Below are 40,860 nucleotides of genomic sequence, written 5' to 3' on the forward strand. Positions count from 1 at the left end.
TTTTCGCTGGCACCCGGCTTTTCAAAACTTTTGTTTATTGGGTTACTACGAGTAGCTTCTTGTTTTTTGTTTTTATCCGCCATAAAATTCTCACCACCATTCAACGTCTACACTTGTAGGCGTTTTTGAATTTTTTTTAATCCTTTTTCTCGTTACGCTATATAGGTACTTTTAATCGTAATTAAAGCCAAGTTTATTTAAAATCTCTAAATAATCTGACGACTTTGCCCGTAATGTTTACGTCATTTATTTTTGACATTGGGTAGCTTCTATCTTTAATGGTAACGTAATTAGATAATCGCTTTAGGGTAAATGTGTCATCTGAGTTAAATATAATTTCACAAAAATATTCATCAGTCGCAGTTCCGTTTTCAGGACAGTAAACAGTAATTATATCTCTGTCAAAGATAAAGTCCATTACATCATCATCCTGATCTAAAATGTAGCAAACAGTCATATCTTCATTTTCAACTCTTCTTGCGCTATTTATAGTAGTTATTGGTTGTGCAACTAATTTGCCTTTTGCCTCTGTGTATCTTTTTGGAAATTCCACATAATTCATTAAATCGATTGTTTTATTTGTTTCCATATTAGCTCTTCTTTCTTATATTGTTTTATTAGTTAATATTGGCTCCTGGTACTGCGCTAGCACCAGCTCTTGCTTCGTCTTCTTTTCCTTTTTTGTACTCTTCAAAAGCTTTAGCCTGTTCATCTTTAGTCCAGCCAGGCGAAACGACATACTCATCATTTAAATTAGTATTTTGTGAATCGTTTTTATTTATATTTGCAGGAGTATTATTAGATGGATCTGAATTATTATTAAGTTGATTGTTTTGTGATTGGTTTTGATTGTTTGAATTATTTTGTATGCTATTATTAGGTGGATTTTTATCTTCAACTTTTTTCATTTTTTCTTGTTGCTTTTTTGGTTCGCTATCTTTATGTTTTTGTGTATGAGACTTTTTATTTTCTTCTTTTTTTGGTTTTTCTTTTTCACCACAAGCTGTTAAAGCTAAAGTACTTACTAGTAATAATCCAATTATTTTCCTCATATACATTTCTCCTTTTTTATATCTCTTTGTATCGATAAACTCTCAATGGCTCAAATGTAATTGAGTATTCGCCGTAGTGAGTCCCAATACCATATATCTTTTTATATTGTTCTATTGCTTCTAATATGTATTCTTCACTCAATTGCAGATACTCAGACAACTCATACAAGTTACGTACACCATAATTGTAAGCTTCCACAATTTCGCGTAACGGGACTGCTGAGATAAAGCCGTGTCGCCTTGCGTAATTTTCGAACTTGCGATTGTTGAATTTCGAGTAATCGGCTATATCACCGTATGTAAGTTTATTATGTGCTAATTCTTCAAAGAGAATTCCTGCCTTTTCTCTATCTGATAAGCCACGCTTTATTAAAATTAAATCTCCTAACCATACCCCATCCAAATTATCTGGAAGCACATCAGCCTCTCTTATTTCAATATAATCATGTTGTATTAAAGTTTCTTCATATAATCCCATCTGATACATCCTTTACTTACGTTTACTTCTTATATAATCTGCATAATCTAAAACTCTTTGCCATTCATCATCTGTCAATTCTCCTTCAAGGTGAGCTGCACGATGTTGTACTTCGTTTTCTGGTTGTCTATTTTTTAATAGTAAATATTCTGGGGTAACTTTCAATGCATTGGCAATTTCAGCTATATCCTCCATAGGTATTTTTCTGCTACCGTTTTCGTATCGGGATAAGGTAGATTTATTGACACCTATCTTAGTTGCAAAATCAGTTAAATTCACATTATTTTCTTTTCGTAGTTGTTTGATTAATTTACCTATTTCCGCTGAAGTTCTCATTTCAAATTTACCTCCGTTTTATTTATAACAGTATAATAACACTTTTCCATATAGGAAACAACTAGCATTTTAAAAGAATAAAAAATATTTTTCGAGATTTTTGTTGACAATTAGGAAACTTAAGTTTAATATTGAGTTAACTTCAAAAAACGGAGGTGAGCAAATGTATGAGTTCAATGTCAAAAGAATGAAAGCTGAGCGCATTGCTAAAGGCATTTCGATTTCTGATATGGCAAAAAAATTAGGAATGACACCAGGAACTTATTCAAAAAAAGAAAACGGACATATTAGAATTAATGTTGACGATTTAGCAAAAGTAATTGAAGTGTTAGAATTACCACAAGATAAGTGCGGTATTTTTTTTACTTACAGAGTTTCCAAAATGTCAACAAAACAAAAACAAACATCTTAAAAGGAGGAATAACAAATGAACATTCAAGAAGCAACTAAGATAGCTACAAAAAATCTTGTCTCTATGACACGGAAAGATTGGAAAGAAAGTCATCGAACTAAGATATTACCAACAAATGATAGTTTTTTACAATGCATCATTTCAAATAGCGATGGGACAAACCTTATCAGATATTGGCAACCTTCAGCCGATGACCTCATGGCAAATGATTGGGAAGTTATAAACCCAACTAGAGACCAGGAATTATTGAAGCAATTTTAGAAATGCTATCAATGATACTTTTTAAATTGTTTTTAAACTCATTTTCAAAGTAAACAACAGTCTTGTCTGAAATTGTTACATGATAAATAGTGTTACTAGCATACACGCCGTTTAGGAACCCAGAGTTTTTAAGTTTATTTAAATCGTATTTTACATCTTCGAAATGTAGTTTTTGAAAATACTTTGTATGTATATCTTTAGCACTTCCAAAATTATTGCAGGTTAATTTAACCGAACCTAACTTTACACATTCTAAATAATCTTTGTAGAGTACGGACAAGATATATTGTTGGTCTTTAGTAAGTGTATCAAATTCATCAGATATCAAGGGCATGTTATCACCTCCTTAGGTTGATAACAACATTATACACGAAAGGTGGAACAACAAATGAACAAAAAATCAGAAGGGTTAGACATCAGAATACCAAGGGTTTTCAGAAGAGATCACGCGCCAGTAGAATCTTTAACAGAAAATGAACGTCGACTAAGAAAGGAAATATTAGAAAGTATTAAAAAAGGTTATTACAGCTACTTAGAAATAAACAAAGTCTTCTATGCATTAGATAGAGAACTTCAATACAGAGCGAATAATAACAAACTTTAACATTTATCTAAAGGAGTGATAGAGATGCCAAAAATCATAATACCACCAACACCAGAAAACACATATCGAGGCGAAGAAAAATTTGTGAAAAAGTTATACGCAACACCTACACAAATCCATCAATTGTTTGGAGTATGTAGAAGTACAGTATACAACTGGTTGAAATATTACCGTGAAGATAATTTAGGTGTAGAAAATTTATACATTGATTATTCAGCAACGGGAACATTGATTAATATTTCTAAATTAGAAGAGTATTTGATCAGAAAGCATAAAAAATGGTATTAGGAGGATTATCAAATGAGCGACACATATAAAAGCTACCTATTAGCAGTGTTGTGCTTCACGGTCTTAGCGATTGTACTCATGCCGTTTCTATACTTCACTACAGCATGGTCAATTGCGGGATTCGCAAGTATCGCAACATTCATATTTTATAAGGAATACTTTTATGGAGAATAAAAAAAACTGCTACTTGTTGGAGCAAGTAACAGTGCAAGATGAGCAATTGTCTTAAATAATTATATAAGGAGTTATTAATATGACCTTACAACAAAAAATACTATCACATTTTGCAACATATGACAATTTCAATTCTGATGATGTTGTTGAAGTTTTTGGGATATCTAAAACACATGCAAAATCCACACTTTCAAGACTTAAGAAAAAAGGAAAGATTGAATTGGAAAGTTGGGGTATCTGGCGTGTTGTTGAACCGCAGTTACATTTAACTGTTGTAGAACGTAAGAAAGAGATATTAGAAGAACAATTCGAGTTATTGGCAAGATTAAACGAACAAAGTGATGACCCTAGAGAAATAGAAGAACGTATCAAGTTAATGATTCGTCTAGCTAACCAATTTTAAGGAGGAGTTAATCAATGGCAGTATTAGAAGATATTTTTGAAGAATTAAAACTATTAAATAAGAATTTACGTGTGTTAAATACTGAACTATCAACTGTAGATTCATCAATCGTACAAGAGAAAGTTAAAGAAGCACCAATGCCAAAAGAAGAAACAGCTCAACTGGAAACAATTGAAGAAGTTAAGGAAACGTCTACTGATTTAACTAAAGATTATATTTTATCAGTAGGAAAAGAGTTCCTTAAAAAAGCAGATACTTCTGATAAGAAAGAATTTAGAAATAAACTTAACGAACTTGGTGCGGATAAGCTATCTACTATCAAAGAAGAACATTATGAAAAAATTGTTGATTTCATGGAAGCGAGAATTAATGCATGAAGCTAGATCACTCAAATAGAGCTCATGCAAAGCTTAGTGCAAGTGGAGCAAAACAATGGCTAAACTGTCCACCGAGTATTAAGGCAAGTGAAGGTATTGCAGATAAAAGTTCAGTTTTTGCTGAAAAAGGTACATTCGCTCATGAGTTAAGTGAGTTATATTTCAGTCTTAAATATGAAGGCCTAACACAGTTTGAGTTTAATAAAGCTTTTCAAAATTATAAGCGAAATCAATATTACAGTGAAGAGTTGCGCGAATATGTTGAAGAGTACGTAGCTAATGTAGAAGAAAAGTATAACGAGGCTTTGAGTAGAGATGACGATGTAATAGCTTTATTTGAAACAAAATTGGATTTAGGTAAATACGTCCCTGAATCTTTTGGTACTGGTGATGTCATTATATTTTCAGGTGGTGTACTTGAAATTATTGACCTTAAATACGGTAAAGGCATTGAAGTTTCAGCTATAGATAATCCTCAACTTAGATTATATGGCTTGGGCGCATATGAACTGCTTAGTTTAATGTATGACATTCATACAGTTCGCATGACTATCATACAACCACGAATAGATAACTTTTCTACTGAAGAGTTACCAATATCAAGATTACTTCAATGGGGAACCGATTTTGTTAAACCATTAGCCAGACTTGCTTATAACGGTGAAGGTGAGTTTAAAGCAGGTAGTCATTGTAGATTCTGTAAGATAAAGCATTCATGTAGAACACGTGCAGAATACATGCAAAATGTGCCTCAAAAGCCACCACATTTGTTGAGTGATGAAGAGATTGCAGAACTTTTATATAAACTGCCTGACATCAAAAAATGGGCTGATGAAGTAGAAAAATATGCACTAGATCAAGCGAAAGAAAATGATAAAAACTATCCTGGTTGGAAGCTTGTAGAAGGTCGCTCGCGAAGAATGATAACTGATACAAATGCAACGCTTGAAAAGTTAGTTGAAGCGGGTTATAAACCTGAAGATATTACAGAAACCAAGTTACTTAGCATTACGAATTTAGAAAAATTAATCGGCAAAAAAGCATTTTCTAAAATTGCAGAAGGCTTTATAGAAAAGCCACAAGGTAAATTAACACTTGCTACCGAGTCTGATAAACGACCAGCTATAAAGCAATCTGCTGAAGATGATTTTGACAAACTATAAAAATTAAAAAGGACGGTATATAAACATGAAAGCAAAAGTATTAAATAAAACTAAAGTGATTACAGGAAAAGTAAGAGCATCATATGCACATATTTTTGAACCTCACAGTATGCAAGAAGGGCAAGAAGCAAAGTATTCAATCAGTTTAATCATTCCTAAATCAGATACAAGTACGATAAAAGCCATTGAACAAGCTATAGAAGCTGCTAAAGAAGAAGGAAAAGTTAGTAAGTTTGGAGGCAAAGTTCCTGCAAATCTGAAACTTCCATTACGTGATGGAGATACTGAAAGAGAAGATGATGTGAATTATCAAGACGCTTATTTTATTAACGCATCAAGCAAACAAGCACCTGGTATTATTGACCAAAACAAAATTAGATTAACGGATTCTGGAACTATTGTAAGTGGTGACTATATTAGAGCTTCAATCAATTTATTTCCATTCAACACAAATGGTAATAAGGGTATCGCAGTTGGATTGAACAACATTCAACTTGTAGAAAAAGGCGAACCTCTTGGCGGTGCAAGTGCAGCAGAAGATGATTTTGATGAATTAGACACTGATGATGAGGATTTCTTATAAGTCAATAGGTGGGGTTTTTAGCCCCACTTTAATTTTAAAGAAATTGAGGTGTCAAGAATTTGAAATTTATGAATATAGATATTGAAACATACAGCAGTAACGATATTTCGAAATGTGGTGCCTATAAATACACAGAAGCTGAAGATTTCGAAATTTTAATTATAGCTTATTCGATAGATGGTGGAGCGATTAGTGCGATTGACATGACTAAAGTAGATAATGAGCCTTTCCACGCTGATTATGAGACGTTTAAAATTGCTCTATTTGACCCTGCTGTAAAAAAGTATGCATTCAATGCTAATTTCGAAAGAACTTGTCTTGCTAAACATTTTAATAAACAGATGCCACCTGAAGAATGGATTTGCACAATGGTTAATTCAATGCGTATTGGCTTACCTGCTTCGCTTGATAAAGTTGGAGAAGTTTTAAGACTACAAAGCCAAAAAGATAAAGCAGGTAAAAATTTAATTCGTTATTTCTCTATACCTTGTAAACCAACAAAAGTTAATGGAGGAAGAACAAGAAACCTACCTGAACATGATCTTGAAAAATGGCAACAATTTATAGATTACTGTATTCGAGATGTAGAAGTAGAAATGGCGATTGCTAATAAAATTAAAGACTTTCCAGTAACTGCAATTGAACAAACATATTGGGTTTTTGACCAACATATAAACGACAGAGGTATTAAGCTTTCTAAATCATTGATGTTAGGAGCTAATGTGCTCGATAAGCAGAGTAAAGAAGAATTGCTTAAACAAGCTAAACATATAACAGGTTTAGAAAATCCTAATAGTCCTACACAGTTATTGGCTTGGTTAAAAGATGAACAAGGATTAGATATACCTAATTTACAAAAGAAAACGGTTCAGGAGTACTTAAAAGAAGCAACAGGAAAAGCTAAAAAAATGCTAGAAATTAGATTGCAAATGTCTAAAACCAGTGTGAAAAAATACAACAAAATGCATGACATGATGTGCAGTGATGAACGGGTAAGAGGTCTGTTTCAATTTTACGGTGCCGGTACTGGAAGATGGGCAGGTAGAGGTGTACAACTTCAGAATTTAACAAAGCATTATATTTCAGATACTGAATTAGAAATAGCAAGAGATCTTATTAAAGAACAACGTTTTGATGATTTAGATTTATTACTCAATGTTCATCCTCAAGACTTATTAAGTCAATTAGTTAGGACGACATTTACTGCTGAAGAAGGTAATGAACTAGCAGTAAGTGATTTTTCTGCAATAGAGGCAAGAGTCATAGCATGGTATGCAAAAGAACAATGGCGTTTAGATGTATTCAACACACACGGAAAGATATATGAAGCATCGGCTTCTCAAATGTTTAATGTACCGGTAGAAAGCATAACTAAAGGCGACCCTCTCAGACAAAAAGGAAAAGTGTCCGAATTAGCTTTAGGCTATCAAGGTGGCGCTGGAGCTTTAAAAGCAATGGGTGCATTGGAAATGGGCATTGAAGAAAACGAGTTACAAGGTTTAGTTGATAGTTGGCGTAACGCAAATCCTAACATAGTTAATTTTTGGAAGGCTTGCCAAGAGGCTGCAATTAATACTGTAAAATCCCGAAAGACGCATCATACACATGGACTTAGATTTTATATGAAAAAAGGTTTTCTAATGATTGAACTGCCTAGTGGAAGAGCTTTAGCTTATCCAAAAGCTTTAGTTGGTGAAAATAGTTGGGGTAGTCAAGTTGTTGAATTTATGGGGTTAGATCTTAACCGTAAATGGTCAAAGTTAAAAACGTATGGTGGGAAGTTAGTCGAGAATATTGTTCAAGCAACTGCAAGGGATTTACTTGCGATTTCTATAGCAAGGCTTGAAGCATTAGGTTTTAAAATAGTTGGCCATGTCCATGATGAAGTAATTGTAGAAATACCTAGAGGTTCAAATGGACTTAAGGAAATCGAAACTATCATGAATAAGCCTGTTGATTGGGCAAAAGGATTGAATTTGAATAGTGACGGGTTTACTTCTCCGTTTTATATGAAGGATTAGGAGTGTGATTGCATGCAACATCAAGCTTATATCAATGCTTCTGTTGACATTAGAATTCCTACAGAAGTCGAAAGTGTTAATTACAATCAGATTGATAAAGAAAAAGAAAATTTGGCGGACTATTTATTTAATAATCCAGGTGAACTATTAAAATATAACGTTATAAATATCAAGGTTTTAGATTTAGAGGTGGAATGATGGCTAGAAGAAAAGTTATAAGAGTGCGTATCAAAGGAAAACTAATGACATTGAGAGAAGTTTCAGAAAAATATCACATATCTCCAGAACTTCTTAGATATAGATACAAACATAAAATGCGCGGCGATGAATTATTGTGTGGAAGAAAAGACTCAAAATCTAAAGATGAAGTTGAATATATGCAGAGTCAAATAAAAGATGAAGAAAAAGGGAGAGAAAAAATCAGAAAAAAAGCGATTTTGAACCGATACCAACGAAATGTGAGAGCGGAATATGAACAGGAAAGAAAGAGAAGATTAAGACCATGGCTTTATGATGGAACGCCACAAAAACATTCACGTGATCCGTACTGGTTCGATGTCACTTATAACCAAATGTTCAAGAAATGGAGTGAAGCATAATGAGCGTAATCAGTAACAGAAAAGTAGATATGAACGAAGCGCAAGACAATGTTAAGCAACCAGCGCACTACACATACGGCGACATTGAAATTATAGATTTTATCGAACAGGTTACGGCACAGTATCCACCTCAACTAGCATTCGCAATAGGTAATGCAATCAAATACTTGTCTAGAGCACCGTTAAAGAATGGTCATGAGGATTTAGCAAAGGCGAAGTTTTACGTCCAAAGAGCTTTTGACTTGTGGGAGGGTTAACGATGGCAACCCAAAGACAAGTTGAATATGTGATGTCATTACAGGAGCAACTGGAATTAGAAGACTGCGAAAAATATACAGACGAACAAGTTAAAGCAATGAGTCATAAAGAAGTTAGCAATGTGATTGAAAACTATAAGGCAAGCATAAGTAATGAAGAGCTATACGACGAATGCATGTCGTTTGGTCTGCCTAATTGTTAAAAGGAGTGATGACCATGACAGATAGCGCGCGTAAAGAATACCTAAATCAATTCTTTGGATCTAAGAGATATCTGTATCAGGATAACGAACGAGTGGCACATATCCATGTAGTAAACGGCACTTATTACTTTCACGGACATATCGTACCAGGTTGGCAAGGTGTGAAAAAGACATTTGATACAGCGGAAGAGCTTGAAACATATATAAAGCAACATGGTTTGGAATACGAGGAGCAGAAGCAACTAACTTTATTTTAGAGGAGATGGAAATGATGAATGCTGAAAAGCATATGCAAATGATGCAAATGTTACAAAATTGTGTGATTGATAAGTATGTATCACACGACGAATACGAAGAGTTAATTGCCATAGATAAGCATGGTAATAAAATGTTTATTAAATTTTATCCGAATACGGAGGATGACACAAATGGATAACCGTGAACAAATAGAACAATCCGTTATAAGTGCTAGTGCGTATAACGGCAATGACACAGAGGGATTGCTAAAAGAGATTGAAGACGTGTATAAGAAAGCGCAAGCGTTTGATGAAATTCGCGAAGCTATTAATGCGCAATGGGTTGAGTATCCAGAAGACTGGGCGTCAGAGGTTTTGAGAGAAGTAAGAGAGCTTGAATATGAGGAGGAACAGGAAAATGAAAATTAATGAATCTTTGAAGAAATTAAAAGAAAAAGGATACAAAGAAAATGAAGATAAAGCTATTTTTAATTTAGCTGATGGTACGCTAGAAATTTACATCGACCATGACGAAAAAACAATAATTACAGAATTCCATGATTTAAAGGTATTCGTGTCAGAAGATTTAAAAGATAAAAGTATGGAGAGCGTTATGTATGAATTGGCTGGAATTGATGAGGAGGACAAGGAAAATGACTAACATCCTACAAGTAAAGCTATTATCAGAAAACGCTAGAATGCCAGAACGAAATCATAAGACGGATGCAGGTTATGACATATTCTCAGCTGAAACTGTCGTACTCGAGCCACAAGAAAAGGCAGTGATTAAAACAGATGTAGCTGTGAGCATACCAGAGGGCTATGTCGGACTATTAACTAGCCGTAGTGGTGTAAGTAGTAAAACGCATTTAGTGATTGAAACAGGCAAGATAGACGCGGGATATCATGGCAATTTAGGGATTAATATCAAGAATGATGCACAAGTATATTTAACAACTAACGAACAGTGTTTTGATATACAAGGAGAAATGGAAAATTCTTTTGTAAATAATGCTAAGAAAAAACCTTTTACTATAAATGATTATTACGAAATATATAAAGGCGACAAACTAGCTCAATTGGTTATCGTGCCTATATGGACACCTGAACTAAAGCAAGTGGAGGAATTTGAGAGTGTTTCAGAACGTGGAGCAAAAGGCTTCGGAAGTAGCGGAGTGTAAAGACATATTAGATCGAGTCAAGGAGGTTTTGGGGAAGTGAGAGAACGCACTAAAGTTATATATCGTGGTTGGAATAAGGAGATATTTATTTTACAGAGTAAAAATATGAATGTTATTGGTTTGCGCCAAATATTTGATGAACTCAAAAGATTGTACGAAGGTTATAAAATCGTTGTTATTCCAATAGAAGTTGATTTTGAAATCAAATAAATAGGAGTGATGAGAAGTGACACAATACTTAGTCACAACATTCAAAGATTCAACAGGACGCAAGCATACGCACATAACTCGAGCTAAGAGCAATCAAAAGTTTACAGTTGTTGAGGCAGAGAGTAAAGAAGAAGCAAAAGAGAAGTACGAGGCACAAGTTAAGATAAGGAGAGATGGAGATGCCAAAGAAAACGGTAACTCAGACATTAGATGAAAACTTATTAGTAGTAGCTAGTAATGAAATATCAGAACTATTATATGAATATGACAGTGAGTTAATGTCAGCTGATGAAGATGGCGATAATAGAGATATCGAAGAAAAAAGAGACGCATTAAAACAAGCTATACAAATTATCGATAAATTAACATGGGGTGTTTAGTGGTGGTTAAAGAAATTTTGAGATTATTATTCCTACTAGCGATGTATGAGCTAGGTAAGTATGTAACTGAGCAAGTATATATTATGATGACGGCTAATGATGATGTAGAGGCGCCAAGTGACTTTGAAAAAATCAGAGCTGAAGTTTCATGGTAATAGCTATTATCATTTTTGAATTAATTATATTAATGTGTTTAGCAATAGCACTGGAGGTGTTGTAAATATGTGGATTGTCATTTCAATTGTTTTATCTATATTTTTATTGATCTTGTTAAGTAGCATTTCTCATAAGATGAAAACCATAGAAGCATTGGAGTATATGAATGCTTATCTTTTCAAGCAGTTAGTAAAAAATAATGGTGTTGAAGGTATAGAAGATTATGAAAATGAAGTTGAACGAATTAGAAAAAGATTCAAAAGCTAAAGAGAGGCGTTGGCTTCTCTGCTCTATCTAAAATAATGAAAGGAGCCGAACATGTTAGACAAAGTCACTCAAATAGAAACAATTAAATATGATCGTGATGTCTCATATTCTTATGCTGCTAGTCGTTTATCTACACATTGGACTAATCACAATATGGCTTGGTCTGACTTTATGCAGAAGCTAGCACAAACAGTTAGAACTAAAGAAGATTTAACTGAGTACAATAAAATGTCTAAGTCTGAACAAGCCGATATAAAAGATGTTGGCGGATTTGTCGGTGGATATTTAAAAGAAGGCAAACGGCGTGCTGGTCAAGTCATGAATCGTTCAATGCTAACACTTGATATCGATTATGCTGCTCAAGATATGACCGACATATTATCTATGTTTTATGATTTTGCATATTGTTTGTATTCAACACATAAGCATAGAGAGATAAGTCCAAGATTACGTTTAGTGATTCCTTTAAAACGGAATGTAAATGCGGATGAGTATGAGGCTATTGGACGTAAAGTGGCAGATATCGTTGGCATGGATTACTTCGATGATACAACTTATCAACCACATAGGTTAATGTATTGGCCTTCAACTAGCAATGATGCAGAATTTTTCTTTACCTATGAAGATTTACCTTTGTTAGATCCAGATAAAATATTAAATGAATATGTTGATTGGACTGACACATTAGAATGGCCAACGTCTTCAAAGGAAGAGAGTAAGACTAAAAGATTAGCAGATAAGCAAGGTGACCCAGAAGAAAAACCGGGAATTGTTGGCGCATTTTGTAGAGCCTATACGATAGAAGAAGCTATATCAACTTTTATTCCTGACTTATACGAAAAACATTCTACTAACCGTTATACCTATCATGAAGGTTCAACTGCAGGTGGATTGGTGTTATACGAAAATAACAAGTTTGCCTATTCTCATCATAATACGGATCCCGTAAGCGGTATGCTTGTGAACAGTTTTGATTTAGTACGCATACACTTATATGGTGCTCAAGATGAAGACGCTAAAACAGATACTCCGGTTAATCGACTACCTAGTTATAAAGCAATGCAGCAAAGAGCGCAAAATGATGAAGTTGTTAAAAAGCAATTAATTAACGACAAAATGTCTGATGCAATGCAGGATTTCGATGAAATAGTAAATAGCGATGATGCATGGTCTGAGACGTTAGAAATTACTTCGAAAGGTACTTTCAAAGCTAGTATCCCAAATATAGAAATTATATTGCGTAATGATCCAAATTTAAAAGGAAAAATAGCATTTAATGAATTTACAAAACAAATTGAATGCTTAGGGAAAGTGCCATGGAATACTAATTTTAAGACACGTCAATGGCAAGACGGTGATGATAGCAGTTTAAGAAGTTATATCGAAAAGATTTATGACATACACCATTCAGGTAAAACAAAAGATGCCATTATAAGCGTAGCAATGCAAAATGCTTATCATCCAGTAAGGGATTATCTAAATAAAATATCGTGGGATGGACATAAACGTCTTGAAAAGTTATTTATCAAATACTTAGGTGTTGAAGATACTGAAGTGAATAGAACAACTACCAAAAAAGCATTGACTGCTGGAATTGCTCGAGTAATGGAGCCTGGATGTAAATTTGACTATATGCTTACACTTTATGGTCCTCAAGGTGTAGGTAAATCTGCTTTGCTAAAAAAATTAGGTGGTGCATGGTTTTCTGACAGTTTAGTTTCTGTTACAGGTAAAGAAGCCTATGAGGCCTTACAAGGCGTTTGGCTAATGGAAATGGCAGAACTTGCAGCTACAAGAAAAGCTGAAGTTGAAGCTATTAAGCATTTCATATCTAAACAAGTTGACCGGTTTCGTGTTGCTTATGGACATTATATTGAAGATTTTCCAAGGCAATGTATTTTCATTGGTACAACTAATAAAGTTGATTTCTTAAGAGATGAAACTGGTGGAAGACGTTTTTGGCCAATGACTGTAAATCCAGAGAGAGTTGAAGTGAACTGGTCTAAACTAACCAAAGAAGAGATCGACCAAATTTGGGCAGAAGCTAAATATTATTATGAACAAGGAGAAGAGTTATTCCTCAACCCTGAACTAGAAGAAGAAATGCGTTCAATACAAAGCAAACATACTGAGGAATCTCCATATACAGGCATTATTGATGAATATCTTAACACACCAATTCCTAGCAATTGGGATGACTTAACTATCTTTGAACGAAGACGATTTTATCAAGGTGATGTTGATATGTTACCAACAGGAAATGTAGATTACGTTGAAAGAAATAAGGTCTGTGCGCTTGAAGTGTTTGTTGAATGTTTTGGTAAAGATAAGGGAGATAGTAGAGGATCTATGGAAATTAGAAAGATTTCAAACATCTTAAGACAATTAGACAATTGGTCTGTATATGATGGTAATAAAAGTGGGAAAATTCGATTTGGAAAAGATTATGGTGTACAGATAGCTTATGTAAGAGATGAAAGTTTAGAAGATTTAATATAATAAATATTGAATAAATATACATTTTAGAGTGTTGTATCAGATGTTGCATCATTTTTTGAGTGATGCAACATGTGAGTGTAAAAAGTAATCGTAGGTGTTGCATCATTTTTAGTGATGCAACATTGATGCAACAAATGATACAACACCTCTTTCCCTTCTCGCTGTAAGGTTCAACCCTGTTTGTTTCCAATGTTGCATCAAATTCACTATAAAGTTTAAAAAGTAGTGTTAGGGAGTAAAGAGGTATAGGGGTAACCCTCTAACAGCTATTTTTAAAAGTTTGGCAAGAATTGATGCAACATCGGAACACAAATATAAATTTTGTATACAAGGTGAATATATGAAAGAATCGACATTAGAAAAATATTTAGTGAAAGAGATAACAAAGCTAAACGGTTTATGTTTAAAATGGGTTGCACCTGGAACAAGAGGTGTGCCAGATAGAATTATTATTATGCCAGAAGGAAAAACATATTTTGTAGAAATGAAGCAAGAAAAAGGAAAGTTGCATCCTTTACAAAAATATGTGCATAGACAATTTGAAAATAGAGATCATAAAGTATATGTGTTATGGAATAAAGAACAAGTAAATACTTTTATCAGAATGGTAGGTGGAACATTTGGCGATTGACTTCAAACCACATAGCTATCAAAAGTATGCAATAGATAATGAGAAATACGGTCTGTTTTTAGATATGGGTCTAGGGAAAACAGTATCAACACTTACAGCATTTAGTGAATTGCAGTTGTTAGACACTAAAAAAATGTTAGTTATAGCACCTAAACAAGTTGCTAAAGATACATGGGTTGATGAAGTTGATAAGTGGAACCATTTAAATCATCTGAAAGTGTCTTTAGTTTTAGGAACACCTAAAGAAAGAAATGATGCATTAAACACAGAGGCTGATATCTATGTAACCAATAAAGAAAATACTAAATGGTTATGTGATCAATATAAAAAAGAATGGCCATTTGACATGGTTGTGATTGATGAACTGTCTACATTTAAAAGTCCTAAGAGTCAAAGGTTTAAATCTATTAAAAAGAAATTACCACTCATTAATAGATTTATAGGATTAACAGGAACACCTAGTCCAAATAGTTTACAGGATTTATGGGCTCAAGTTTATTTGATAGACAGAGGTGAAAGACTTGAGTCTTCATTCAGTCGTTATCGAGAAAGGTACTTTAAACCAACTCATCAAGTTAGCGAACATATTTTTAAGTGGGAGCTAAGAGACGGATCTGAAGAAAAGATATATAAACAAATAGAAGATATATGTTTAAGCATGAAAGCGAAAGATTATCTGGATATGCCTGACAGAGTTGATACTAAACAAACAGTAGTCTTATCAGAAAAAGAAAGAAAAGTATATGAAGAATTAGAAAAAAACTATATTTTAGAATCGGAAGAAGAAGGAACAGTTGTAGCTCAAAATGGGGCATCATTAAGTCAGAAACTACTTCAACTATCTAACGGCGCAGTTTATACAGATGAGGAAGATGTAAGACTTATACATGATAAGAAGTTAGATAAGTTAGAGGAAATTATAGAGGAGTCTCAAGGCCAACCAATACTATTGTTTTATAACTTCAAACACGATAAAGAAAGAATACTTCAAAGGTTTAAGGAAGCAACCACATTAGAGGATTCAAACTATAAAGAACGTTGGAACAGTGGAGACATTAAGTTGCTTATAGCACATCCAGCAAGTGCAGGACATGGATTAAACTTACAACAAGGTGGGCACATTATTGTTTGGTTTGGACTTACATGGTCCTTGGAATTATACCAACAAGCAAATGCTAGATTATACAGACAAGGACAAAATCATACGACTATTATTCATCATATCATGACCGATAACACAATAGATCAAAGAGTATATAAAGCTTTACAAAATAAAGAACTAACGCAAGAAGAATTAATGAAAGCTATTAAAGCAAGAATAGCTAAGCATAAGTAATGGAGGTCTAACATGGGGAACACAATAAATGATATCAAGCCAGGAACATTTAAATATATTGAATCAGAAATATATAATTTAAATGAGAACAAGAAAGAAATAAAAAGATTGAGGTTGGAAATACTTAATCCAACGAAGGAACAAGATTCCAATATTGTATATGGACCATTACAAAAAGGCGAACCAGTTAGAACAACTGAACTAATGGCAACTAGATTATTAACTAATAAGATGTTACGAAACCTTGAAGAAATGGTCGAAGCAGTTGAGAGTGAATACTTAAAGTTGCCTGAAGATCATAAGAAAGTAATAAGGCTCAAGTATTGGAATAAAGAAAAGAAGTTAAAGATGGAACAGATAGGACATGAATGCCATATGCATCGTAATACTGTTACTACTATACGAAAGAACTTTGTTAAAGCGGTAGCGTATCATGCAGGTATCAAATAACATTGTGCAAAGATTGTGCAAAAGGCCTACAAATCTGTAGTAATATGATAGTATCGGAAAGATGTATAAAGTTATCTAAAAGTTATACGACACAAGTACACGAGGCACATCGCTATGCGGTGTGTCTTTTGTTATGCAATCAAAGAGGTGTAAGAGATGACCAAGCACAATAACATTTATAAGCATGGTCGTAAGTCATATCAATACGATTGGTTCTATCATTCAAAAGCATGGAAGAAGTTAAGGGAGATAGCATTAGATAGAGATAATCATCTTTGTCAAATGTGTTTACGCGAAGATATTGTAACAGATGCAAACATAGTGCATCACATTATTTATGTTGATGAAGATTTTAACAAAGCTTTAGAATTAGATAATCTAATGTCAGTTTGTTATGGCTGTCATAACAAAATTCATGCAAATGATAATGACAAAAGTAATCTTAAGAAAATTAGAGTTCTAAAAATTTAAATAAAAAAACATTTAAATAAAATTTTATAGCCCCCTGCCCATTGGCTTAAAATGTTTTTTCGCCGGGTACCGGCGGGGGCCCTTCGCTTGCAACGCGGATAAACTTTTATGAAAGGGGGTCTTTATATGAAATTAACAAAAAAACAGCTAAAAGAATATATAGAGGATTACAAAAAATCTGATGACATATTAATTAACTTGTATATAGAAACATATGAATTTTATTGTCGGTTAAGAGATGAACTTAAAAATAGTGATTTGATGATAGAGCATACAAACAAGGCTGGTGCGAGCAATATTGTTAAGAATCCATTAAGCATAGAACTGACAAAAACAGTTCAAACACTAAATAACTTACTCAAGTCTATGGGTTTAACAGCAGCACAAAGAAAAAAGATAGTTCAAGAAGAAGGTGGATTTGGTGACTATTAAAGTTTTAAATGAACCTTCACCAAAACTATTAACAACATGGTATGCAGAGCAAGTCACTCAAGGGAAAATAAAAACAAGCAAATATGTTAGAAAAGAATGTGATAGGCATCTTAGATATTTAGAAAATGGAGGTAAATGGGTATTTGATGAAGAATTAGCGCATCGTCCTATTCGATTTATAGAAAAGTTTTGTAAACCTTCCAAAGGATCTAAACGTCAACTTGTATTACAGCCATGGCAACATTTTATTATCGGCAGTTTGTTTGGTTGGGTTCATAAAGAAACAAAACTGCGCAGGTTTAAAGAAGCTTTGATATTTATGGGGCGAAAAAATGGTAAAACAACTACTATATCTGGTGTTGCTAACTATGCTGTTTCTCAAGATGGAGAAAACGGCGCTGAAATCCATCTTTTAGCAAACGTAATGAAACAAGCTAGAATATTATTCGATGAATCTAAGGCGATGATAAAAGCTAGCCCAAAGCTTGATAAAAATTTCAGAACATTAAGAGATGAAATCCATTATGACGCAACGATATCAAAAATTATGCCCCAAGCATCAGATAGCGATAAGTTAGATGGATTGAATACACACATGGGGATTTTTGATGAAATTCATGAATTTAAAGACTATAAATTGATTTCAGTTATAAAAAACTCAAGAGCTGCAAGGTTACAACCTCTTCTCATCTACATTACGACAGCAGGGTATCAATTAGATGGTCCACTTGTTGATATGGTAGAAGCGGGAAGAGACACCTTAGATCAAATCATAGAAGACGAAAGAACTTTTTATTATTTAGCATCTTTGGATGATGACGATGATATTAATGATTCGTCGAACTGGATAAAAGCAAATCCAAACTTAGGTGTCTCTATAAATTTAGATGAGATGAAAGAAGAGTGGGAAAAAGCTAAGAGAACACCAGCTGAACGTGGAGATTTTATAACCAAAAGGTTTAATATCTTTGCTAATAATGACGAGATGAGTTTTATTGATTACCCAACACTCCAAAAAAATAATGAAATTGTTTCTTTAGAAGAGCTGGAAGGCAGACCGTGCACGATTGGTTATGATTTATCAGAAACAGAGGACTTTACAGCCGCGTGTGCTACTTTTGCGTTAGATAATGGTAAAGTTGCAGTTTTATCGCATTCATGGATTCCTAAGCACAAAGTTGAATATTCTAACGAAAAAATACCCTATAGAGAATGGGAAGAAGATGGCTTATTAACAGTGCAAGATAAGCCTTATATTGACTACCAAGATGTTTTAAATTGGATAATTAAGATGAATGAGCATTATGTAGTAGAAAAAATTACTTATGATAGAGCGAACGCATTCAAACTAAATCAAGAGTTAAAAAATTACGGGTTTGAAACGGAAGAAACAAGACAAGGAGCTTTGACCTTGAGCCCTGCATTGAAGGATTTAAAAGAAATGTTTTTAGATGGGAAAATAATATTTAATAATAATCCTTTAATGAAATGGTATATCAATAATGTTCAGTTGAAACTAGACAGAAACGGAAACTGGTTGCCGTCTAAGCAAAGCAGATATCGTAAAATAGATGGCTTTGCAGCATTTTTAAACACATATACAGATATTATGAATAAAGTTGTTTCTGATAGTGGTGAAGGAAACATAGAGTTTATTAGTATTAAAGACATAATGCGTTAAGGAGGTGAATGTTATCGCAAAAGAGAATATTGTCACACGCATAAAGAAAAAATTGATAGACAATTGGATTGATCAGTCAACTTCTAAGCTTTATGACTTTAGCCCATGGAAAAATAGATCTTTTTGGGGTGTAATTAATAATACGCTTGAAACTAATGAAACGATATTTTCAGCTATTACAAAGTTATCTAATTCGATGGCTAGTTTGCCCTTGAAAATGTATGAAGATTATAAAGTAGTTAATACAGAAGTATCTGATTTACTTACAGTGTCACCGAATAATTCTCTGAGCAGTTTTGATTTTATTAATCAAATTGAAACAATCAGAAATGAAAAAGGTAATGCATATGTGCTAATTGAACGAGACATCTATCATCAACCATCAAAGCTTTTCTTATTAAATCCAGATGTTGTTGAAATGTTAATTGAAAACCAATCACGTGAACTTTATTATTCCATTCATGCTGCAACTGGAAATAAATTGATTGTTCATAATATGGACATGTTGCATTTTAAACACATCGTGGCATCTAATATGGTGCAAGGCATTAGTCCGATTGATGTGTTGAAGAATACAACTGATTTTGATAATGCAGTAAGAACCTTTAATCTTACAGAAATGCAAAAACCTGATTCTTTCATGCTTAAATATGGTTCCAATGTAGGTAAAGAAAAAAGGCAGCAAGTGTTAGAAGATTTCAAACAGTACTATGAAGAAAACGGTGGAATATTATTCCAAGAGCCTGGTGTTGAAATCGAACCGTTACCTAAAAAATATGTCTCTGAAGATATAGTGGCAAGCGAGAATTTAACAAGAGAAAGAGTAGCTAACGTTTTTCAATTGCCCTCAGTATTCTTAAATGCAAGATCAAATACAAATTTCGCGAAAAATGAAGAGTTAAACAGATTTTACTTGCAGCATACCTTATTGCCAATCGTCAAACAGTATGAAGAAGAATTTAATCGGAAACTACTTACTAAAACAGACAGAGAAAAAAATAGGTATTTTAAATTTAACGTTAAATCTTATTTAAGGGCTGATAGTGCAACACAAGCAGAAGTGTACTTTAAAGCAGTTCGTAGTGGTTACTACACTATAAATGACATTAGAGAGTGGGAAGATTTACCACCAGTTGAAGGTGGAGATAAGCCGCTAATAAGCGGTGATTTATACCCAATTGACACGCCACTTGAATTAAGAAAATCTTTGAAAGGTGGTGATAAAAATGTCAATGAAAGCTAAGTATTTTCAAATGAAAAGAAAATCAAAAAGTAAAGGTGAAATATTTATTTATGGTGATATTGTAAGTGATAAATGGTTTGAAAGTGATGTAACTGCTACAGATTTCAAAAATAAACTAGATGAACTAGGAGACATCAGTGAAATAGATGTTCATATAAATTCATCTGGAGGCAGTGTATTTGAAGGGCATGCAATATACAATATGCTAAAAATGCATCCTGCAAAAATTAATATCTATGTCGATGCCTTAGCGGCATCAATTGCTAGTGTTATCGCTATGAGTGGTGACACTATTTTTATGCACAAAAATAGTTTTTTAATGATTCATAATTCATGGGTTATGACTGTAGGTAATGCAGAAGAATTAAGAAAGACAGCGGATTTACTTGAAAAAACAGATGCTGTTAGTAATTCAGCTTATTTAGATAAAGCAAAAGATTTAGGTCAAGAACACTTAAAACAGATGTTAGATGCAGAAACTTGGCTTACTGCAGAAGAAGCCTTGTCTTTCGGCTTGATAGATGAAATTTTAGGAGCTAATGAAATAGCTGCTAGTATCTCTAAAGAGCAATATAAGCGTTTCGAGAACGTCCCAGAAGATTTAAAGAAAGATGTAGACAAAATCACTAAAATTGATGATGTAGATACATCTGAATTGGTTGAAACACCTAAAGAAAGTATGTCACTAGAAGAAAAAGAAAAAAGAGAAAAAATTAAACGCGAATGCGAAATTTTAAAAATGACAATGAATTATTAGGAGGAAATGAAATGCCGACATTATATGAATTAAAACAATCCTTAGGTATGATTGGACAACAATTAAAAAATAAAAATGATGAATTGAGTCAGAAAGCAACAGATCCAAATATTGATATGGAAGACATCAAACAACTAGAAACAGAAAAAGCAGGTTTACAACAAAGATTTAACATTGTTGAAAGACAAGTGCAAGACATTGAAGAGAAAGAAAAAGCGAAAGTTAAAGATAAAGGAGAAGCTTATCAATCTTTAAGTGATAATGAGAAGATGGTTAAAGCTAAGGCAGAGTTTTATCGTCACGCGATTTTACCAAATGAATTTGAAAAACCTTCAATGGAGGCACAACGTTTATTACACGCTTTACCAACAGGAAATGATTCAGGTGGAGATAAGCTCTTACCAAAAACACTTTCTAAAGAAATTGTTTCAGAACCATTTGCTAAAAACCAATTACGTGAAAAAGCTCGTCTAACTAACATTAAAGGTTTAGAGATTCCAAGAGTTTCATACACTTTAGACGATGATGATTTCATTACAGACGTAGAAACAGCAAAAGAATTAAAAGCAAAAGGTGATACAGTCAAGTTCACTACTAATAAATTCAAAGTATTTGCTGCAATTTCAGATACTGTAATTCATGGATCAGATGTAGATTTAGTAAACTGGGTTGAAAACGCACTACAATCAGGATTAGCAGCTAAAGAGCGTAAAGATGCCTTAGCAGTAAGTCCTAAATCTGGATTAGAACACATGTCATTTTATAATGGATCTGTTAAAGAAGTTGAGGGAGCAGACATGTATGATGCTATTATTAACGCTTTAGCAGATTTACATGAAGATTATCGTGATAACGCAACAATTTATATGCGATATGCAGATTATGTCAAAATTATTAGTGTTCTTTCAAATGGAACAACAAATTTCTTTGACACACCAGCAGAAAAAGTATTTGGCAAACCAGTAGTATTTACAGATGCAGCAGTTAAACCTATTGTGGGAGATTTCAATTATTTTGGAATTAACTATGATGGAACAACTTATGACACTGATAAAGATGTTAAAAAAGGCGAATATTTGTTTGTATTAACAGCATGGTATGATCAGCAACGTACATTAGACAGTGCATTCAGAATTGCAAAAGCAAAAGAAAATACAGGTCCATTACCCAGCTAAGCCCCAAAAGGTTAATGTAACAGCTAAGGCTAAATCAGCTGTAATATCAGCCGAATAGGGGTGATGAAATGAGTTTAGAAGAAATTAAATTGTGGTTGAGAATTGACTATAGTTTCGAAGATGATTTAATTGAGGGTCTCATTCAATCGGCTAAGTCTGAGTTACTATTAAGTGGGGTTCCAGATTATGACAAAGATGACTTGGAATACCCGCTTTTTTGTACAGCGATTAAATATATCATTGCAAGAGATTATGAAAGTCGTGGGTACTCAAATGACCAATCTAGAAGCAAGGTGTTTAATGAAAAAGGATTGCAAAAAATGATTTTGAAATTAAAAAAGTGGTAGGTGATTTTTAAATGGAATTTAATGAATTTAAAGATCGCGCGTATTTTTTTCAATATATAAACAAAGGACCATATCCAGATGAAGAGGAAAAAATGAAATTGTATAGTTGCTTTTGTAAAATATATAATCCTTCTATGAAAGATAGAGAAATTTTAAAAACGACTGAATCAAAATCAGGATTAACCATAATTGTTAGGTCTTCTAAAATTGAATATCTACCACAAACAAATCACTTAGTTAAAATTGACAGTGCATTATATTCCGATAAATTATTCAACATTGTAGAAATAAGAATTGATACACCAGATATTGGCTATAATACAGTGGTTTTATCAGAAAAATGAGTGTAGAAATTAAAGGGATACCTGAAGTGTTGAAGAAATTAGAATCGGTATACGGTAAACAAGCAATGCAAGCTAAGAGTGATAGAGCTTTAAATAAAGCATCTGAATTTTTTATAAAGACTTTAAAGAAAGAATTCGAGAGTTTTAAAGATACGGGTGCTAGTATAGAAGAAATGACTAAATCTAAACCTTATACAAAAGTTGGCAGTCAAGAAAGAGCTGTTTTAATTGAATGGGTAGGTCCTATGAATCGCAAAAACATTATTCACTTGAATGAACATGGTTATACAAGAGATGGTAAAAAATATACACCAAGAGGTTTTGGAGTTATTGCAAAAACATTAGCTGCTAGTGAAAGGAAGTATAGAGAAATTATAAAAAAGGAGTTGGCCAGATAAATGAATATATTAAACACTGTAAAAGGAATTTTATTATCTGATGCAGAGCTCCAAACATATATAAATTCTAGAATATACTATTATAAAGTCACTGAAAATGCTGAAAATTCCAAACCTTTTGTTGTTATTACACCTATTTATGATTTACCTTCAGACTTTATGTCTGATAAATATCTTAGTGAAGAATACTTAATTCAAATAGATGTAGAATCTTCAAATAATCAGAAAACAATTGATATAACAAAACGAATAAGATACCTGTTATATCAACAAAATTTAATTCAAGCATCTAGTCAGTTAGATGCTTATTTTGAAGAAACTAAACGTTATGTGATGTCGAGACGATATCAAGGCATACCCAAAAATATATATTATAAAAATCAGCGCATCGAATAGGTGTGCTTTTTAATTTTTAAGGAGGAAATAAGCAATGGCAGAAGGACAAGGTTCTTATAAAGTAGGTTTTAAAAGATTATACGTTGGAGTTTTTAACCCAGAAGCAACAAAAGTAGTTAAACGCATGACATGGGAAGATGAAAAAGGTGGTACAGTTGACCTAAATATCACAGGTTTAGCACCAGATTTAGTAGATATGTTTGCATCTAACAAACGTGTATGGATGAAAAAACAAGGTACTAATGAAGTTAAGTCTGACATGAGTATTTTCAATATTCCAAGTGATGATTTAAACACAGTTATTGGACGTACTAAAGATAAAAATGGTACATCTTGGGTAGGAGAGAATACAAGAGCACCGTATGTAACAGTAATTGGCGAATCGGAAGATGGTTTAACAGGTCAGCCGGTATATGTAGCCTTACTTAAAGGTACTTTTAGTTTAGATTCAATTGAATTTAAAACACGAGGTGAAAAAGCAGAAGCCCCAGAACCTACAAAATTAACAGGTGACTGGATGAATAGAAAAGTTGATGTTGATGGAACGTCACAAGGTATTGTATACGGTTATCATGAAGGTAAAGAAGGAGAAGCAGAATTCTTCAAAAAAGTATTCGTTGGATACACGGACAGTGAAGATCATTCAGAGGATTCTGCAGGTTCGTTACCCAGCTAATCCCCAAAATGTTGAAGTAGCAGTTAATTCAAAATCTGCAACAGTTTCAGCAGAATAGGGGCTTTCAAAATAAATCAAAGGAGAATAATTTATGACTAAAACTTTAAAGGTTTATAAAGGAGACGACGTCGTAGCTTCTGAACAAGGTGAAGGCAAAGTGTCAGTAACTTTATCTAATTTAGAAGCGGATACAACTTATCCAAAAGGTACTTACCAAGTGGCATGGGAAGAAAATGGTAAAGAATCTAGTAAAGTTGATGTACCTCAATTCAAAACCAATCCAATTCTAGTCTCAGGCGTATCATTTACACCAGAAACTAAATCAATTATGGTAAATACCGATGACAATGTTGAGCCAAACATTGCACCAAGCACAGCAACGAATAAAATATTGAAATATACAAGTGAACATCCAGAATTTGTTACTGTAGATGAAAATACAGGAGCAATTCACGGTGTAGCTGAAGGTACTTCAGTAATCACTGCTACGTCTACTGATGGAAGCGATAAGTCAGGACAAATTTCAGTGACAGTAACAAACGGATAGGGATTTAAGGCGCAGTATATCTGCGTCTTTTTTATTTGAATAAAAGGAGCTAATACAATGATTAAATTTGAAATTAAAGATCGTAAAACAGGAAAAACAGAGAGCTATACAAAAGAAGATGTAACAATGGGCGAAGCAGAAAAATGCTATGAGTATTTAGAATTAGTAAATCAAGAGAATAAAAAAGAAGCACCTAACGCAACAAAAATGAGACAAAAAGAGCGACAGTTATTAGTAGATTTATTTAAAGATGAAGGATTGACTGAAGAAGATGTTCTGAACAAGATGAGTACTAAAACTTATACAAAAGCCTTACAAGATATATTTCGAGAAATCAATGGTGAAGATGAAGAAGATTCAGAAACTGAACCAGAAGAGATGGGAAAGACAGAAGAATAATCTCAATAAAAGACATTTTATCGAACATTAAGAAAATACAACGTTTCTGTATGGAGCAGTATGGGTGGACATTAACTGAAGTCAGAAAACAGCCGTATGTAAAACTTTTAGAAATACTTAATGAAGAGAATAAAGAAGAGACTGAAGAAAAACAAAGTGAACAAAAAGTCATTACAGGTACGGATTTAAGAAAACTTTTTGGAAGCTAGAAAGGAGGTTAATATGAATGAAAAAGTAGAAGGCATGACCTTGGAGCTGAAATTAGACCATTTAGGTGTCCAAGAAGGCATGAAAGGTTTAAAGCGACAATTAGGTGTTGTTAATAGTGAAATGAAAGCTAATCTGTCAGCATTTGATAAGTCTGAAAAATCAATGGAAAAATATCAGGCGAGAATTAAGGGGTTAAATGATAGGCTTAAAGTTCAAAAAAAGATGTATTCTCAAGTAGAAGATGAGCTTAAACAAGTTAACGCTAATTACCAAAAAGCTAAATCCAGTGTAAAAGATGTTGAGAAAGCATATTTAAAGTTAGTAGAAGCCAATAAAAAAGAAAAATTAGCTCTTGATAAATCTAAAGAAGCCTTAAAATCATCGAATACAGAACTTAAAAAAGCTGAAAATCAATATAAACGTACAAATCAACGTAAACAAGATGCGTATCAAAAACTTAAACAGTTGAGAGATGCAGAACAAAAGCTTAAGAATAGTAACCAAGCTACTACTGCACAACTAAAAAGAGCAAGTGACGCAGTACAGAAGCAGTCCGCTAAGCATAAAGCACTTGTTGAACAATATAAACAAGAAGGCAATCAAGTTCAAAAACTAAAAGTGCAAAATGACAATCTTTCAAAATCAAATGATAAAATTGAAAGTTCTTACGCTAAAACTAATACTAAATTAAAGCAAACAGAAAAAGAATTTAATGATTTAAACAATACTATTAAGAATCATAGCGCTAATGTCGCAAAAGTTGAAACAGCTGTTAATAAAGAAAAAGCTGCTTTAAATAATTTGGAGCGTTCAATAGATAAAGCTTCATCCGAAATGAAGACTTTTAACAAAGAACAAATGATAGCTCAAAGTCATTTCGGTAAACTTGCAAGTCAAGCGGATGTCATGTCAAAGAAATTTAGTTCTATTGGAAACAAAATGACTTCCCTGGGACGTACAATGACGATGGGCGTATCTACACCGATTACTTTAGGTTTAGGTGCAGCATTAAAAACGAGTGCAGACTTTGAAGGGCAAATGTCTCGAGTTGGAGCGATTGCACAAGCAAGCAGTAAAGACTTAAAAAGCATGTCTAATCAAGCGGTTGACTTAGGAGCTAAAACAAGTAAAAGTGCTAACGAAGTTGCTAAAGGTATGGAAGAATTGGCAGCTTTAGGCTTTAATGCCAAACAAACAATGGAGGCTATGCCAGGTGTTATCAGCGCAGCAGAAGCAAGTGGTGCAGAAATGGCTACAACTGCAACTGTAATGGCTTCAGCGATTAACTCTTTCGGTTTAAAAGCATCTGATGCAAATCATGTTGCTGATTTACTTGCGAGATCAGCAAATGATAGTGCTGCAGATATTCAATATATGGGAGATGCATTAAAATATGCAGGTACTCCAGCAAAAGCATTAGGAGTTTCAATAGAGGACACTTCTGCAGCAATTGAAGTTTTATCTAACTCAGGTTTAGAGGGGTCTCAAGCAGGTACTGCATTAAGAGCTTCGTTTATTAGGCTAGCTAATCCAAGTAAAAGTACAGCTAAGGAAATGAAAAAATTAGGTATTCATTTGTCTGATGCTAAAGGTGAGTTTGTTGGAATGGGCGAATTGATTAGACAGTTCCAAGACAACATGAAAGGCATGACACGAGAACAAAAACTAGCTACAGTGGCTACAATAGTTGGTACTGAAGCAGCAAGTGGATTTTTAGCCTTGATTGAAGCGGGGCCAGATAAAATTAATAACTATAGTAAATCCTTAAAGAATTCCAATGGCGAAAGTAAAAAAGCAGCAGATTTGATGAAAGATAATCTCAAAGGCGCTCTGGAACAATTAGGTGGCGCTTTTGAATCGTTAGCAATTGAAGTTGGTAAAGATTTAACGCCTATGATTAGAGCAGGTGCGGAAGGATTAACAAAATTAGTTGATGGATTTACACATCTTCCTGGTTGGGTTAGAAAGGCTTCGGTAGGCTTAGCAATTTTTGGTGCATCTATTGGTCCTGCTGTTCTTGCTGGAGGCTTATTAATACGTGCAGTTGGAAGCGCGGCCAAAGGATATGCATCATTAAATAGACGCATTGCTGAAAATACAATACTTTCTAATACCAATTCAAAAGCAATGAAATCTTTAGGTCTTCAAACCTTATTTCTTGGTTCTACAACAGGAAAAACGTCAAAAGGCTTTAAAGGATTAGCCGGAGCTATGTTGTTTAATTTAAAACCTATAAATGTTTTGAAAAATACTGCAAATCTAGCAATCTTGCCTTTTAAACTTTTAGGTAAAGGAATAGGATTAGCTTCTAAAAGTGTTTTTGCCTTTAGTGGTGGAGCTAGAGGTTTAGGAATAGCTTTACGTTTTATAACAGGTCCTATTGGTGCAACAATAACTGCTATTACAATTGCTTATAAAGTTTTTAAGACCACATATGATCATGTGGAATGGTTCAGAAAAGGTATTAACGGTTTAGGAGAAACTATAAAGTTTTTTGGTGGCAAAATCATCGGCGGTGCTGTTAGAAAGCTCGGAGAGTTTAAAAATTATCTTGGAAGTATAGGGAGAAGTTTCAAAGAAAAATTTTCAAAAGATATGAAAGATGGCTATAAATCATTAAGTGATGATGACCTTCTGAAAGTAGGAGTCAACAAGTTTAAAGGGTTTATGCAAACCATGGGCACAGCTTCTAAAAAAGCATCTGATACTGTAAAAGTGTTAGGGAAAGGTGTTTCAAAAGAAACAGAAAAAGCTTTAGAAAAGTACGTACACTATTCTGAAGAGAACAACAGAATCATGGAAAAAGTACGTTTAAACTCGGGTCAAATAACAGAAGACAAAGCAAAAAAACTTTTGAAAATTGAAACGGATTTATCTAATAACCTTATAGCTGAAATAGAAAAAAGAAATAAAAAGGAACTCGAAAAAACTCAAGAACTTATTGATAAGTATAGTGCATTCGATGAACAAGAAAAGCAAAACATTTTAACTCGAACTAAAGAAAAAAATGATTTGCGAATTAAAAAAGAGCAAGAACTCAATCAGAAAATCAAAGAATTGAAAGAAAAAGCTTTGAGTGATGGTCAGATTTCAGAAAATGAAAGAAAAGAAATTGAAAAGCTTGAAAATCAAAGACGTGACATCACTGTTAAAGAATTGAGTAAGACTGAAAAAGAGCAAGAGCGTATTTTAGTAAGAATGCAAAGAAACAGAAATGCTTATTCAATAGACGAAGCGAGCAAAGCAATTAAAGAAGCAGAAAAAGCAAGAAAGGCAAGAAAAAAAGAAGTAGACAAGCAGTATGAAGATGATGTCATTGCTATAAAAAATAACGTCAACCTTTCTAAGTCTGAAAAAGATAAATTGTTAGCTATTGCTGATCAAAGACATAAGGATGAAGTAAGAAAGGCAAAATCTAAAAAAGATGCTGTAGTAGACGTTGTTAAAAAGCAAAATAAAGATATTGATAAAGAGATGGATTTATCCAGTGGTCGTGTATATAAAAATACTGAAAAGTGGTGGAATGGTCTTAAAAGTTGGTGGTCTAACTTCAGAGAAGACCAAAAGAAGAAAAGTGATAAATACGCTAAAGAACAAGAAGAAACAGCTCATAGAAACAGAGAAAATATAAAGAAATGGTTTGGAAATGCTTGGGACGGCGTAAAAACTAAAACTGGCGAAGCCTTTAGTAAAATGGGAAGAAATGCTAATCATTTTGGCGGCGAAATGAAAAAAATGTGGAGTGGAATCAAAGGGATTCCAAACAAATTAAGTTCAAGTTGGAGCTCAGCCAAAAGTTCTGTAGGATATCACACTAAGGCTATAGCTAATAGTACTGGTAAATGGTTTGGAAAAGCTTGGCAATCTGTTAAATCGACTACAGGAAGTATTTACAATCAAACTAAGCAAAAGTATTCAGATGCCTCAGATAAAGCTTGGGCGCATTCAAAATCTATTTGGAGAGGCACATCAAAATGGTTTAGCAATGCATATAAAAGTGCAAAGGGCTGGCTAACGGATATGGCTAATAAATCGCGCTCGAAATGGGATAATATTTCTAGTACAGCATGGTCGAATGCAAAATCCGTTTGGAAAGGAACATCGAAATGGTTTAGTAACTCATACAAATCTTTAAAAGGTTGGACTGGGGATATGTATTCAAGAGCCCACGATCGTTTTGATGCAATTTCAAGTTCGGCATGGTCTAACGCTAAATCAGTATTTAATGGTTTTAGAAAATGGCTATCAAGAACATATGATTGGATTAGAGATATTGGTAAAGACATGGGCAGAGCTGCGGCTGATTTAGGTAAAAATGTTGCTAATAAAGCTATTGGCGGTTTGAATAGCATGATTGGCGGTATTAATAAAATATCTAAAGCCATTACTGATAAAAATCTCATCAAGCCAATACCTACATTGTCTACTGGTACTTTAGCAGGAAAAGGTGTAGCTACCGATAATTCGGGAGCATTAACGCAACCGACATTTGCTGTATTAAATGATAGAGGTTCTGGAAATGCCCCAGGTGGTGGAGTTCAAGAAGTAATTCACAGAGCTGACGGAACATTCCATGCACCCCAAGGACGAGATGTGGTTGTTCCACTAGGAGTTGGAGATAGTGTAATAAATGCCAATGACACTCTGAAGTTACAGCGGATGGGTGTTTTGCCAAAATTCCATGGTGGTACGAAAAAGAAAAAATGGATGGAACAAGTTACTGAAAATCTTGGTAAAAAAGCAGGGGACTTCGGTTCTAAAGCTAAAAACACAGCTCATAATATCAAAAAAGGTGCAGAAGAAATGGTTGAAGCGGCAGGCGATAAAATCAAAGATGGTGCATCTTGGTTAGGCGATAAAATTGGCGATGTGTGGGATTATGTACAACATCCAGGGAAACTAGTAAATAAAGTAATGTCAGGTTTAAATATTAATTTTGGAGGCGGAGCTAACGCTACAGTAAAAATTGCTAAAGGCGCGTACTCATTGCTCAAAAAGAAATTAGTAGACAAAGTAAAATCGTGGTTTGAAGATTTTGGTGGCGGAGGCGATGGAAGCTATCTATTTGACCATCCAATTTGGCAAAGGTTTGGGAGTTACACAGGTGGACTTAACTTTAATGGCGGTCGTCACTATGGTATCGACTTTGGTATGCCTACAGGAACGAACATTTATGCTGTTAAAGGCGGTATAGCTGATAAAGTATGGACTGATTACGGTGGCGGTAATTCTATACAAATTAAGACCGGTGCTAACGAATGGAATTGGTATATGCATTTATCTAAGCAATTAGCAAGACAAGGCCAACGTATTAAAGCTGGTCAACTGATAGGGAAATCCGGTGCTACAGGTAATTTCGTTAGAGGAGCACACTTACATTTCCAATTGATGAGAGGTTCACATCCAGGTAATGATACAGCAGTAGATCCTATGAAATGGTTGAAGTCACTTAAAGGTGGCGGTGGCAAGGTCGGCGGAAGCGGATACGAGAATGCAAAAAGAGCTATTCTAAGAGCACAATCAATTTTAGGTGGACGATATAGATCTGACTATATCACTACTCAGATGTTAAGAGTAGCCAAGCGTGAAAGTAACTATCAGGCAGATGCTATTAACAACTGGGATTCCAACGCAAGAGCAGGTACACCGTCTAAAGGTATGTTCCAAATGATTGAACCTTCATTTAGAGCTTTTGCTAAGCCAGGACATGGAAATATTTATAATCCTACTGATGAGGCGATTTCAGCAATGAAATACATTGTTGCTAAGTACGGTTGGGGAGGCTTTAAACGCGCAGGAGATTATGCCTATGCGAATGGAGGTCTTATAACTAAACATCAAATCGCTGAAGTGGGGGAAGGAGATAAACCAGAAATGGTTATTCCGTTGACACGACGCAAAAGAGCAATGCAATTAACTGAACAGGTTATGCGCATCATCGGTATGGATGGCAAGCAAAATAACATCACTGTAAATAATGATACTTCTACGGTTGAAAAATTATTGAAACAAATTGTTATGCTAACGGATAAAGGAAATAAATTAACAGATGCATTGATTCAAACTGTTTCTTCTCAGGATAATAACTTAAGCTCTAGTGATGCAATTAGAGATTTAGAAAAGGTATTGTCAAAACAAAGTGGACATAGAGCAAATGCAAATAATTATATGGGAGGTTTGACTAATTAATGCAATCTTTTGTAAAAATCATAGATGGTTACAAGGAAGAAGTAATAACAGATTTTAATCAACTTATATTTTTAGATGCAAGGGCTGAAAGTCCTAACACTAATGATAATAGTGTAACTATTAACGGAGTAGATGGTATTTTACCGGGCGCAATTAGTTTTGCGCCTTTTTCATTAGTATTAAGGTTTGGCTATGATGGTATAGATGTTATAGATTTAAATTTATTTGAGCATTGGTTTAGATCTGTATTTAATCGTAGACATCCTTATTATGTTATTACTTCTCAAATGCCTGGCGTTAAATACGCAGTGAATACAGCTAATGTTACATCTAATTTAAAAGATGGTTCTTCAACTGAAATTGAAGTAAGTTTAAATGTTTATAAAGGATATTCTGAATCAGTTAATTGGACTGATAGCGAGTTCTTATTCGACTCTAATTGGATGTTTGAAAATGGAATTCCTATTGATTTCACACCTAAATATACTCATACATCAAATCAATTCACTATTTGGAACGGTTCTACTGATACGATAAATCCACGATTCAAGCACGATTTAAAAATATTAATTAATTTAAATGCGAGTGGAGGATTTGAACTGGTTAACTATACAACAGGTGATATTTTTAAATACAAGAAAAGCATAGATAAAAACACTGATTTTGTTTTAGATGGTGTGTATGCATATCGAGATATAAATAGAGTCGGAATTGATACAAATAGGGGCATTATAACATTAGCGCCAGGTAAAAATGAATTTAAGATTAAAGGAGACGTCAGTGATATTAAAACAACATTTAAGTTTCCTTTTATTTATAGGTAGGTGATTTAATGGATTATCATGATCATTTATCAGTAATGGATTTTAATGAATTGATTTGTGAAAATTTACTAGACGTAGATTACGGTTCTTTTAAAGAATATTATGAACTGAATGAAGCTAGGTATATCACCTTTACAGTGTATAGAACTACTCATAATAGTTTTGTTTTTGATTTATTGATTTGTGAAAACTTCATAATTTATCATGGTGAAAAATACACAATTAAGCAGACAGCGCCAAAGGTTGAAGGTGATAAAGTTTTTATTGAAGTTACGGCATATCACATAATGTATGAATTTCAAAATCACTCAGTGGAATCAAATAAGCTTGATGACGACACTAGCGAAACTGGTAAAATACCAGAATATTCTTTAGATGAGTACTTAAGATATGGATTTGCAAATCAAAAAACGTCAGTCAAGATGACCTATAAAATAATTGGAGATTTTAAAAGAAAAATACCAATTGATGAATTAGGTAACAAAAATGGCTTAGAATATTGTAAAGAAGCAGTAGATTTGTTTGGTTGTATTATTTATCCAAATGATACGGAGATATGTTTTTATTCTCCTGAAACATTCTATCAAAGAAGTGAAAAAGTAATAAGGTATCAATATAATACTGATACTGTGTCTGCTACTGTCAGTACGTTGGAATTAAGAACAGCTATAAAAGTTTTTGGGAAAAAGTACACAGCCGAGGAAAAGAAAAATTATAATCCTATTAAAACAACTGACATTAATTACTCAAATGATTTCATAAAAGAAGGCACTTATCGCACAGAAACAATTGGTTCTAAAGCAACTATTAACTTTGATTGCAAGTATGGTAATGAAACAGTTAGATTTACAATCAAAAAAGGTTCCCAAGGTGGAATATATAAGTTGATTTTAGACGGCAAGCAAATTAAGCAAATTTCTTGTTTTGCTAAGTCGGTTCAGTCTGAAACAATAGATTTAATAAAAAATATTGATAAAGGCAAGCACGTTTTAGAAATGATATTTTTAGGAGAAGACCCCAAAAATAGAATTGATATCTCTTCAAATAAAAAAGCTAAGCCTTGTATGTACGTTGGAACTAAAAAATCAACAGTCTTAAATTTAATTGCTGACAATTCAGGTCGCAATCAATACAAAGCAATTGTTGACTACGTCGCAGATAGTGCAAAGCAGTTTGGGATTCGATATGCTAATACGCAAACAAATGAAGATATCGAAACACAGGATAAGTTGCTAGAATTTGCAAAAAAGCAAATAAATGATACTCCTAAGACTGAATTAGATGTTAATTATATGGGTTATGAAAAAATAGAGCCAAGAGATAGCGTATTCTTTGTTCATGAATTAATGGGATATAACACTGAATTAAAGGTTGTTAAACTTGATAGGTCACACCCATTTGTAAACGCAATAGATGAAGTGTCTTTCAGCAATGAAATAAAAGATATGGTACAAATTCAACAAGCGCTTAACAGACGAGTTATTGCACAAGATAATAGATATAACTATCAAGCAAATCGTATAAATCATTTATACACTAGTACTTTGAATTCTCCTTTCGAGACAATGGATATAGGGAGTGTATTAATATAATGGCAACAGAAGAAGTTAAAATCAAAGCGCTACTTGAAAACGATAAACAGTACTTTCCAGCTACACATTGGAAAGCTATAAACGGGGTACCTTATGCAGGGAGTAGTGATATTGATGGACTACCTCAAGACGGTATCATTTCGGTAGATGATAAAAATAAATTAGATAATTTAAAAATAGGCGAAGCAGGAATTATTCAAAATAGCATTGTACAGAAATCCCCAAACGGTAAATTGTGGAAAATAACAGTTGACGATAGTGGGAAACTTGGTACAGTGCTATTTTATTAGAAAGGAAGGTGCATTATGGAAAATTTGTATTTAATAAAGGATTTGGGAGCTTTAGCAGGTCGAGATTATAGAGCTAAGGAAATACAAAACTTACAAAGAATAGAGCAATTTGCGCTTGGATTGACAACAGAGTTTAAGTTGCATCAGAAAGCTAAAACAATTCAACACTTCGCTGAGCAAATTTATTATAATGGTAGATCGCAAGCAGCAGTAAATAAATCTTTACAAAGTCAAATTAACGCACTTGTTTTGGCACCGCGTAATAATAGCGCTAATGAGATTGTTCAAGCTCGAGTTAATGTAAATGGCGAAACCTTTGATACATTAAAAGAACATTTAGACGATTGGGAAACCAAAACTCAAAATAATAAAGAAGAAACTATAAGAGAACTAAATAAGGCTAAACAACAAATTCTTGATATCGAGTACCGTTTTGAACCTGATAAGCAAGAATTTTTATTTGTAACAGAACTTGCACCACTTACAAATGCAGTGATGCAATCCTTCTGGTTTGATAATAGAACAGGCATAGTATACATGACACAAGCTAGAAATAACGGCTATATGCTAAGTCGTTTAAGACCTAATGGTCAATTTATAGATAGCTCATTAATTGTAGGCGGAGGTCATGGTACGCACAACGGCTATAGATATATTGATGATGAGTTATGGATATATAGTTTTATTTTAAATGGTAATAATGAAAACACATTAGTTCGCTTTAAGTACACGCCTAATGTAGAGATTAGTTATGGCAAGTATGGTATGCAAGACGTATTTACAGGACATCCAGAAAAGCCTTATATCACACCAGTCATAAATGAAAAAGAAAATAAAATTCTATACAGAATTGAGAGACCTAGAAGTCAATGGGAACTTGAAAACTCTATGAATTATATAGAGATAAGAAGTTTAGACGATGTTGATAAGAACATTGATAAAGTTTTGTATAAAATTAGCATTCCTATGAGACTAACAAATGAAACTCAGCCAATGCAAGGTGTGACTTTTGATGAAAAATACTTGTATTGGTACACAGGAGATAGTAATCCGAATAATAGAAACTATTTAACGGCTTTCGATTTAGAAACAGGAGAAGAAGCATATCAAGTTAATGCTGATTATGGTGGAACACTTGATTCATTTCCTGGTGAATTTGCGGAAGCAGAGGGTCTACAAATATACTATGATAAAGATAGCGGTAAAAAGGCTTTGATGCTAGGTGTTACTGTTGGTGGCGATGGAAATAGAACACATCGTATTTTCATGATTGGCCAAAGAGGGATTTTAGAAATTCTGCACTCTAGAGGCGTCCCTTTTATCATGAGTGACACAGGCGGTAGAGTTAAGCCCTTACCAATGAGACCTGATAAACTAACAAATCTTGGAATGTTAACAGAGCCTGGTCTTTATTATTTATATACAGATCATACAGTTCAAATTGACGATTTCCCACTACCAAGAGAATGGCGCGATGCAGGTTGGTTCTTGGAAGTAAAACCACCACAAACTGGTGGAGATGTTATTCAGATATTAACGCGTAATAGTTATGCAAGAAACATGATGACTTTTGAAAGGGTGCTTTCTGGGAGAACTGGAGACATTTCGGACTGGAATTATGTGCCTAAAAATAGTGGTAAATGGGAGAGAGTACCTTCATTCATCACAAAAATGTCAGATATTAACATAGTAGGTATGTCGTTTTATTTAACTACGGATGATACAAAACGTTTTACAGATTTTCCAACTGAACGTAAAGGGGTAGCTGGTTGGAACTTATATGTAGAAGCTTCAAACACAGGTGGTTTTGTTCATAGGCTAGTTCGCAATAGTGTTACAGCATCTTGTGAAATACTATTGAAGAACTATGATAGCAAAACAAGTTCAGGGCCATGGACTTTACACGAAGGGAGAATTATAAGTTAATGAGTAATTTAGAAAAATCTGTAAATATTAATTTAGAGAATACAGCGCATTATGAAAATATTTCAAATCTAGATATAACTTTTAGAACAGGAGAGAGTGATTCTTCTGTTCTTCTTTTTAATATCACTAAAAATAATCAACCTTTATTATTGAGTGAAGAAAATATCAAAGCAAGAATAGCGATTCGAGGTAAAGGAGTCATGGTAGTTGCTCCACTAGAAATATTAGATCCATTTAAAGGTATATTAAAATTTCAATTACCTAATGATGTGATTAAACGAGATGGAAGTTATCAAGCTCAAGTTTCGGTTGCAGAATTAGGTAATTCAGACGTGGTAGTTGTCGAGAGAACTATCACATTTAACGTTGAAAAAAGTTTGTTTAGCAAGATTCCCTCTGAAACAAAACTGCACTATATTGTTGAGTTTCAAGAATTAGAAAAAACTATTATGGATCGTGCGAAAGCAATGGACGAGGCTATAAAAAATGGTGAAGATTATGCGAGTCTGATTGAAAAAGCTAAAGAAAAAGGGCTATCAGATATTCAAATAGCAAAATCGTCAAGTATAGATGAATTAAAGCAACTCGCTAATAGCCGTATAACCGATTTGGAGAATAAAGCGCAAGCTTATTCAAGAACATTCGATGAGCAAAAGCGATATATGGATGAGAAACATGAGGCTTTCAAGCAGTCAGTGAATAGCGGCGGTTTAGTCACAAGTGGTTCAACTTCAAATTGGCAAAAATCTAAGATTACTAAAGACGACGGTAAAATAACACAGATTACTGGATTTGATTTTAATAATCCAGAACAAAGAGTAGGAGATTCAACCCAATTTATTTACGTCTCACAAGCCATAAATTATCCAAGAGGCGTAAGCACTAATGGTATTGTCGAATATTTAGTAGTAACTTCCGACTACAAACGTATGACATATCGTCCAAATGGTACAAATAAAGTATTTGTTAAGAGAAAAGAAGCAGGTTCTTGGTCTGATTGGTCAGAATTAGCCCTTAATGATTACAATACGCCTTTTGAAACTGTTCAAAACGCGCAATCAAAAGCTAATACGGCTGAAAGCAACGCCAAACTATACACAGATGACAAGTTTAATAAAAGATATTCAGTTATTTTTGATGGGACGGCAAATGGCGTTGGCTCAACATTATATCTTAATGAAAGTTTAGATCAATTTATTTTGTTAATTTTTTATGGAACTTTTCCAGGGGGAGATTTTACTGAGTTTGGCAACCCCTTTGGTGGCGGGAAAATTTCATTGAACCCATCAAATTTACCGGATAATGACGGTAACGGTGGAGGCGTTTATGAGTTTGGGTTAACTAAATCTAGTCGTACATCTTTAACAATATCGAACGATGTTTATTTCGACTTAGGAAGTCAAAGAGGTTCTGGTGCCAATGCAAATAGAGGAACAATCAACAAAATTATAGGAGTGAGAAAATAATGCAAATATTAGTTAACAAGCGTAATGAGATAATTTCATACGCTATCATTGGTGGCTTTGAAGAAGGTATTGATATTGAAAATTTACCAGAAAATTTCTCTCAAGTTTTTAGACCTAAAGCCTTTAAATATTCAAATGGGGAAATAGTTTTTAACGAAGATTATTCAGAAGAAAAAGATGACTTGCATCAACAGATTGACAGTGAAGAACAAAACACAGTCGCTTCTGATGACATCTTACGAAAAATGGTTGCTAGTATGCAGAAACAAGTTGTTCAAAGTACAAAGTTATCGATGCAAGTTAATAAGCAAAATGCACTAATGGCAAAACAACTTGTGACACTTAATAAAAAATTAGAAGAGGTTAAAGGAGAGACTGAAAATGCTTAAATTAATTTCACCAACATTCGAAGATATTAAAACATGGTATCAATTGAAAGAATATAGTAAAGAAGATATAGCGTGGTATGTAGATATGGAAGTTATAGATAAAGAGGAATATGCAATTATTACAGGAGAAAAGTATCCAGAAAATCTAGAGTCATAGGTTATAATCTTATGGCTTTTTAATTTGAATAAAGTGGGTGGTGTAATGTTTGGATTTACCAAACGACACGAACAAGATTGGCGTTTAACGCGATTAGAAGAAAATGATAAGACTATGTTTGAAAAATTCGACAGAATAGAAGACAGTCTGAGAACGCAAGAAAAAATTTATGACAAGTTAGATAGAAATTTCGAAGAACTAAGGCGTGACAAAGAAGAAGATGAAAAAAATAAAGAGAAAAATGCTAAAAATATTAGAGACATCAAGATGTGGATTCTAGGATTAATAGGGACGATTCTAAGTACATTTGTTATAGCCTTGTTAAAAACTATTTTTGGCATTTAAAGGAGGTGATTACCATGCTTAAGGGAATTTTAGGATATAGCTTTTGGTCGTGTTTCTGGTTTAGTAAGTGTAAGTAATAGTTAAGAGTCAGTGCTTCGGCACTGGCTTTTTATTTTGGATAAAAGGAGCAAACAAATGGATGCAAAAGTAATAACAAGATACATCGTATTGATCTTAGCATTAGTAAATCAATTCTTAGCGAACAAAGGTATTAGCCCGATTCCAGTAGACGATGAGACTATATCATCAATAATACTTACTGTTGTTGCTTTATATACTACGTATAAAGACAATCCAACATCTCAAGAAGGTAAATGGGCAAATCAAAAGCTAAAGAAATATAAAGCTGAAAACAAGTATAGAAAAGCAACAGGGCAAGCGCCAATTAAAGAAGTAATGACACCTACGAATATGAACGACACAAATGATTTAGGGTAGGTGTTGACCAATGTTGATAACAAAAAACCAAGCAGAAAAATGGTTTGATAATTCATTAGGGAAGCAGTTCAATCCTGATTTGTTTTATGGATTTCAGTGTTACGATTACGCAAATATGTTTTTTATGATAGCAACAGGCGAAAGGTTACAAGGTTTATACGCTTATAATATTCCATTTGATAATAAAGCAAGGATTGAAAAATACGGGCAAATAATTAAAAACTATGATAGCTTTTTACCGCAAAAGTTGGACATTGTCGTTTTCCCGTCAAAGTATGGTGGCGGAGCTGGACATGTTGAAATTGTTGAGAGCGCTAATCTAAACACTTTCACATCGTTTGGCCAAAATTGGAATGGTAAAGGTTGGACAAATGGCGTTGCGCAACCTGGTTGGGGTCCCGAAAGCGTTACAAGACATGTTCATTATTACGATGACCCAATGTATTTTATTAGATTAAATTTCCCAGATAAAGTAAGTGTTGGAGATAAAGCTAAAAGCGTTATTAAGCAAGCAACTGCCAAAAAGCAAGCAGTAATTAAACCTAAAAAAATTATGCTTGTAGCCGGTCATGGTTATAACGATCCTGGAGCAGTCGGAAACGGAACAAATGAACGTGATTTTATCCGTAAATATATAACACCAAATATCGCTAAGTATTTAAGACATGCAGGTCACGAAGTTGCATTATATGGTGGCTCAAGTCAATCACAAGATATGTATCAAGATACTGCTTACGGTGTTAATGTAGGAAATAATAAAGATTATGGCTTATATTGGGTTAAATCACAGGGGTATGACATTGTTCTAGAGATTCATTTAGACGCAGCAGGAGAAAGTGCAAGTGGTGGGCATGTTATTATTTCAAGTCAATTCAATGCAGATACTATTGATAAAAGTATACAAGATGTTATTAAAAATAACTTAGGACAAATAAGAGGTGTAACACCTCGTAATGATTTACTGAACGTTAATGTATCAGCAGAAATAAATATCAATTATCGTTTATCTGAATTAGGTTTTATTACTAATAAAAAAGATATGGATTGGATTAAGAAGAATTATGACTTGTATTCTAAATTAATAGCTGGTGCGATTCATGGTAAGCCTATAGGTGGTTTGGTAGCTGGTAATGTTAAAACATCAGCTAAAAACCAAAAGAATCCGCCAGTGCCAGCAGGTTATACACCCGATAAAAATAATGTACCGTATAAAAAAGAAACTGGTTATTACACAGTTGCCAATGTTAAAGGTAATAACGTGAGGGATGGCTATTCAACTAATTCAAGAATTACAGGTGTATTACCTAATAACGCAACAATCAAATATGACGGAGCATATTGCATCAATGGGTATAGATGGATTACTTATATTGCTAATAGTGGACAACGTCGTTATATTGCTACAGGAGAGGTAGACAAGGCAGGTAATAGAATAAGCAGTTTTGGTAAGTTTAGTGCAGTTTGATAATTGTATATGATGAATCTTAGGCAGGTACTTCGGTACTTGCCTATTATTTAAAATTAATAAACAGTTAATTTTTACATGAATATATTAAATTTTAAAAAAACAAACGTTTTTAGTATATAAATTATTTTGTGTTCGTATTGTGT

60 protein-coding genes are annotated in these 40,860 nt (G+C 33.7%); 53 read left to right on the forward strand and 7 right to left on the reverse strand.

Annotated features, from left to right (window positions below; all coding sequences use genetic code 11):
- The 5 genes from IDG64_RS10610 to IDG64_RS10630 all read right to left on the reverse strand — a co-directional run.
- The coding region (locus IDG64_RS10610) for a hypothetical protein (protein ID WP_077477350.1) at positions 1 to 104 on the reverse strand (104 nt) is incomplete at its 3' end.
- Between the two features lie 89 nt (positions 105 to 193).
- The gene (locus tag IDG64_RS10615) at positions 194 to 589 is read right to left on the reverse strand and encodes a hypothetical protein (RefSeq protein ID WP_000449655.1); all 396 of its coding nucleotides are present in this window, start codon (positions 587 to 589) and stop codon (positions 194 to 196) included.
- 28 nt (positions 590 to 617) lie between these two features.
- Positions 618 to 1,052, reverse strand: coding sequence for a hypothetical protein (locus IDG64_RS10620; protein WP_001226136.1), 435 nt, complete (start codon positions 1,050 to 1,052; stop codon positions 618 to 620).
- Between the two features lie 16 nt (positions 1,053 to 1,068).
- Entirely contained in the window at positions 1,069 to 1,530 is a 462-nt protein-coding gene (locus IDG64_RS10625) for a hypothetical protein (RefSeq protein WP_000525006.1), read from the reverse strand.
- 12 nt (positions 1,531 to 1,542) lie between these two features.
- Positions 1,543 to 1,866 (reverse strand): helix-turn-helix domain-containing protein, encoded by a 324-nt coding sequence (locus IDG64_RS10630; protein WP_001260486.1) that lies wholly within the window; start codon positions 1,864 to 1,866, stop codon positions 1,543 to 1,545.
- A 163-nt stretch (positions 1,867 to 2,029) separates the two neighbouring features.
- Between IDG64_RS10630 and IDG64_RS10635 the strand changes: the two genes are divergently transcribed.
- Positions 2,030 to 2,278 carry a helix-turn-helix domain-containing protein gene (locus IDG64_RS10635; protein WP_000272861.1) on the forward strand — a complete coding sequence of 83 codons (249 nt, stop codon included), beginning with the start codon at positions 2,030 to 2,032 and terminating at the stop codon, positions 2,276 to 2,278.
- Between the two features lie 15 nt (positions 2,279 to 2,293).
- Positions 2,294 to 2,539 (forward strand): DUF2829 domain-containing protein, encoded by a 246-nt coding sequence (locus tag IDG64_RS10640; protein ID WP_001025401.1) that lies wholly within the window; start codon positions 2,294 to 2,296, stop codon positions 2,537 to 2,539.
- Here the strand turns inward: IDG64_RS10640 and IDG64_RS10645 are convergent.
- Positions 2,508 to 2,873: a hypothetical protein gene (locus IDG64_RS10645; RefSeq protein WP_001128433.1), complete on the reverse strand. Its 366-nt coding sequence runs from the start codon at positions 2,871 to 2,873 to the stop codon at positions 2,508 to 2,510. The two genes, IDG64_RS10640 and IDG64_RS10645, sit on opposite strands and share 32 nt — an antisense overlap.
- Before the next feature lie 54 nt (positions 2,874 to 2,927).
- On the opposite strand from IDG64_RS10645, the gene IDG64_RS10650 reads away from it, so the two are divergent.
- The 23 genes from IDG64_RS10650 to IDG64_RS10760 all read left to right on the forward strand — a co-directional run bounded on the left by IDG64_RS10650 (position 2,928) and on the right by IDG64_RS10760 (position 14,140).
- The gene (locus IDG64_RS10650; RefSeq protein ID WP_001036301.1) at positions 2,928 to 3,143 is read left to right on the forward strand and encodes a hypothetical protein; all 216 of its coding nucleotides are present in this window, start codon (positions 2,928 to 2,930) and stop codon (positions 3,141 to 3,143) included.
- 24 nt (positions 3,144 to 3,167) lie between these two features.
- Complete coding sequence (locus IDG64_RS10655) at positions 3,168 to 3,431, forward strand: helix-turn-helix domain-containing protein (protein WP_001124160.1); 264 nt, start codon at positions 3,168 to 3,170, stop codon at positions 3,429 to 3,431.
- A gap of 12 nt (positions 3,432 to 3,443) precedes the next feature.
- Positions 3,444 to 3,605 (forward strand): DUF1270 family protein, encoded by a 162-nt coding sequence (locus IDG64_RS10660; protein WP_001285955.1) that lies wholly within the window; start codon positions 3,444 to 3,446, stop codon positions 3,603 to 3,605.
- Positions 3,606 to 3,684: 79 nt separating this feature from the next.
- Positions 3,685 to 4,008 carry a S1 RNA-binding domain-containing protein gene (locus IDG64_RS10665; protein ID WP_000175000.1) on the forward strand — a complete coding sequence of 108 codons (324 nt, stop codon included), beginning with the start codon at positions 3,685 to 3,687 and terminating at the stop codon, positions 4,006 to 4,008.
- 14 nt (positions 4,009 to 4,022) lie between these two features.
- Positions 4,023 to 4,385, forward strand: a complete 363-nt coding sequence (locus IDG64_RS10670) for a hypothetical protein (RefSeq protein WP_000279446.1) — start codon at positions 4,023 to 4,025, stop codon at positions 4,383 to 4,385.
- Positions 4,382 to 5,548: a DUF2800 domain-containing protein gene (locus IDG64_RS10675; protein WP_000762551.1), complete on the forward strand. Its 1,167-nt coding sequence runs from the start codon at positions 4,382 to 4,384 to the stop codon at positions 5,546 to 5,548. The genes IDG64_RS10670 and IDG64_RS10675 overlap by 4 nt, the downstream gene beginning before the upstream one ends.
- Positions 5,549 to 5,573: 25 nt before the next feature.
- On the forward strand, positions 5,574 to 6,131 hold the full coding sequence (locus IDG64_RS10680) for a DUF2815 family protein (protein WP_000645042.1): 558 nt from the start codon (positions 5,574 to 5,576) through the stop codon (positions 6,129 to 6,131).
- Positions 6,132 to 6,199: 68 nt separating this feature from the next.
- Positions 6,200 to 8,152: a DNA polymerase gene (locus tag IDG64_RS10685; RefSeq protein WP_001796208.1), complete on the forward strand. Its 1,953-nt coding sequence runs from the start codon at positions 6,200 to 6,202 to the stop codon at positions 8,150 to 8,152.
- Between the two features lie 12 nt (positions 8,153 to 8,164).
- Complete coding sequence (locus IDG64_RS10690; protein WP_001164629.1) at positions 8,165 to 8,350, forward strand: DUF3113 family protein; 186 nt, start codon at positions 8,165 to 8,167, stop codon at positions 8,348 to 8,350.
- Entirely contained in the window at positions 8,350 to 8,751 is a 402-nt protein-coding gene (locus IDG64_RS10695) for an SA1788 family PVL leukocidin-associated protein (protein WP_000113978.1), read from the forward strand. The genes IDG64_RS10690 and IDG64_RS10695 overlap by 1 nt, the downstream gene beginning before the upstream one ends.
- On the forward strand, positions 8,751 to 9,008 hold the full coding sequence (locus tag IDG64_RS10700; RefSeq protein WP_000111488.1) for a DUF3310 domain-containing protein: 258 nt from the start codon (positions 8,751 to 8,753) through the stop codon (positions 9,006 to 9,008). Before IDG64_RS10695 ends, IDG64_RS10700 begins: the two co-directional genes overlap by 1 nt.
- A gap of 2 nt (positions 9,009 to 9,010) precedes the next feature.
- Positions 9,011 to 9,211, forward strand: coding sequence for a hypothetical protein (locus IDG64_RS10705; RefSeq protein ID WP_000235381.1), 201 nt, complete (start codon positions 9,011 to 9,013; stop codon positions 9,209 to 9,211).
- A gap of 8 nt (positions 9,212 to 9,219) precedes the next feature.
- On the forward strand, positions 9,220 to 9,468 hold the full coding sequence (locus tag IDG64_RS10710; protein WP_000178883.1) for a phi PVL orf 51-like protein: 249 nt from the start codon (positions 9,220 to 9,222) through the stop codon (positions 9,466 to 9,468).
- A gap of 11 nt (positions 9,469 to 9,479) precedes the next feature.
- Positions 9,480 to 9,647, forward strand: a complete 168-nt coding sequence (locus IDG64_RS10715; protein ID WP_001813803.1) for a hypothetical protein — start codon at positions 9,480 to 9,482, stop codon at positions 9,645 to 9,647.
- Positions 9,640 to 9,876, forward strand: a complete 237-nt coding sequence (locus IDG64_RS10720; protein ID WP_000370296.1) for a DUF1024 family protein — start codon at positions 9,640 to 9,642, stop codon at positions 9,874 to 9,876. The genes IDG64_RS10715 and IDG64_RS10720 overlap by 8 nt, the downstream gene beginning before the upstream one ends.
- The gene (locus tag IDG64_RS10725; RefSeq protein WP_000700108.1) at positions 9,866 to 10,108 is read left to right on the forward strand and encodes a hypothetical protein; all 243 of its coding nucleotides are present in this window, start codon (positions 9,866 to 9,868) and stop codon (positions 10,106 to 10,108) included. Before IDG64_RS10720 ends, IDG64_RS10725 begins: the two co-directional genes overlap by 11 nt.
- Entirely contained in the window at positions 10,101 to 10,628 is a 528-nt protein-coding gene (locus tag IDG64_RS10730) for a dUTP diphosphatase (protein ID WP_000181816.1), read from the forward strand. Before IDG64_RS10725 ends, IDG64_RS10730 begins: the two co-directional genes overlap by 8 nt.
- A gap of 36 nt (positions 10,629 to 10,664) precedes the next feature.
- Positions 10,665 to 10,838: a hypothetical protein gene (locus IDG64_RS10735; protein WP_001209220.1), complete on the forward strand. Its 174-nt coding sequence runs from the start codon at positions 10,665 to 10,667 to the stop codon at positions 10,836 to 10,838.
- A gap of 16 nt (positions 10,839 to 10,854) precedes the next feature.
- A complete protein-coding gene (locus IDG64_RS10740; protein ID WP_000195818.1) occupies positions 10,855 to 11,052 on the forward strand; it encodes a DUF1381 domain-containing protein in 198 nt (65 codons plus the stop codon).
- Positions 11,018 to 11,218: a hypothetical protein gene (locus IDG64_RS10745; RefSeq protein ID WP_001125019.1), complete on the forward strand. Its 201-nt coding sequence runs from the start codon at positions 11,018 to 11,020 to the stop codon at positions 11,216 to 11,218. The genes IDG64_RS10740 and IDG64_RS10745 overlap by 35 nt, the downstream gene beginning before the upstream one ends.
- A 2-nt stretch (positions 11,219 to 11,220) precedes the next feature.
- A complete protein-coding gene (gene rinB / locus IDG64_RS10750) occupies positions 11,221 to 11,373 on the forward strand; it encodes a transcriptional activator RinB (protein ID WP_000237866.1) in 153 nt (50 codons plus the stop codon).
- A gap of 67 nt (positions 11,374 to 11,440) precedes the next feature.
- Complete coding sequence (locus IDG64_RS10755; RefSeq protein WP_000265256.1) at positions 11,441 to 11,641, forward strand: DUF1514 family protein; 201 nt, start codon at positions 11,441 to 11,443, stop codon at positions 11,639 to 11,641.
- 51 nt (positions 11,642 to 11,692) lie between these two features.
- Positions 11,693 to 14,140 carry a virulence-associated E family protein gene (locus IDG64_RS10760; RefSeq protein ID WP_000884844.1) on the forward strand — a complete coding sequence of 816 codons (2,448 nt, stop codon included), beginning with the start codon at positions 11,693 to 11,695 and terminating at the stop codon, positions 14,138 to 14,140.
- Between the two features lie 108 nt (positions 14,141 to 14,248).
- Here IDG64_RS10760 and IDG64_RS10765 read toward each other — a convergent pair whose 3' ends face one another.
- On the reverse strand, positions 14,249 to 14,347 hold the full coding sequence (locus IDG64_RS10765) for a hypothetical protein (RefSeq protein ID WP_001801650.1): 99 nt from the start codon (positions 14,345 to 14,347) through the stop codon (positions 14,249 to 14,251).
- 133 nt (positions 14,348 to 14,480) lie between these two features.
- Between IDG64_RS10765 and IDG64_RS10770 the strand changes: the two genes are divergently transcribed.
- The 28 genes from IDG64_RS10770 (at position 14,481) to IDG64_RS10905 (ending at position 40,714) form a co-directional block, all read left to right on the forward strand.
- Positions 14,481 to 14,771: a VRR-NUC domain-containing protein gene (locus tag IDG64_RS10770; RefSeq protein ID WP_000665203.1), complete on the forward strand. Its 291-nt coding sequence runs from the start codon at positions 14,481 to 14,483 to the stop codon at positions 14,769 to 14,771.
- Positions 14,752 to 16,107 (forward strand): DEAD/DEAH box helicase, encoded by a 1,356-nt coding sequence (locus IDG64_RS10775; protein ID WP_086813221.1) that lies wholly within the window; start codon positions 14,752 to 14,754, stop codon positions 16,105 to 16,107. Before IDG64_RS10770 ends, IDG64_RS10775 begins: the two co-directional genes overlap by 20 nt.
- A gap of 12 nt (positions 16,108 to 16,119) precedes the next feature.
- A complete protein-coding gene (locus IDG64_RS10780) occupies positions 16,120 to 16,557 on the forward strand; it encodes a transcriptional regulator (RefSeq protein WP_000528510.1) in 438 nt (145 codons plus the stop codon).
- Between the two features lie 156 nt (positions 16,558 to 16,713).
- On the forward strand, positions 16,714 to 17,028 hold the full coding sequence (locus tag IDG64_RS10785; RefSeq protein ID WP_000160685.1) for an HNH endonuclease: 315 nt from the start codon (positions 16,714 to 16,716) through the stop codon (positions 17,026 to 17,028).
- A 126-nt stretch (positions 17,029 to 17,154) separates the two neighbouring features.
- Positions 17,155 to 17,460, forward strand: coding sequence for a P27 family phage terminase small subunit (locus IDG64_RS10790; RefSeq protein ID WP_000778933.1), 306 nt, complete (start codon positions 17,155 to 17,157; stop codon positions 17,458 to 17,460).
- On the forward strand, positions 17,450 to 19,141 hold the full coding sequence (locus IDG64_RS10795) for a terminase large subunit (protein WP_000153551.1): 1,692 nt from the start codon (positions 17,450 to 17,452) through the stop codon (positions 19,139 to 19,141). Before IDG64_RS10790 ends, IDG64_RS10795 begins: the two co-directional genes overlap by 11 nt.
- 4 nt (positions 19,142 to 19,145) lie before the next feature.
- Positions 19,146 to 20,384 (forward strand): phage portal protein, encoded by a 1,239-nt coding sequence (locus IDG64_RS10800; protein ID WP_001100669.1) that lies wholly within the window; start codon positions 19,146 to 19,148, stop codon positions 20,382 to 20,384.
- The gene (locus tag IDG64_RS10805) at positions 20,368 to 21,141 is read left to right on the forward strand and encodes a head maturation protease, ClpP-related (RefSeq protein WP_000061873.1); all 774 of its coding nucleotides are present in this window, start codon (positions 20,368 to 20,370) and stop codon (positions 21,139 to 21,141) included. Before IDG64_RS10800 ends, IDG64_RS10805 begins: the two co-directional genes overlap by 17 nt.
- 11 nt (positions 21,142 to 21,152) lie before the next feature.
- Complete coding sequence (locus IDG64_RS10810) at positions 21,153 to 22,316, forward strand: phage major capsid protein (protein WP_001142734.1); 1,164 nt, start codon at positions 21,153 to 21,155, stop codon at positions 22,314 to 22,316.
- Between the two features lie 68 nt (positions 22,317 to 22,384).
- On the forward strand, positions 22,385 to 22,663 hold the full coding sequence (locus IDG64_RS10815; protein ID WP_000050977.1) for a head-tail connector protein: 279 nt from the start codon (positions 22,385 to 22,387) through the stop codon (positions 22,661 to 22,663).
- Positions 22,664 to 22,674: 11 nt separating this feature from the next.
- Complete coding sequence (locus IDG64_RS10820; RefSeq protein WP_000395499.1) at positions 22,675 to 23,007, forward strand: hypothetical protein; 333 nt, start codon at positions 22,675 to 22,677, stop codon at positions 23,005 to 23,007.
- Positions 23,004 to 23,405: a hypothetical protein gene (locus tag IDG64_RS10825; RefSeq protein WP_000110019.1), complete on the forward strand. Its 402-nt coding sequence runs from the start codon at positions 23,004 to 23,006 to the stop codon at positions 23,403 to 23,405. Before IDG64_RS10820 ends, IDG64_RS10825 begins: the two co-directional genes overlap by 4 nt.
- Positions 23,406 to 23,801 (forward strand): hypothetical protein, encoded by a 396-nt coding sequence (locus IDG64_RS10830; RefSeq protein WP_001023809.1) that lies wholly within the window; start codon positions 23,406 to 23,408, stop codon positions 23,799 to 23,801.
- 34 nt (positions 23,802 to 23,835) lie between these two features.
- Positions 23,836 to 24,477, forward strand: coding sequence for a major tail protein (locus IDG64_RS10835; protein WP_000807536.1), 642 nt, complete (start codon positions 23,836 to 23,838; stop codon positions 24,475 to 24,477).
- Positions 24,478 to 24,568: 91 nt separating this feature from the next.
- Positions 24,569 to 25,024 carry an Ig-like domain-containing protein gene (locus IDG64_RS10840; RefSeq protein ID WP_000169128.1) on the forward strand — a complete coding sequence of 152 codons (456 nt, stop codon included), beginning with the start codon at positions 24,569 to 24,571 and terminating at the stop codon, positions 25,022 to 25,024.
- Positions 25,025 to 25,081: 57 nt separating this feature from the next.
- Positions 25,082 to 25,423: a phage tail assembly chaperone G gene (gene gpG, locus IDG64_RS10845; RefSeq protein ID WP_000589166.1), complete on the forward strand. Its 342-nt coding sequence runs from the start codon at positions 25,082 to 25,084 to the stop codon at positions 25,421 to 25,423.
- A gap of 50 nt (positions 25,424 to 25,473) precedes the next feature.
- A complete protein-coding gene (locus IDG64_RS10850) occupies positions 25,474 to 25,632 on the forward strand; it encodes a hypothetical protein (protein WP_000438833.1) in 159 nt (52 codons plus the stop codon).
- A gap of 13 nt (positions 25,633 to 25,645) precedes the next feature.
- The gene (locus tag IDG64_RS10855) at positions 25,646 to 31,822 is read left to right on the forward strand and encodes a phage tail tape measure protein (protein WP_001003448.1); all 6,177 of its coding nucleotides are present in this window, start codon (positions 25,646 to 25,648) and stop codon (positions 31,820 to 31,822) included.
- Positions 31,822 to 32,646: a phage tail family protein gene (locus IDG64_RS10860; protein WP_001190531.1), complete on the forward strand. Its 825-nt coding sequence runs from the start codon at positions 31,822 to 31,824 to the stop codon at positions 32,644 to 32,646. The genes IDG64_RS10855 and IDG64_RS10860 overlap by 1 nt, the downstream gene beginning before the upstream one ends.
- An 8-nt stretch (positions 32,647 to 32,654) precedes the next feature.
- Positions 32,655 to 34,238, forward strand: coding sequence for a prophage endopeptidase tail family protein (locus IDG64_RS10865; RefSeq protein ID WP_000384478.1), 1,584 nt, complete (start codon positions 32,655 to 32,657; stop codon positions 34,236 to 34,238).
- Positions 34,238 to 34,528: a hypothetical protein gene (locus IDG64_RS10870; RefSeq protein WP_000179864.1), complete on the forward strand. Its 291-nt coding sequence runs from the start codon at positions 34,238 to 34,240 to the stop codon at positions 34,526 to 34,528. The genes IDG64_RS10865 and IDG64_RS10870 overlap by 1 nt, the downstream gene beginning before the upstream one ends.
- 15 nt (positions 34,529 to 34,543) lie before the next feature.
- Positions 34,544 to 36,454 (forward strand): phage baseplate protein, encoded by a 1,911-nt coding sequence (locus IDG64_RS10875; RefSeq protein ID WP_000429549.1) that lies wholly within the window; start codon positions 34,544 to 34,546, stop codon positions 36,452 to 36,454.
- Positions 36,454 to 37,920, forward strand: a complete 1,467-nt coding sequence (locus tag IDG64_RS10880) for a BppU family phage baseplate upper protein (protein ID WP_000067154.1) — start codon at positions 36,454 to 36,456, stop codon at positions 37,918 to 37,920. Before IDG64_RS10875 ends, IDG64_RS10880 begins: the two co-directional genes overlap by 1 nt.
- Positions 37,920 to 38,309, forward strand: a complete 390-nt coding sequence (locus IDG64_RS10885) for a DUF2977 domain-containing protein (protein WP_001166599.1) — start codon at positions 37,920 to 37,922, stop codon at positions 38,307 to 38,309. Before IDG64_RS10880 ends, IDG64_RS10885 begins: the two co-directional genes overlap by 1 nt.
- Positions 38,302 to 38,466, forward strand: a complete 165-nt coding sequence (locus tag IDG64_RS10890; RefSeq protein ID WP_000916020.1) for an XkdX family protein — start codon at positions 38,302 to 38,304, stop codon at positions 38,464 to 38,466. Before IDG64_RS10885 ends, IDG64_RS10890 begins: the two co-directional genes overlap by 8 nt.
- A gap of 45 nt (positions 38,467 to 38,511) precedes the next feature.
- The gene (locus IDG64_RS10895) at positions 38,512 to 38,811 is read left to right on the forward strand and encodes a DUF2951 domain-containing protein (protein ID WP_000466784.1); all 300 of its coding nucleotides are present in this window, start codon (positions 38,512 to 38,514) and stop codon (positions 38,809 to 38,811) included.
- Positions 38,812 to 38,946: 135 nt separating this feature from the next.
- Positions 38,947 to 39,249 (forward strand): phage holin, encoded by a 303-nt coding sequence (locus tag IDG64_RS10900; RefSeq protein ID WP_000339141.1) that lies wholly within the window; start codon positions 38,947 to 38,949, stop codon positions 39,247 to 39,249.
- Positions 39,250 to 39,259: 10 nt separating this feature from the next.
- Positions 39,260 to 40,714, forward strand: coding sequence for an N-acetylmuramoyl-L-alanine amidase (locus IDG64_RS10905; protein WP_000909199.1), 1,455 nt, complete (start codon positions 39,260 to 39,262; stop codon positions 40,712 to 40,714).
- Positions 40,715 to 40,860: the final 146 nt, after the last annotated feature.

It is taken from the genome of Staphylococcus sp. EG-SA-15, assembly GCF_017151895.1.
GTDB classification, from domain to species: domain Bacteria; phylum Bacillota; class Bacilli; order Staphylococcales; family Staphylococcaceae; genus Staphylococcus; species Staphylococcus aureus.

Bases quoted from the DNA above. Each gene is read 5' to 3' on its own strand.
- IDG64_RS10665 (WP_000175000.1), top strand. From the start codon at position 3,685: ATGACCTTACAACAAAAAATACTATCACATTTTGCAACATATGACAAT.
- IDG64_RS10720 (WP_000370296.1), top strand. From the start codon at position 9,640: ATGGATAACCGTGAACAAATAGAACAATCCGTTATAAGTGCTAGTGCG.
- IDG64_RS10710 (WP_000178883.1), top strand. From the start codon at position 9,220: ATGACCATGACAGATAGCGCGCGTAAAGAATACCTAAATCAATTCTTT.
- IDG64_RS10805 (WP_000061873.1), top strand. From the start codon at position 20,368: ATGTCAATGAAAGCTAAGTATTTTCAAATGAAAAGAAAATCAAAAAGT.
- IDG64_RS10865 (WP_000384478.1), top strand. From the start codon at position 32,655: ATGGATTATCATGATCATTTATCAGTAATGGATTTTAATGAATTGATT.
- gpG (WP_000589166.1), top strand. From the start codon at position 25,082: ATGATTAAATTTGAAATTAAAGATCGTAAAACAGGAAAAACAGAGAGC.
- IDG64_RS10850 (WP_000438833.1), top strand. From the start codon at position 25,474: ATGGAGCAGTATGGGTGGACATTAACTGAAGTCAGAAAACAGCCGTAT.
- IDG64_RS10680 (WP_000645042.1), top strand. From the start codon at position 5,574: ATGAAAGCAAAAGTATTAAATAAAACTAAAGTGATTACAGGAAAAGTA.
- IDG64_RS10650 (WP_001036301.1), top strand. From the start codon at position 2,928: ATGAACAAAAAATCAGAAGGGTTAGACATCAGAATACCAAGGGTTTTC.
- IDG64_RS10645 (WP_001128433.1), bottom strand. From the start codon at position 2,873: ATGCCCTTGATATCTGATGAATTTGATACACTTACTAAAGACCAACAA.
- IDG64_RS10755 (WP_000265256.1), top strand. From the start codon at position 11,441: ATGTGGATTGTCATTTCAATTGTTTTATCTATATTTTTATTGATCTTG.
- IDG64_RS10815 (WP_000050977.1), top strand. From the start codon at position 22,385: ATGAGTTTAGAAGAAATTAAATTGTGGTTGAGAATTGACTATAGTTTC.
- IDG64_RS10885 (WP_001166599.1), top strand. From the start codon at position 37,920: ATGCAAATATTAGTTAACAAGCGTAATGAGATAATTTCATACGCTATC.
- IDG64_RS10810 (WP_001142734.1), top strand. From the start codon at position 21,153: ATGCCGACATTATATGAATTAAAACAATCCTTAGGTATGATTGGACAA.
- IDG64_RS10690 (WP_001164629.1), top strand. From the start codon at position 8,165: ATGCAACATCAAGCTTATATCAATGCTTCTGTTGACATTAGAATTCCT.
- IDG64_RS10785 (WP_000160685.1), top strand. From the start codon at position 16,714: ATGACCAAGCACAATAACATTTATAAGCATGGTCGTAAGTCATATCAA.
- IDG64_RS10655 (WP_001124160.1), top strand. From the start codon at position 3,168: ATGCCAAAAATCATAATACCACCAACACCAGAAAACACATATCGAGGC.
- IDG64_RS10675 (WP_000762551.1), top strand. From the start codon at position 4,382: ATGAAGCTAGATCACTCAAATAGAGCTCATGCAAAGCTTAGTGCAAGT.
- IDG64_RS10895 (WP_000466784.1), top strand. From the start codon at position 38,512: ATGTTTGGATTTACCAAACGACACGAACAAGATTGGCGTTTAACGCGA.
- IDG64_RS10890 (WP_000916020.1), top strand. From the start codon at position 38,302: ATGCTTAAATTAATTTCACCAACATTCGAAGATATTAAAACATGGTAT.
- IDG64_RS10780 (WP_000528510.1), top strand. From the start codon at position 16,120: ATGGGGAACACAATAAATGATATCAAGCCAGGAACATTTAAATATATT.
- IDG64_RS10660 (WP_001285955.1), top strand. From the start codon at position 3,444: ATGAGCGACACATATAAAAGCTACCTATTAGCAGTGTTGTGCTTCACG.
- IDG64_RS10825 (WP_000110019.1), top strand. From the start codon at position 23,004: ATGAGTGTAGAAATTAAAGGGATACCTGAAGTGTTGAAGAAATTAGAA.
- IDG64_RS10630 (WP_001260486.1), bottom strand. From the start codon at position 1,866: ATGAGAACTTCAGCGGAAATAGGTAAATTAATCAAACAACTACGAAAA.
- IDG64_RS10760 (WP_000884844.1), top strand. From the start codon at position 11,693: ATGTTAGACAAAGTCACTCAAATAGAAACAATTAAATATGATCGTGAT.
- IDG64_RS10670 (WP_000279446.1), top strand. From the start codon at position 4,023: ATGGCAGTATTAGAAGATATTTTTGAAGAATTAAAACTATTAAATAAG.
- IDG64_RS10835 (WP_000807536.1), top strand. From the start codon at position 23,836: ATGGCAGAAGGACAAGGTTCTTATAAAGTAGGTTTTAAAAGATTATAC.
- IDG64_RS10830 (WP_001023809.1), top strand. From the start codon at position 23,406: ATGAATATATTAAACACTGTAAAAGGAATTTTATTATCTGATGCAGAG.
- IDG64_RS10905 (WP_000909199.1), top strand. From the start codon at position 39,260: ATGTTGATAACAAAAAACCAAGCAGAAAAATGGTTTGATAATTCATTA.
- IDG64_RS10745 (WP_001125019.1), top strand. From the start codon at position 11,018: ATGCCAAAGAAAACGGTAACTCAGACATTAGATGAAAACTTATTAGTA.
- IDG64_RS10860 (WP_001190531.1), top strand. From the start codon at position 31,822: ATGCAATCTTTTGTAAAAATCATAGATGGTTACAAGGAAGAAGTAATA.
- IDG64_RS10900 (WP_000339141.1), top strand. From the start codon at position 38,947: ATGGATGCAAAAGTAATAACAAGATACATCGTATTGATCTTAGCATTA.
- IDG64_RS10820 (WP_000395499.1), top strand. From the start codon at position 22,675: ATGGAATTTAATGAATTTAAAGATCGCGCGTATTTTTTTCAATATATA.
- IDG64_RS10770 (WP_000665203.1), top strand. From the start codon at position 14,481: ATGAAAGAATCGACATTAGAAAAATATTTAGTGAAAGAGATAACAAAG.
- IDG64_RS10635 (WP_000272861.1), top strand. From the start codon at position 2,030: ATGTATGAGTTCAATGTCAAAAGAATGAAAGCTGAGCGCATTGCTAAA.
- IDG64_RS10700 (WP_000111488.1), top strand. From the start codon at position 8,751: ATGAGCGTAATCAGTAACAGAAAAGTAGATATGAACGAAGCGCAAGAC.
- IDG64_RS10840 (WP_000169128.1), top strand. From the start codon at position 24,569: ATGACTAAAACTTTAAAGGTTTATAAAGGAGACGACGTCGTAGCTTCT.
- IDG64_RS10880 (WP_000067154.1), top strand. From the start codon at position 36,454: ATGAGTAATTTAGAAAAATCTGTAAATATTAATTTAGAGAATACAGCG.
- IDG64_RS10695 (WP_000113978.1), top strand. From the start codon at position 8,350: ATGGCTAGAAGAAAAGTTATAAGAGTGCGTATCAAAGGAAAACTAATG.
- IDG64_RS10625 (WP_000525006.1), bottom strand. From the start codon at position 1,530: ATGGGATTATATGAAGAAACTTTAATACAACATGATTATATTGAAATA.
- IDG64_RS10725 (WP_000700108.1), top strand. From the start codon at position 9,866: ATGAAAATTAATGAATCTTTGAAGAAATTAAAAGAAAAAGGATACAAA.
- IDG64_RS10615 (WP_000449655.1), bottom strand. From the start codon at position 589: ATGGAAACAAATAAAACAATCGATTTAATGAATTATGTGGAATTTCCA.
- IDG64_RS10715 (WP_001813803.1), top strand. From the start codon at position 9,480: ATGATGAATGCTGAAAAGCATATGCAAATGATGCAAATGTTACAAAAT.
- IDG64_RS10620 (WP_001226136.1), bottom strand. From the start codon at position 1,052: ATGAGGAAAATAATTGGATTATTACTAGTAAGTACTTTAGCTTTAACA.
- IDG64_RS10685 (WP_001796208.1), top strand. From the start codon at position 6,200: ATGAATATAGATATTGAAACATACAGCAGTAACGATATTTCGAAATGT.
- IDG64_RS10790 (WP_000778933.1), top strand. From the start codon at position 17,155: ATGAAATTAACAAAAAAACAGCTAAAAGAATATATAGAGGATTACAAA.
- IDG64_RS10875 (WP_000429549.1), top strand. From the start codon at position 34,544: ATGGAAAATTTGTATTTAATAAAGGATTTGGGAGCTTTAGCAGGTCGA.
- IDG64_RS10640 (WP_001025401.1), top strand. From the start codon at position 2,294: ATGAACATTCAAGAAGCAACTAAGATAGCTACAAAAAATCTTGTCTCT.
- IDG64_RS10870 (WP_000179864.1), top strand. From the start codon at position 34,238: ATGGCAACAGAAGAAGTTAAAATCAAAGCGCTACTTGAAAACGATAAA.
- IDG64_RS10705 (WP_000235381.1), top strand. From the start codon at position 9,011: ATGGCAACCCAAAGACAAGTTGAATATGTGATGTCATTACAGGAGCAA.
- IDG64_RS10730 (WP_000181816.1), top strand. From the start codon at position 10,101: ATGACTAACATCCTACAAGTAAAGCTATTATCAGAAAACGCTAGAATG.
- IDG64_RS10855 (WP_001003448.1), top strand. From the start codon at position 25,646: ATGAATGAAAAAGTAGAAGGCATGACCTTGGAGCTGAAATTAGACCAT.